Here is a 57,671-nt window from a genome sequence, read left to right on the forward strand (position 1 = left end):
CATGAAAACGTTCAAGATATATGTTGTCATGCTGCTGGCCTTCTTCATGCTCGGCACTACCGCCAACACGGCCCAGGCCCAGGATGCTCCCAAAAAAGGCTGGAGCAAGAAAGCTAAAGGGGCAGCCATTGGCGGCGGTGCGGGTGTCGTAACGGGCGCCGTAGTGGGTGGTACTAAAGGCGCCATCATCGGAGGCGCGGCCGGCGCAGCTGCCGGCGGTCTGATTGGGCGTAAGAAAGACAAGAAGAAAGACCCCGTGCGTCACGCCGAGTATTCGCGCAAAGACTAATCTGCTAACTTAGCTTGCTGCTACGACAGCCAATAAAAAGGCCCCGGATAATATTATCCGGGGCCTTTTCTGTGCCTCAAATCTAGCGCCTTATGGCTTTATCAGCTTCTGGAAGCTACTGGTGCCGTTGCTTTCGACCCGCAGCAGATACATGCCGCTGCGCCAGCCGCTGGTGGAAAGCTGCACGGCGCCATCAGCGACCCGCACCGCTCGCACCGGCACTGCTTTGCCCAGGGCATCAGCCACGAAAACCTGCTCGGGAAGTAGCGTACCGCCGGCCCGCACCGTCACGATATCAGCCACCGGATTAGGGTATACGCTGATGTTGGCCGCCGCTGATTGGGCGGTGGTGGATAGTGGGGTGCTGAGCTGACTGAGCCGGTAGCGCCGCAGAAAGCGCCACACTTCCCGGCTGGCGCTGATGTCGCGGTTGGTAACGCCGATGTTGACCGGCGCGCCCGGCCAGGTGTGGCCCCCGTCGATGATTTTGTAGTGCTCGACTACGCTGCCATTACGGCCCCCGCTGTATACGTAGCGCTCGGCCGTGCTGCCGTCGGTGGTGTTGGTGTTGGGCACAGCCGTGACGGCGGGCGTGGGCGCGCAGCCATTGAAGCGCACCCAGTAGTCGACCACGGCAGGGATGGGCACGAACAGGATGTTGCCGTTGTAGGGCACGGTACCGTCGGCGGTGCCGTGGATTTCCATGACGGGCACTGGGTGCTGGGGCGTGCAGGCATTCAGGCGGCTTTGCACCATGCTGCCCGTGACGGAGGCCACGGCCGTGACGCGGCTGCTGAGTTTGCAGGCCAGCTCGTAGCTCATAAAGCCGCCGTTGCTCATGCCGGTGCTATACACCCGGTCGGGGTCGATGCTATAGCGGCTTTGCAGATTGGTGAGCAGCTCGGCGAGAAAGGCCACATCATCGACACCCGAGCCGGGGGCCACGAAGGTGTTCCAGAAGCGGCTACCGGTTCCGTCGATAGTGCCGTTCGGGTGCACAATGAGGAAGTTGGCCGTGTCGGCAATGGGCCGGAAGTCGCCGTAGAGCTCCTGCTCCAGGTTGTTGGAGCCGTAGCCGTGCAGATTAAAAAGCAGCGGCACGGCCTTGGCAGGCGAGTAAGCGGCCGGCACATAGAGCCGGTACTCCCGCGTGACGCCGCCGCTGACGATGGTGCCCGTCACGGTGGTTTGGGCCTGAGCGGGGGCCGCAAAGCCCGCCAGCAGGGCGGCTACTGTGCCTAAGCGGAGTAACGTTTTCATAGCGGAGGTAGGGTTAGCGTGAATGAGGCAAAGAGGTAATAACAGATTATAGTGGTGCGGCCCAACGTAATAAAGCTTCTTTTCTTCGTCTGTCATCCTTGATCTGGCGTGCGCAGAGCGAAGGACCTTATAGGATAAGAACGACTGCCGTAACAACGACCCGTGCCAGCGTGACAAGGTTCTTCGCAAAGCGGACGTCAGATCAAGGATGACAGCCGAAGCGGGCATTGAAGTTTACTCTACGTTTGCTCCCCGACCATGAGCTGTTGCATCTTCTTAGCGTCGCCGACACCCACGCCGCCGATGCCGTTATTGAAATACAGATACACCTGCTTCAGGTTGGGAATCACGGCAATTTCCTCGGCAATACGCTGCAAAAACTCTTGGCTGTACTCCGACTTATACAGCTCTGGCACGCCGTGGAAGCGGTAATACAGCAGGTTGGTAGTAGCCACGGCCTCATCGGGCAACGGCAGCGGATGGCTCTGGCTTACGAAGGAAATCCGGTGGCGGCTCAGCTTCTGAAACACCTCCCCTTCCCACCAGCTCGGGTGCCGAAACTCCACCACGTTTTCGAAGCTGGGGTCCAGGTTATCGACCAGGCGCTGAAGCAGCTCCTCGGTATACGCGGCTTTGGGCGGCAGCTGGAACAAAACCGGCCCAAGCTTGTCCTGCAGCCCCTCCCGGATGGTGGCATAGAACTCAGCCAGAATCGGCTCGGCCTCGGCGTTGAACTTCTTGTAATGCGTCACCTGCCGCGGGGCCTTCACGGCAAAGCGAAATTCGGGCGGACTTTGCTGGTAGAGCTTCTCGAAGAAGCTCAGCTCCGGCATGCGGTAGAAGGTCACGTTCAGCTCCAGGGTGTTGAAGTGGGTGCAGTAGTACGCAAACCACTTGCGCGGCGGCACGTCGGGCGGATAAAACACACCCTTCCAGTCGCGGAAGGAGAAGCCGGAGCAGCCGATGTAGGTAGCGGGCATAGCGGGAATCTGGGGTGGAAAGGGCTTCTACGGGCTTTCTTCGGCTTTTGCCGCCCTACTCAAATGAAATAGAGACGCATAGTTGTGCCTATTTGGTGAATGACAGTTATCAAACAAACTCACGTGCTGCAATAGCACCTCAACTCGGGAACCGCCCAGTCTGTTAACCTGTCGTTAGATTAGTTTGAAATTCCTGGCCTCGCTGCCAGCTCAGTAAACCCAGATGTAGTTTTGGGCATATAGTCCAACGGCCTAATTACATAGTATGAAACGCTATTCATCTTTCTCCAAGCTCAAAAAGGCTAGCAATGTGCTGCCTAGCACCCCGCCCGTCTCTCCTCAAGCGGTGGAAAAAATTGATGCTTTTTTAACACGGATAAGAAAATCCATTAAAACCGAGAATGAACGAACGCGCCCAACCCCTTAATAACTCGGCAGAGTTGCAATTACTAAACATCTGCCGAATACTTGCCAAGCACAAAGTAGAGTACCTGATAGTTGGAGGAACAGCAGTAGGAATTTATGGGTACTCCCGAATGACTATAGTTTACTCAGGGGCTATTTCTGATAAATATGACTTCGATTTTTGGTACAATTCATCATATGCCAACCACTACTTACTTTTAGATGCATTAGAAGAAATTGGTGTGAACGTTTCCAAATTTAGAAGTGAGCAGGTCCCTAATCCCAAGAAGTCGTTCTTCCAGCATAGTTTCCCAGACTTCACCCTAGATTTTCTGCCAGAGATTTTAGGCGTTGGTAGATTTGCCGACGCCTTCCGAAGCAAGGTAGTTTCGACAGTATAAGGCTTCGATATTTATGTTATTTCTTTGACTGATCTTATTCGAGGCAAACAGGCTGTTAATAGAATTAAGGACCAAGAAGACATAAAAGTTCTCAAAGCTATGCACAACATAGAGTAAACAAAACGCCCCGAAACCACTCAGGTTCCGGGGCGTTTTGGTTTTGACTTCAGCTACCTATAGCATCAGCTTCTCAATCGAAACCGGTAGGTTGCGGATGCGCTTGCCAGTGGCGTGGTAGGCGGCGTTGGCCACGGCGGCAGCTACGCCCAATAGGCCCACTTCGCCGATGCCTTTAATGCCCAGCGGATTCACCTTATCGTCTTCCTCCTCCACAAAAATCACGTCGATGTCGTGGATGTCGGCGCTGACGGGAATGTGGTACTCGGAGTAGTTGTGGTTTATGTAGCGGCCGAAGCCGTGGTCCATCACACTTTCCTCCATCAGGGCCATGCTGATGCCCCACACTACCGAGCCCAGCACTTGGCTGCGGGCCGTTTTGGGGTTCAGAATGCGGCCGGCGGCTACGGCATTTACCACCCGCGTGACGCGCAGCGTGCCTAGCTCGGGGTCTATTTTCACCTCCACAAACACGGCGTTGTGGGCGTGCAGGGAGTTTTTGAGCTGGTTGACGGGGTTGGGCATCATCGTGTTTTCGGCCTCCAGCTTTTCCTCGCCGTTGGCGGCCAGAATGTCGCGGATAACCACGGCCTGCGTGATGTCGCTGTTCAGCCGAATCTGGCCGTTGACGAACTGCACGTCCTCGTAGCTGGCACCTTTTAGGGGCTGGCCTTCCATTTTCTGGGCCAGCTTGAGTAGCTGCTCGCCCAGCTTGTCACACACCTGCTTCACGGCGTTGCCCACCGAGGCCGCCGTCCAGGATCCGCCCTGTAGCGGAGCTTCAGGCATGGTAGTGTCGCCGAGCTGGAAGGTAACAGCCGCCATGGGCAAGCCCAGGGTTTCGGCCGCAATCTGCGTCATAATGGTGTAGGTGCCGGTGCCGATGTCGTTGGAGCCGCTGAGCACCGTCAGGTGGCCGTCGGCGGTAAGGGTGGCTTTGGCCGCGCACTTCTGAATGCTGGCATCCCAGACGCCGGTAGCCACGCCCCAGCCCACCAGCAGGTCGCCGTCGCGCATGGAGCCGGGCTCGGCGGTGCGTTTGTCCCAGCCGAACTTGGCGGCGCCTTCGTGGTAGCACTCGCGCAGCTTCTTGCTCGAAAAGTCCTTGTTAGCGTTCTGGTCACGCTCGGCGTAGTTGCGCAGGCGGAACTCCAGCGGGTCGATACCGGCGGCGTAGGCCATTTCGTCCATGGCGCACTCCAGGGCAAACGAGCCCGTGGCGGCACCGGGCGCGCGCATATCCTGGGGCGTGGCCACGTCGATTTTGGCCAGCTGGTAGGTCAGCTTCACGTTGTCGCACTGGTAGAGCATGCCCGACCAGTTCACCACGTTTTCGGTGTAGTCCTCATACTGCGAGGTCTCGTGCAGGGCGTGGTGGTGCAGGGCGGCCAGGGAACCGTCGGGGTTGGTACCCAGCTCCACGTACTGCAGCGTGTGCGGGCGGTGGCCCATACTGAACATCTGCTGGCGCGTGAGCGACACGCGCACCGAGCGTTTCAGCTCCAAAGCCGCCAGCACGGCCATAAACAGCTGGTATTGGGGCCGCAAGCCCGAACCAAAGCCGCCGCCGGTAAACTTCGAAATGACGTGGGCTTCATCCTTGTTCAGCCCAAACACCTTCATGATGTACTGCTGGGAGTTGAAGGCACCCTGCGTTTTGTCGTACACCGTCAGCTTTTTGTCGCCGAGAAATTCCACCGTGGAAGCGAACATTTCCATCGGGTTGTGGTGCTGGGCCAGGTGGATGTACTCGGCTTCCACACGGTGAGTGGCGTTTCTCAGCTCCTTGTCGGGGTTGCCGCGGGGCTTGGGCGGGGGCACCCAGCCGGTTTTGCCCCGGCCGGGCTCGAAGCCGTCGTCGCGCTTGGTTTCCAGGTCGGTGTCGTGCTTTTCTACGTCGTAGTCGATGCGGAGCAGGCCTGAGGCGTAGCGGGCCAGCTCGAACGTTTCGGCCACGACCAGAGCCACCGGCTGCATGCTGTACTTCACCTCTGCCCCTTGCAACGGCCGGAACGGTGAGCCACCGGGGGCCACGTCATCCTTGTAGCTACGGTCGAACCAGGCCAGGGAAGGCACGTTTTCGTGGGAGAAAACCTGCAGTACGCCCGGAATTGCCAGAATTTCGTCGGCGTGAATCTTCCTGATTCTGCCTTTGGCAATGGAGCTGCTCACGGCCACCCCGTAGGCCAGATTGGGTACGTTGAATTCGGCGGCGTACTTGGCGCCGCCCGTTACTTTGGCCGGACCATCAACGCGGTTGAGGGGCTTGCCGATATGGTTGGTCATGCTCATGGATTCGAGTTGGTAAAGATGTCGGCAGCATGCTGAGTGCCTTCGGCGGCCTGCTTGAGGGCCCGCACGATGGCGCGCTTGGCTAGCTCAATCTTAAACGTGTTGTGGCCGTAGCCCTGGGCATTTTCGACTACCGCGGCAGCGGCCCGGCGGAAGGTTTCTTCCGTGGCGGGCTGGCCCTTGAGCAGGTCTTCGGCCTGCTGGTCGCGCCAGGGCTTGTGGGCCACGCCACCCAAGGCCAGGCGGGCATCCTTGATGGTGTTGCCGTCCAGCTGCAGAGCCGCCGCCACCGATACCAGCGCAAAAGCGTAGGATTGCCGGTCGCGCAGCTTGAGGTAGCTGAAATGCCGGCTGAAGTCCTCGTTGGGCAGGTCGATGGCCGTCACGACTTCGTCGGGTGCCAGGGTATTATCCAGCTCTGGCTGGTTGCCGGGCAGGCGGTGGAAATCCTCGAACTTAACCGTCCGCTCGCCGTTTTTGCCGGTTACCTGAAGCGTGGCATTCAGGGCCGCCAACGCAATGCACATATCCGAGGGGTGGGTGGCAATGCAGCTGTCGGAAGTGCCCAGAATGGCGTGAATCCGGTTGTAGCCGCCAATGGCCGAGCAGCCCGAGCCAGGCTCCCGCTTGTTGCAGGGCGTGGCCGTGTCGTAGAAGTAGTAGCAGCGGGTGCGCTGAAACAGGTTGCCGCCGTTGGTAGCCATGTTGCGCAGCTGGGGCGAGGCGCCGGCCAGAATAGCCTGGTTTAGCAAGGGGTAGCGCTTTTGCACCTGCTCGTGCCAGGCCGTGTCGGCGTTGGTAGCCAAAGCGCCCAGGCGCAGACCGCCGTCGGGGGCCGCTTCGATGGCCGTCAGCGGCAGGTGGTTCAGGTCGACCAGCCGCGTGGGCCGCTCGACGTTTTCCTTGATCAAATCCAGCAGGTTGGTGCCGCCGGCAATAAACTTGACGCCGTCGTCGGCCGCTTTTTCGCGCACGGCAGCCTCAACGGCCGTAGCGCGGGTGTAGGTAAAGCTATTCATCCGGATTAGGCTTTAGGCTGGTTCAGCACTTCTTCAATGGCCGACACAATGTTGGTGTAGGCCCCGCAGCGGCAGAGGTTGCCGCTCATCATTTCCCGGATTTCGGCCGTGGTTTTGGCCTTGCCCTCGGTGAGCATGCCCACGGCCGAGCAGATCTGGCCGGGCGTGCAGTAGCCGCATTGGAAGGCGTCGTGGTCGACGAAGGCCTGCTGCAGCGGATGCAGGTTGGTTTCGGTGCCCAGGCCTTCGATGGTCGTGATGTCGGCCCCTTCCTTCATCACGGCCAGCGTCAGGCAGGAATTGATGCGCTTGCCATCGACGAGCACGGTGCAGGCGCCGCACTGGCCATGGTCGCAGCCTTTCTTGGTGCCGGTCAGGTCGAGGTATTCGCGCAGAGCGTCGAGCAGGGTAGTCCAGGGGGCAATTTCCAGCTGCCGCTCCACGCCGTTGATCTTCAGCGTGACGGTGCCCAGGGCGGGCGGCGGGGCAATAGCCGGATGGCCCAAGGAGGCTTGGGTTGTGGTAGTACTCATAAACAGCACGGATAAAGAGGGTGAAAGAATAGAGCGGCACGAGAGGTTTGCTGGGTGGCAGCCGGAAAGCGCCTGCTTCTGGCAACCGGGCAAGCTGAACTCTATTCTGCTTACGCCCGGAGCGGAGGCAGTGTTGGGGGCGCCGAACTACTTTTCGTGGTTTTTGTCTTATTTATACTGATTATAGTTTAAACCCGATCCTTCCGGGCCGCCTCTACAATACTGCTGAGCAACAGGCCGAAACCGCCGACGGCCACTGCCGACAACGTTCCCGGCAACGTTTGCATGAATATATATTCTGCTATTCCCCTAAACGGGGCCTCTAAGCCCGACCTTGAGAAACGCAGCGCCGGCAGTAAGCCGTTGCTGCTCAAGGCACCCTACGCACCCGCCATTCAATTCCCACGTTTAGCTTATGAAAAAATCCTTACTCACCGCGCTGCTCGCCCTGGGCAGTGTTGCCCCGGCTGCCTTTGGGCAAACAGCACCCTTCGGCCCCATCGGCTTCGTGACGCAAACCACCGGCATCACCGGCGGGGCGGGCGGCACTTCGGTTACCGTGAGTACCGGCACGGCCCTGATGGCGGCCATTGTGGGCAACCGGAGTAACGCGCCGCTCACGATTTATATCAACGGGGTTATTACGCCGGCCAACACGCCCGCGACCTACGATAAAATCGAAATCAAGGACCGCAATAACATCTCCATTATCGGTGTGGGCACCAGCGGGGAGTTTAACGGCATCGGGCTGTACGTGCGGCGGGCCACCAACATCATCATTCAGAACATCAAGGTGCACCACGTGCAGCTGGGCCCCAAAGACTGCATCGGCATCGAGGGGCCGGCCAACCACGTCTGGGTGGACCACTGTGAGCTGTACAACCAGCACCAGGGCGTGGGCGTGGACGACTACGACGGCCTGCTCGACATTAAGGACGATGCCGAGTACGTGACCTTCTCCTGGAACTACCTGCACGACGCCTGGAAGGCCAGCCTGAGCGGCTTCACCGAAACCGACACCTACAACCGCAAGGTAACCTACCACCACAACCGGTTCGAGAACATCAACTCCCGTCTGCCGCTGTTCCGCGGGGGCACGGGCCACGTGTTCAACAACTACTACAAGGACATTGCCTCAACGGCCATCAACTCGCGCGTCGGGGCCTGCGTCAAGATTGAGAACAACTACTTCCTGAACACCAAAAATCCCTACGTGTCGGCCTACAGCAGCGTGGTGGGCTACGGCGACATCACGGGGAATATGCTCGTGAACAGCCCGTTCCAGTACTCCAGCGACACGTATCAGCTGGGCGCCTGCACCCTGGCCATTCCCTACTCCTACTCGGGCGTGCTAAATACGGCCGCCGACGTGCCCACCGTGGTGCTGGCCGGGGCCGGCGTGGGCAAGCTGGGCAGCGTTACTTCCCTCAAGAAGGCGGAAAAGGGCCAGTTTGAGGTGTTTCCGAATCCGTTTCAGGGCGCCGCTACCTTTGCCCTGACCTTGGCGGGCCCGAGCCGGGTGGGAATCGAGCTGTTTACCCTGGCCGGCCAGAAGGTAGCCGCCGTGACTACCCCCGGCCAGGTGCTGGGCGCCGGCACCCACCGCTTCGACTACCGCAACGCCAGCCTCACGCCGGGCCTGTATTTCTACGTCGTTACCACCGAGAAAGGCTCCTACTCGCAGAAGCTGGTGGTGCAGTAAATTATAACTTCGGATTTTCAGCTCTGCAACGGCCGGTACTGCACGTGCCGGCCGTTGCTGTTTAGAGGCGCAGCCACCGGCCATGAGCAGCTCCGCGCCTGAGCGGCAAGTGCCGCCAGGAAACTCAGCGCTCCTGGTAGCTGGCCGGGTGGGGGCGCAACCAACGCGCAGCCTGGCAGTACACAGTGAAAATCCATTGCGCCGCTACCGGCACTTATTTCGCTTCTCCGACTCGCCATGTACTCCATTGTTACCCTCACCCTGAATCCGACCGTCGACAAGAGCACCACGGCCGACCAGATTGTACCCGACCAGAAGCTGCGGTGCGCCGCCCCCAAGTTTGAGCCCGGCGGCGGTGGCATCAACGTGTCCCGGGCCCTGAAGCGGCTGGGCACCGAGTCGGTGGCCGTGTTTCCGGTGGGTGGCCCCAGCGGCACGCTGCTGCGCGAGCTGCTGGCCCAGGAGCAGATTCAGCAGCAGCCGGTAGAAACCGTAAGCCGCACCCGGGAAAACTTTATTGTGGTAGATGCCTCCACCGGCCAGCAATACCGCTTCGGCATGCCCGGCACCCCACTTTCCGCCGAGGAGCAGCAGCAGATTCTGACGACACTGCGCGACCTGCCCACCGCGCCCGAGTTTCTGGTAATCAGCGGCAGCCTGCCGCCGGGCGTCGAGCCGGAGTTTCTGGTCCGAATTGTGCGGGCCGCCAAGGAGCTGGGCATTAAGGTAGTAGCCGACACGTCGGGCCCGGCCCTGCACCAGGTGCTGGAAGAAGGCGTATTTCTGGCCAAGCCCAACGCGGGCGAGCTAAGCAAGATGGCCGGTGTCGAAGAGCTTGACAACGAAGCCGTGGCTGAGGCCGCTCACAAGCTGGTGCGGGAGGGCAAGTGCGAAATCGTGGTGGTGTCGCTGGGGCCGCAGGGCGCCTGCGTGGTTAGCAAAGACGTGGTAGACCATATTGCGGCCCCGGCCGTGAAAAAGCGCAGCACCGTGGGTGCCGGTGATAGTATGGTGGCGGGCCTCGTGCACGGCCTTTCGACCGGGCTTTCGGTGCGCGAAACCGCACGCTTGGGTGTGGCCTGCGGCACGGCCGCCACCATGAACCCGGGCACCGAGCTGTTCCGCAAAGAAGACGTGGACAAGCTCTACCGCTGGCTGCTGCAGTCGATGCCGGCCGCGGCGGCTTAGTCGGGCCCTATTTGCTACTTTCGCCTGATGCCCCTCGACCTCCAACCCCGGCTGGAAAACCAGCACGTGCTGCTCCTACCCCTGCAAGCAGCTGATTTTGATGCCCTCTACGCGGCCGCCTCCGACCCCAAAGTCTGGGAGCAGCACCCCAACAAAGACCGGTGGCAGCCGGGCGTGTTTCGGACGTTTTTTGAGGGCGCTCTGCAAAGCGGCGGGGCCTTCAAAATCCTGGACAAAGCCACGGGCGAAGTAGCCGGCAGCACCCGCTTCTATGGCTACGACGCAGCGGACGAAAGCATCCTGATCGGCTATACCTTCTACGCCACGCGCTACTGGGGCCGGGGCCTGAACCCGATGGTGAAGGGCCTGATGCTGGACTACATTTTCCAGTTTGTCTCGCGGGTCTATTTCCACATCGGGGCCGACAACCGCCGCTCCCAGATTGCCATTGGCCGCCTGGGCGCGGAAAAGATTGCCGAGGAGGAAATAGCCTACTTCGGCGAAGCGCCCAAGCTCAATTTTGTGTACCAGCTGGAAAAAGACCAGTGGCGCACGCCGGACGCAGCTGCGCCCCGACAGCCCGGGCAGTAGCCCGGAAATTTGCCCCGGGGCAGCGCCGGGCCGGTATTTCTTGGTAATCTTACGGCCGCTCTATTCCGTTGGCCCCGATTATTCCGCTATGAAGCTGCCGCGCATTCCGCTACTTACCCCCCTTCTACTCGGCCTCCTATTCCTTATCACCGCGGGCAGCACGCTGGTGCCGCCGCGCCTGAGTCGGCCGGAAAAGGACTTCGAGAAATTCTGGCAGACCTACAAAGACCATTACGCCTTCTTCGCCCTGCACCACGTCGACTGGGAGCAAACCTACGCCACGTTCCGCCCCACTATTACGGCGCGCACCACGCCTGCCGAGCTGCAGGCCACGCTGGCCCGGATGGTGGAGCCCCTGCGGGACGGGCACATTACCATTGCCCGGGGCGACAAAATCCTGTACAAGGGCACCAGCCAGCGGCATTCCTACAAAACAGACTTCCGGGAGGTGCAGGAAACGTATTGGCAGACGGCCTACCAGAACCTGCAGGCGGCGGGCTTTGAGCCGGTGCGCGGCCTGGGGTCGCAGGTGGGCAAATTCCAGGTGCTGTACCTGAGCAAATCGAGTGGGAATGTGGGCTACCTGCGCCTGAGCCGCTGCTTTGCCGAGCTATCGGGAGTGATGGGCAGCACCCGCCAGGAGCAGCAGGACCAGCAGCGCCTGCTGGGCTTGTTCGATGCGGCCCTGCGCGAGCTAAGCGCCTGCCGCGCCCTGATTGTGGATCTGCGCGGCAACGGCGGCGGCCACAGCGGTAAGGAAATGGCCAGCCGCCTGAGCGTGGGCCGCCACCTCACCCACTTCACGGCCGAGCGCCGCCCCGGCGGCTACGAGCAGTTTACGCCCCTGGCTCCCTACTATCTCACCCCCAACCCCGGCCTGAATTACCAGCAGCCGGTGGTGCTCCTGACCAACGACGGCACGGCCAGTTCGGCCGAGGAATTCGTGCTGGCCCTCTACCGCCAGCCCCACGTCACGACCATCGGCGACAACACGGCCGGTATGCTCTCGGATATGTACCCCGCTCAGCTGTCGGGCAAGGTCACGTTCACCCTGTCCCACCAGCGCTACTACAGTCCCGATTCGGTGCTGCTGGAAGGCCGCGGCGTGCCCGTGCGCCTGCCGGTAGCGTATCCGCGCCAGGCCCTCGACCAGCGCCACGACCCGGTGCTGGCCAGGGCCTTGGCAGTAATTCGCTGATTGGCGGCCGGCGGCCAACAAATTCTGCGGGCTGTGAACCGGCGGCAGGCAGCGGGAACTGGCCGCGGCTGCTTAGCAGGCGGGCTTCTGCGCGCCGGGTCATAATTATCCGGGCCACGAAGCCACCTTTACGGGGTTAATTTGTCTGTTTATCAGTATCTTAAACATTCACCCTAACCCCACTAGCTATGAACGACCAAACTGCCTTGATAACCGGAGCCTCCAGCGGCATTGGCTTCGAGCTGGCCCGCTGCTTTGCCCGCGACGACTACCGGGTGGTGCTTGTGGCGCGCCACGCCGAAGATTTGCAGGAAGCGGCCCGCCTCATTCGCCAGGAGTTCGGGGGCGTCGACATTCTGCTGCTGCCCTACGACTTGAGCCGGCCCGAAACCGCCGAGCAGATTTATGCCGAAACCGACCGGCGTGGTCTGCAGGTAGATGTGCTGGTCAACGATGCGGGCTTCGGCGAAACGGGCTACTTCGCCGACACCGACATTCAGACCGAGCTGAACATGATTCAGGTGAATGCCGCCTCATTGGTGCACCTGACCAAGCTGTACCTGCGCGACATGGTGGAGCGCAACGCGGGCCGGATTCTGCAGGTGGGCTCGGTGGCCTCCTTCTCGCCCAGCCCCTGCCAGGCCGTGTACGCCGCCACCAAGGCCTTCGTGCTCAGCTTCACCGAGGCCGTGCAGCACGAGCTGAAGCAGCAGAAGTCGGCCGTGACGATGACGATTCTCTGCCCGCCGCCCACCGACACCAACTTCTTCAAGGCGGCCCACGCCGAAAACACCCGGGCCGCCGCCCACGCCGCTTCTGCCCGTGAGGTGGCCGAGGAAGGCTATGATGCCCTGATGGACGGTGCGGCCCGCTCCCTGCCCACGCTCGGGGCCAAGGTCAACTTCTTCTCCAGCCTAGTGCTGCCCGACTCTATGCTGGCCACGCTGATGAACACCCAGCTGCACGCGGCCGAAAAGTAGCCGCGGCCGATTGGCAGTACCTGCGCCTTCCTTCTCTGCGACTATCCGGACAGAAGGAAGGCGTATCCTTTAATAGTACCATTACCGTTTTCTCCACGGGTTGAAAATGGCGGAGCCGCTGCTTGTTTTGCCTTGCTTCAAGGGGGTAGCACCCAGCCGGTTACCTGTCCCGTTGAGCTCGTTACCAAATAGTTACTTCTGCTCAAAGGCTTCATTAGCAAGGAATTTACATTAAGTTTGTCGCATATATGCTTTCTTCATTTTTTAGAAAGCGGCGCCATTCTACTCCTTGTCTAATGAAAACATCTTTCCTGCTGAAGTCCATTTTACTGCTTACTGCTGTGCTTGAGACAAGCCCCGGGCAGGCCCGGAATCCGGCGCTGGCATCGGCTGTTGCAGCGCGTAGCAACAGCCTGCGGCGCGCGGCCAACGTGGATGTAACCACCACGCTCAGCGGCCCTGCCACGCTGGGCGCGGGCGTTTCGTCGGGCACCTACACGGCCACCTTTACCAACAACGGCCCCGGCGACGCCTTCGACGTAACCCAGCGCGTAGCCCTGCCCACCGGCGCCACACTCTCGGCGGCTCAGCGGGCGGCCCTGCCCGGCACGGCTACCTTCGATTCTAACACGGCTACCATCAACTTCGGCACCACGGTGCTGGCCAAAGACGGCTTCAAAACCTACTCGTTCAGCTTCACGGTGCCCACCACCCAGGGCCCGGCCTCGCTGACCAGCACCGTGGGCACCAGCTCCAACCAGGCCTCCAACAAAGACCCCGACCAGGCCCGGCTGGACGTGACCATCACGGCCGGTAACTTCTTCGTGACCAACGACGACAGCAACGAGGTGCCGGCCAATGGCACCAAGACCGGCAACATTATCCTCAACGACCCCAACCCGGCCAACCTGCCTAACAGCGCCTTCAGTGTGCAGCTGGTAACGGGGCCCATGAACGGCAACGTGACGCTGAATCCTGACGGCAGCTACAGCTACACGCCCAACAGCGGCTACCTCGGTCCCGACAGCTTCAGCTACCTGATCAACGTGCCCTCCACCACGCCGCCCACTTCCAACGTGTCGACGGTGAGCCTGAACGTGTACGATGCCAGCCTGGTCTGCCTCAGCGGCACGGGCACCAACCTGCTGACCAACTCCAGCTTTACGGCCGGCAACTCGGGCTTCAGCTCGGCCTACGGCTACGCCGGCACGGGTGCTACCAGCCTGCAGCCTGAGGGCAAGTACATGGTGGGCTCCAGCGCGGGTAGCTACCACAACAACTTTGCCGGCACGGGCCGCACCGGCGCCAACGACAACTTCATGATTGTCAACGGCTCGGCCGACCTGAGCGTGGTGTATTCGCAGACCGTGACGGTACAGCCCAACCGCTACTACACGTTTTCAGCCTACGCTTCGAGCGTGAACACCAGCAACCCGGCCCAGCTGGGTTTCGTGATTAATGGCAAGTCCACCTCGTCGGTTACTACCCTCTCGACGGCCGAAAACGACTTCGTGCAGATTACGGACCTCTGGTTTTCGGGTAGCAACACGTCGGCCGTTATTGAAATCCGGGACGTCAACAAAGTGGCCAGCGGCAACGACTTCGGCCTCGACGACATCTACATCGGCACCTGCGCCGTGTCGTTGGTAGTCAACAACGTGCGCAACGCCCGGCTCAACAACGAGGCGGCGGCCCTGGCTATTTCGGCCCTGAGTGCTACCGTAACCAGCGGCCCGGCCGTGGGCAGCTTCACCATCCAGACCCTACCCGCCCCAGCCAGCGGCATCCTGTACCTGAACGGCGCGGCCGTGCTGCCCGGCCAGGTGATTCCCGTGGCCCAGGCCGACCAGCTTTCCTTCGACCCCGCCCCCGGCTACGTGGGCACCGCCACCTTCACCTACACCGGCTCCGACACCAGCGGCTCGGGCAGCAACAACACCGCTACGTTCTCCATTCCGGTGGAAAGCACGCCCCTGCCCGTCGAATTGGCCGCCTTCTCGGCCCGGCCCCTGGGCAACCTCGACGCGCAGCTAGCCTGGAGCACGGCCCAGGAGCTGAACAACGACCATTTCGACATTGAGCGCAGCTTCGACCAGGAGGCCTTCACGGTAGTTGCTACCGTGGCCGGCCAGGGCACCACCAGCGCCGCCACCCACTACCGCTTCACCGACAAAGCCGTGGGCAAGGGCAACAGCCGCACGGTGTACTACCGCCTGCACCAGGTAGACCAGGACGGCACGGGCTCCTACTCGCCCGTGCGCACCGTCTTGTTCGAAGGAGCCAACCTGCTGAGCGTGTATCCCAACCCCACTACCGGCCCGGCTACCCTCGACTTGCGCGCCCTGCCCGCTAACAGCTACCAGGTAACGTTGGTCGATAATGCCGGCCGCCAGCTGCTGAGCACCGCCCTGCCCGGTGGCCAGCAGCACGTGCTGCCCCTCGACGCGCTGCCCCGCGGCACCTACGTGCTGCTCGTGCGCGGCCACAGCACTAAGTTCAGCCAGCGCCTGGTGCGCAACTAAGGCGCAAAGCCCGGCTTTAGTCAGCCACAAAAAAGCCCTTGCCACCGTGGCAAGGGCTTTTTTGTGGCTATAGCCAACGCGCTGACTGCTGACTGTCCGGTATAAAACCCCGGGCTGATTTCGTTTTTGCGGTATTTGAGCTGGCATGTCAATCCGCTGCGCTTCTTCCGTTATTTTTGCCGTTCCCCGGCGGCAACCGGGGCGTTATTCTCTGCTTTTCCTATCTGTTTTGCCACTCCCGGCTTTGCTCCCGGGCGTGCGACCCTGCTTATCCACTGATGCCTATCAAACACCGCTTTACCCTGCCCCTGCTCAGTACGCTCATTTCCTTGCTGCCCGGTTTGGCCCTGGCCCAGTCGCGGGCCAAGGACGTGCCCGGCTACGTCGTGACAACGGCCGGCGACACGCTGCGGGGCCTGATCAGCATTCCACACTTCGTAACGGAGCAGGGCATCAGCGTGCGGCCCGCGGCCAAGGCCCCCGCCCGCCAGCTGAGTGCGGCCGAGGTACGCGTCATTGGCTTGCAGGACCAGCGCCGCTTTCTCCGGCAAACTGTGGCTGCCAGCCGCAACCCCGAAACCGGCGTAGTCGACTCGGCCACCATCCTGGTGCAGCACCTGGTGGGGGGCGCGGCCAACCTCTACCGCTACAACCACAATGCGGCCCGCCACGCCGGCCGCTCGGAGGGGGCCTCGGCCGCGGTGCAGTACTTCATCGACCAGCAAGGCTCCAGCCTGGTGCCCCTGCGCCGCCCCACCTACGAGCCCGTGCTGACGGCCCTGTTTAAAGACTGCCCGCCCGTGGTACAGGCCCTGCTCCGCACCGGTTTCACCGAAGACAAGCTCGGCAACCTGACCCTGCGCTACGACACGCTGTGCCAGGCCACCACCCCCGCCACCGACTACCGCCCGCGCCACGAGCCCCTGTTTGGGCAGCGCCTGCTCAGCGTGCGGGTGGCCGCCCAGCAAACCAAGTTCTACCACCCCTCTTCCTACTATTTCCACCCCGACCAGGCCGAGCGCATCACCCGCCCCGCCCTGGGCCTGGAAATGCGCTTTGCCAACGCCGGCCCCTGGTCCGTCATCGTGGGCGGCACCTACGCCCGGCAGCGCGGCGAGTCGACGCGGACGGAAACGGCCGTGCCCGGTACCCTCAACGCCGGTCAGCCCCTGGTGCTCACCAGCACCATCGACGTGAAAACCCTGCAGGTGCCCGTGCTGGCGCGCTACACCCTAGGCCACGGCCGCCTGCGCCCCTACCTGGCCGGGGGCCTGGTGCTGGGCTGGCTCTTCGACGACCATACCTCCCTGGCCTACGCCAAGCTGACCTACATCGGTACGGCCGAATCCTTCTACCGTGACGACGTAGTGAGCCTGCGCGCCGACCGGGGCCCGCGCTTTACCCTAGGCACGGCCCTGCGGCTGGGCTTGCAAGTGAAAAACGCGGGCCGCATTTCGCCCCTGCTGGAGCTGCAGTACGGCACCGGGCGCGACCGGGAGCAGAATCCCGGTGCCCTCACCAACCTGTATGGCCAACGGGAAAGCATGGGTTACCTGCACTACCAAAGCCTGAGCCTGACCACCGGCATCGAGTTTTAAGCCTGGCTCTAACCCAAGCCGACTGCTCACTTCACCGTCTCCTCTTCCTGCTTTTTCGGCATTCGATGGCACGTATTTTCGGCTGGCTTTTCCTCGTGCTGGCTTCCCTGAGTGCCCGGGCCCAAACCAACTGGCCCACCACCCGCCTCGACGAGCAGGCCACCGTGCAGATGCCCTACGAAGGCACCCTGGAAGAGGACAAGGAGTTTCGGGGCGCTCAGCTGTTCAAAACCACCACCTCGGATAACGACTTTGCAGTGCTGCGGGTAGACCTGCGCTACATTCCCGACTACAACCCCGATGCGGTGCTTACGGAAGCGGGCCTGAGCAAGCTCTACGACAAGCTCGCCCGGCAGTACAACCGCACGGTTTTTAAGGGCAAGCTGGTGTCGCGGGGCAATATTCTGCTGGCCGGCCGCCCGGCCCGGGCCACGCGCTACCGGGGCTTCGACGAGCATTACCAGCTGCCCATCCACATCGAAACCATCTGGGTGTGGCAGGGCGATGCGCTCTACCAGTTTATCTGCTCCTATAGCCTGCCCGAGGAAGCCGGCGCCCAGACCGACAAGCGCCGGTTTTTCTCGTCCGTGCGCTTCGGGCCCGAGGACACGGGCAAAAAGCTCTAACCTAGCCGCGCTTCCGGCCAAGCCAATTCCCCTCCCAGCTTTTACAAAAACCCCTCTCTGCGAAACCTTTAGCACTGGGGTCAGTAAAAAATGCGTGGTTACTTTGAAATACAAAGTTCTTTCATTTGCTTTGTGTCGTTGCTGCTCCCAACCTTTCTGCCGGTGCTCACCGCCCGATAGAGAGCCTCCGGAAAACTCCGCTTGCCTGCTCCGGCCCCACGGCCCGCTTTGCCCGCCCCTGGGGCTTGTTTTTAGACCATTCTCCTGTCCTCATCACCTCAACGCATTTCACTCATGACCTTCTCCCAAAGCATTCTGCGCATTGCGCTGGCTACGGCCCTCATCCTAACGATTCCCCTGGTGGCTATGCAGTTCACCCCGGAAGTGGTCTGGACGCTCTCGGATTTCGTCTTTGCCGGCGTCCTGTTGTTTGGTACGGGCCTCGCCTTTCTGCTGCTGGCCAGCAAGGGTGGCAACCTGGCCTACCGGCTGGCGGCGGGCGTAGCGGTAGCCGCGGGCTTCCTGCTGATCTGGGCGAATATGGCCGTGGGCCTCGTTGGCAGCGAAGACAACCCTGTGAATCTGCTCTACGCCGCGGTACTGGCCGTTGCCATCATCGGGGCCGTGGCGGCGCGCTTCCGGCCCGTGGGCATGTCCAACGCCATGTTTGCCGCCTCCCTGACCTACGTGCTCATCACCATCATTGCCCTGTTTCTGTGGAAGCCCGCCGGCGCGGCCGCCGAGCCCCAGGTGGGTTTGATTAACGTAATAGGCGCCAACGCCCTGTTTGCCGCGCTGTGGGCCGCCGCGGGCCTGCTGTTCCGCCGCGCCGCCACGGCCGGCCCCGATTCGGGCCGCCAGCTGGCCTAGACTACCTGCTCTGCCGCCCGTGCTGCAACGGGTTGACGGAGGGTAAAAAGTGAAGTAAGTAGCTTACCCGGGCCGGGTTCGTCGGTCTGCTCCTGGTTGTTCCGGCAATCAGGCCAGCAGCCCCCGAACCCGGCCTTTCTGTTGCTGTTTGCTCCAAAAACTGTCGCAAATCCCGACCTCCGGCCCCGACGATCCGCGGCCTGGTTTCGAGGCTCCGCGGTACGGTCCCGAGGCTCCGCGGTGCAGCCCCACTCGTTGCGGGTGTGGCCCCGGGCGTCCGCGGTATGGTTTCAGGTCTCCGCGCCCTGGTTTTGGGGTTTTGCGGTGTGGTTTCAATCGTCCGCGGCCCGGTTGCGGCGTTTCGCGGCACGGTCACACTTATTCGGTTCTACTGTCGTGTTAATCCCGCGGAATTCCGCTATTCTTAACGCTCTATTCTGCCCTATTCTATTACGCCCTATTCCAACGCCCGGTATTCTCCTTTTTATCTTTCTACTCCCATCCCAGAATGTTTACCACCAAACAGGATAACCGCCTTACCGCGGCCGAAAACGTAGCCGCCGCCCTCCAGCAGGACGCCAGCCCCTACACCCAGGACAAAGCCCTCCAGCAGATCAGCCAGGAGCTGACCGTCCTGCTCCAGGCCCTGCAGCCCCTGCGCCAACAGGGCGTCCGGACTGCCAGCCAGGGCATCACCAAAACCAAGAGCCAGCGCCGCCAGCAGCTCGCTACCAGCGCCGCCGAAGTAGCCGGCGACCTGTACTCCTACGCCACCGACCAGCAAAACCGCAGCCTCCAAACCAGCGCCGACTACAACTATTCCAGCCTCGTCAAGCTGCGCGCCACCGCCCTCACCGACCTAACGCAGCACATCTACGACGAAGCCCAAACCCACAAAACGGCCCTTCTCGACTACGGCCTCACCCCCGCCCGCCTCCAGGAGCTGAAAGACGCCCTCACCGCCTTCAGCAGCACCAAAAACGACCCGCGCCAGCAAGTCACCGAAGGCAAAGCCGCCCGCATCGCCATCAAGGGCCAGTTCAGCCAGCTCGCCACCCTGCTCGAAGACCGCCTCGACCGCAGCCTGCGCAAGTACGCCCGCTCCGCCCCTGCCTTCTACCACCGCCTCACCGCCGCCCGCCTAGTCATCGACCGGCCGGGCAGCCAAAGAGGCAGCGGAGAAGGTGAAACCCCGAAACCATAGTAAATGACGTTGCCCATCATATTAAACCTACTAAAGTACGTTCATTGCTTCGCACAATAACTTTTCTTAACCCATTGAAAGACCCACACCCTAAATCCCGGTGTGGGCCTTTTTATTACTATAGGGTAAACTAGGGAACTATGTTCGAACTCCGTAATTTTGAACATTAGAATAGCTACTCTACTAGCACCAGCTCGTTATCTAGAAACAGAATTCCCAACTCCTGGAAGTTAGTTAAAATCATCCCCCTCAAAGGCCCCATAAAGAACCATCCAATGAAAAAACCTCTACCAAAAAAGAAAAATCATTCTGAAGGAAAAAAGCCTGACAGCAAGTTTAAATTCAACAAACTACAAAGTATTGGTGCACCCGATGCTGAATCAGACCATAACCTAAACAGAGTATTTATCGAGAATGGTGAGGTGGACGTTCTACGTGATGTAACGGACGCAAAATGCATAATAATTGGCAGAACAGGCTCAGGTAAATCGGCCCTGATAAAAAGACTTGAAGAAGTTGTACCAAAGATTACAAGGATAGAACCGGAGTCTATGTCCCTTAAATTTTTAAGCAATTCCACTATATTAAGATATTTTAGAGAACTAGATGTGAATTTAAGTTTTTTCTATAAAGTTTTATGGAAACATGTTTTCATAGTTGAAATACTTAAATTATATATCGCCGAAGATGGAAAGAAGAAAGAACAATTCTTTGACGGTCTAATAGAAAGAATTACACGCTTTGGCAGGCCTAACCCTTCGAAACGCAAAGCAATTGAATATCTACAAAACTGGTCAGAGTCTTTTTGGCTACAGGCAGAACACAGAGTTAAAGAATTAGAAGAAGAAGTTGGGAGGAAATTCACTGCTGCTACTGGAATAAAGGCAGGTATATCTTCCGTAGATCTTAAACACGAGGGAAATGAATCAGTAAAAACAAAAAGTGAAATAAAGACAAAAGCAGAACAAGTAATAAGTGAAATACAAGCCACCGAGCTAGTTGAAATTATTGGCATATTAAAAACTGATATTCTCAACAATCAACAAAGAAAGTATTTCATTGTAATAGATGATCTAGACAAAGAGTGGGTATCAGCACAAATCGTGTATGACATAATAGCTGCAATGATTGAAGTAATAAAAGAGTTCCAGGTATTTCAAGGCGTCAAAATCATAATTGCATTAAGAGACAACTTACATCAACTAGTATTTTCTGCCCAAGAGCATAGAGGGGGACAAAGGGAAAAATTCGCTAGCCTGTATCTTAATCTCGAATGGGACAATAGGAGTTTAAAAGAATTAATCAATCAAAGATTGAAATTATTATCCGATAATACAGTAGATGTATCTGCGGTTTTTGAAAAATCGCATAAAGGACAAAAGAATGGTTTTGACTATGTTGTCGAAAGAACATTCATGCGTCCTAGAGATGTAATATCATTTGTAAACAAAATTATATCCAAATCAAATTCCAGGTTTTTCTTCGAATCTAGTATAATAAAACAAGCAGAACCGGAATACTCTCTAGAAAGACTACATGCCATTGAAGACGAATGGACTGAGAATTATGGTGACATTAGACGTCTATGGTCATCTTTTCATGGCATTTACAACGGATTTAAGTTATCTAATTTCTCAGACTCAAAGTTGACAGATATATACTGTGATTTAGATATTATAAAAGGCTTTAAAGGTGAGTTATATTACATATTTTTAGCATGGCGAGAGGACAGAATTAAATATAAAGATTTCTTACAAAGCTTTTTCTATATATTATTCAGAATCGGAATTGTTGGAATAAAGAAATCTGGTCAAGAAGCCACTGTATTTTTTTACTCCAAGGACAGCTTTACTATTAAAGCTGATTTTACTTTAGAAAGCAGAATATACATTCACAAAATGTTCTATTCCGCTTTAAAAATAAATACAAAGGCATTGGAAAATGATTATTATGAACAATCATAAGAATGACTTAGTGTCATACTAATAATAGCCTAATACTTCTAAACCCCGCCAAAACGTCAGCAAAACCACTTCTGCACCCCGTTTGCTAGCCCCCTCGTAGAACTTCCTAACCCGAAGCCTACCTAAGACTCTAGCAAGCCATGAACTTTAATAACTATACCATCAAGGCACAGGAGGCCGTGCAGAAGGCCACTGAAATTGCCGGGGGCAACCAGCAGCAGGCCATTGAAACCGGCCACCTGCTCAAGGGCCTCTTTCAGAGCGACGAGAATGTGTTGTCGTTTCTGGCCAAAAAGCTGGGGGTGAATCTTAACATCCACACGCCCCGCCTCGATGCCATCGTGGCCGGCTACCCCAAAGTAAGCGGCGGCTCGCCCTACCTCTCCAACGAAGCCGCCGCCGCGCTGCAGCGCGCCACCGGCTTTCTGAAGGAGTTCGACGATGAATACGTGTCGGTAGAACACCTGCTGCTCGGGCTGCTCGGTGGCAACGACGCCACGGCTACCCTGATGAAGGATGCGGGCTTCAACGAGAAAGACCTCAAAGCCGCTATCAAGGAGCTGCGCGGGGGCCGCAAAGTGACGTCCCAGAGCGCCGAAGACCAGTACCAGAGCCTGAACCGCTACTCGCGCAACCTCAACGAGCAGGTGCGCACCGGCAAGATGGACCCCGTTATCGGCCGTGACGAGGAAATCCGCCGCGTCCTGCAGATTCTGTCCCGCCGCACCAAGAACAACCCCGTGTTACTGGGTGAGCCCGGCGTCGGCAAAACCGCCATTGTCGAGGGCCTGGCTCAGCGCATCGTGGCCGGCGACGTGCCCGAGAACCTCAAGGACAAAATCATCATGTCCCTCGACATGGGCCTGCTCATTGCCGGGGCCAAGTACAAGGGCGAGTTTGAGGAGCGCCTCAAGTCCGTCATCAAGGAAGTAACCGACTCCGAAGGCCAGATCATCCTGTTCATCGACGAGATGCACACCCTGATTGGGGCCGGCGCGGGCGGCGAAGGCGCCATGGACGCGGCCAACCTGCTCAAGCCCGCCCTGGCCCGCGGCGAACTGCACTCCATCGGCGCTACTACCCTCAAGGAGTACCAGAAGTATATCGAGAAGGACAAGGCCCTGGAGCGCCGTTTCCAGGCCGTGATGGTCGATGAGCCCAGCACCGAGGACGCCATCAGCATCATGCGCGGCATCAAGGAAAAGTACGAGCTGCACCACGGCGTGCGGATTACGGACGACGCTGTTATTGCCGCCGTGGAGCTGAGCAGCCGCTACATCACCGACCGGTTCCTGCCCGACAAGGCCATCGACCTCATGGACGAAGCCGCGGCTAAGCTCCGCATCGAACTCAACTCCATGCCCGTGGAATTGGACGAAGTGCAGCGCCGCATCATGCAGCTGGAGATTGAGCGCGAAGCCATCCGCCGCGAGGAAAACCACGACCGGGAAAACGTGCTCAACAAGGACCTGAGCGAGCTGACCGCCAAGCGCGACTCCCTGAAAGCCCAGTGGGAAAACGAGAAGTCCGTCCTGACCAACATTCAGGAGCAGAAGGAAGCCATTGAGCGGTTCAAAGTCGAAGCCGAGCAGGCCGAGCGCCAGGGCGACTACGGCCGGGTGGCCGAGCTGCGCTACGGCAAGATTCAGGAAGCCGAAGCCAAGCTCAAAACCCTGCAGGACGAAGCCAACGCCAACAAGGACGGCGGCTCCATGCTGCAGGAAGTCGTAACCCACGAGGACATTGCCGAGGTAGTCGCCAAGTGGACCGGCATTCCGGTGAGCAAGATGCTGCAGTCGGACCGCGAGAAGCTGCTCAACCTCGAAGCTGAGCTGGGCAAGCGCGTGGCCGGTCAGAGCGAGGCCATTGCCGCCATTTCGGATGCCGTGCGCCGCTCCCGGGCCGGGTTGCAGGACCCCAAGCGCCCCATCGGCTCGTTTATCTTCCTGGGCACCACCGGCGTGGGTAAAACCGAGCTGGCCAAGGCCCTGGCCGAGTACCTGTTCAACGACGAGAACAGCATGGTCCGCATCGACATGAGCGAGTACCAGGAACGCCACGCCGTGTCCCGCCTCATCGGGGCGCCTCCCGGCTACGTGGGCTACGACGAGGGCGGACAGCTGACCGAGGCCGTGCGCCGCAAGCCCTACTCGGTGATTCTGCTCGACGAAATCGAGAAGGCCCACCCCGACGTGTTCAACATCCTCTTGCAGGTGCTTGATGATGGCCGCCTCACCGACAACAAAGGCCGGGTGGCAAACTTCAAGAACACCATCATCATCATGACCTCCAACACGGGCGCCGACATCATTCAGAAGAACTTCAAGGAGCTCAATGAGTACAACCACGACGAGGTGGTAGACCGCACCCGCGAGGAAGTAGTGGAGCGCCTGAAAGGCCACATGCGCCCCGAGTTCCTGAACCGCATCGACGAAATCGTGATGTTCCAGCCCCTGAAGCGCAAGGAAATCCGTCGCATCGTGGACATCCAGTTCAAGCAGATTCAGCAGCGCCTGGAAGAAGCCGGCATCCGCCTCGAAGCCACCGACGAAGTCCTCGACTTCCTGGGCGAGTCCGGCTTCGACCCGCAGTTTGGGGCCCGCCCCTTGAAGCGCGTCATCCAGCGCCTGGTGCTCAACGAGCTGTCGAAAGACATCCTCTCGGGCCGCGTCAGCAAGGATGCCGTGGTAGAAGCGGTGCTGGAAAACGACCAGATCCGCTTCGTGAACGTGGACGTGGAAATCCCCGGCGTGTAAGCGCCGGCTGACTCAACAACGCAAAAGCCCGCCGGTGCATCACTGGCGGGCTTTTTGCGCTCTGTCGCCCACACGCATTCAACCCTATTTCTATGAAGAAGATCTTATTCTTAACCGGTTTAGCCGTCAGCCTTTGGAGCAGCCCGGCCCTAGCTCAAACCAGTTCCGGCAGCACGGCCCTGGTGCGCATCCGCGAATCGGACGGCTGGAGCAACGTGGTAATTACCTACGGGCCGGGCAAAACGGAAATGCTGGAGCTGCTGCAAAACCCCGGCAAGAAGGGCCAGATAGCCAATGCCGAGCAGCTCCAGGCCATTTTTGACAAGCTGCTCGTTGCCGGCTACGTGCTGCAAGGCTCCATCGACTCCCCTACTACCAGCACCCTGATATTCCGCAAACCCTAGGAAAGCGCACCTCCCCAAGCCCTGCCGGCAACTCGTCGACGGGGCTTTTTTATCCTTCCAGAAATCATCATGAAAAAAGCCTTATTCGTCTTAGTACTGGCCGGTGGCCTAAGTTTCTGTACCCAATAGGCCCATGCCCAAAGCCCCAGCAAGACGGTAGTAGTCCGGGTGTATGAGTTTGCGGGCGGCAGTTCCAACCTTATCATCAGCTACGGCAGAGGTAAGAGCGAAGTAATCGATATGAATGGCCCTATTGGCAAAAAGGATCAGCAGCGGAATACCGATAAAGTGCAGGAAGTCCTGGACCGGCTCTATACCGAGGGCTACCACCTCGTTACGTCGGCCGGGGGCAGCACCACCACGGGGCCCGTGGTGACGTTCGTTTTCCGGCGCGACTAATCTTACTCTCACGTCTCATGCAACGCTTCAAACGCACCCTTCGCCTGCTGGGCCTGACGGCTATGCTGCTCTTGGCGGCGGCCGGCGTGGGCCTCACCGGTGCCGCCCCTACTCACCAGAAACGGGAGCGGTTCATCGACACGGGCCCTAGAACGGAGCAAGTGGATGAGCAGGCAACCCGGGCGGATACCGGGCTTGCCCAGGAGTAGTTTCGCCGCTCACCCGAAACGGCAACAGCGGTTTTCCGGCACGCGGACTTAGCGCCGCTCATTTATGCGGCGGGGCCTGGCGAAAAACCGGGGCTTCAGACGGCGGCGCACCCACTTGGGCAGCGGGGTGCCCTGGTGGTAGGCCTGCAGGGTCTGCTCCAGCTTGCCGTTGCTGAAGCGGGCCAGCTTGCTTACCCCGTAGCCCGCGAAAAGCCCCCCGACCAGGATAACCGGGGTGGGGTTGGCATCCCGCTCCTCCACCACTACTCCGTTTACGGTGGTGCTGTAGGCGCCTTGGGCTGCCACCACGCCGCGCACCGTAAACAGGCTGGCCGATACAATCCAGATGGCCCCACCGCCCTGGCGCTTGGCAAACAGGTTGATGACAGCCCGGGCCGTATCGTTTGAGGCGTATTGGGCCAGCATTTTCTGCTTGAAGGTTTGCTTGGATTTGTCCGTGGGCGAGGCCACCGGGGCACGCTGGGCGGCAGAATCGGCGGCGGGGGCTACCGTTTGGGCCGATACCGATAAGGTGCTCAACCCGAGCAAACCGGCCAGCAGACCGGCCCGGAGTACAGATGTAATCATGCAGAAAACAGATAAACGCGAAGGGAATTACTCAGCAATTTTATCTTATTTCTCCTATCTAGAAACACCCCGCAGAACTTCTCCATCAAAAAAAGCCATCTGCCTATTCGGCGGGGCACTACCGGGGCAGCAGTCGAAGGTCAGCTACCGGAAGTAGGCAGGCTTCAGGCGTCGCCTGATTTTGGCCGGCAGCTCCCGCGTAGCCACAAACTCGTCGATGACCTGCTGTTCTCTTTTGCGACTGAAGCGCACCAGCTTGCTGGCACCTACCGACCAGAACGGAGCCGTGTAGAGCGCAGATACGGCCGTAATCAGCACCACATCGGTACCCGGGCCAAAGCCTTCTTCGGAGCTGAGCAGGCCCATAAACGTAGCGACCGTGGCCCCCGACACGCTCAGCAGCACGCCCCCACCAACACGGCGGCGCTGGAACAGCCGATGCAGGGCGGCAACCGTATCAGCCTGCGTTGGCAGCTTGGGGCTTAGCGCGGCAACCGCTGAAGTGACGGGGGGCACCGCCTGGGCACTTACCGGCCCAGCGGCGTTCAGCAGAAAGCCGACACTTATAACGAGCAAGAAAAAGTTGATGGGGCTACTCATGAGCTAGTGGGTGGAAGAGGTCGGGAAAAGTACGGCGCGACTTCGGCTTCGGCGCACTTTTCGGCGGTAGTGCCCGCGCCGTGTAATGTCCTTCTTACAGCTTCTGTCCTGGCTGGCTAATAGGTCCTTTCCGGCCCCAACCTGAGGTTTCCGGCCGCTTTGCCACCCTACTCTAGGCCAGACGAAAAGTCGGATACTACCGCCGATTCCTGTCTGACGGCCGTTGGTGGGGGCGGGCTGTGCTGCTGGTAGGCCGGCAGCTGAAGCAGCTCCGGGTGGCCGCCCGCCGCCGGGCACTGCCAGCCTTTTCAGTGGGCTATTGACCGAATCAGCCGCTCAGAGCCGACGCAAATAGCCTTAATTTCATTCAATCCATTCTGAGTCAGAGTCGTATGCTCGGATAGCTCAACTATTCATGGCTAATGACTGCTCCTATGCTCTTCTCTTCTCTTTTGCGCCAGCCCGTGCTGGTGACCCTGGGCCGCTACGCGCGCCTTACAATCCTACTAGCAACAGTGGCGGGTGCGCTGCCGGGCTGCTCCGACGACGACGAAACCGAATCGGCCCCCACGGCCCCCGACCGAATTACGGTGCCGCAGGCGGGTCTGCACCCCGAAGGCATTCAGTATGACGAAGTCAACAAGCGCTTTTTGGTGAGCTCCCGCACCCAGGGCAAGATTGGCAGCGTGAAGGACGACAGCACCTACACCCAGTTTGCCGATGAGCCGCGCCTGATTTCGACCATTGGCCTGAACCTCGACGCCAGCCGCAACCGCCTGCTAGTGGCCGTTTCCGACAACGGCGCCAACGCCGCCCGCACTACTGCCGCCACGTTGCGCAAGCTGGCGGCCCTGGCTATCTTCAACAGCACCAGCGGAGCGCTGCAGAATTACATTGACCTGGGCAACCTGCGGCCCAATCAGGCGCACTTTGCCAACGACATTGCCGTCGACGCGCAGGGCAATATCTACATCACCGACAGCCTCTCGCCCATTATCTATAAAGTCGATGCGCTGGGCGTTGCGTCGGTATTTCTGGAAAATAACCAGCTGAGCGGGGGCACCGGCTTCGGCCTGAACGGCATCGTATTTCACCCCGACGGCTACCTGCTGGTGGCCAAAGCCAACGACGGCAGCCTGTTTAAAGTCCCGGTGGCTACGCCTGCCAGCTTCACCAAAGTCACGACTCCCGCGGGCCTGAACCTGACGGGAGCCGACGGCCTGCTACTGCTGAACCCGCAGACGCTGCTGCTGGTATCGGGCAGTCAGACCACCGTGTTGCGCCTAAGCAGCACCGACGCCTGGGCCACGACCAACAGCACGGGCAGCTTTGCTACCGGCGCCGTCAGCCCTACGACCATCACCCGCCGTAACACTTCGGATGCCTACGTGCTGTATCCGTTCCAAAGCACCTCACCTCGCTTTGCCATCGTAAAAGCCAAGTTCTAGCACCGTCAGCGGGGTAGGCCGCAATGAGTTACCATTTGTTTGATGACTCAGGCAACGGCGCACCGGCCGCCCGCATCTACTCCCTGATTCCCCGGTTTCGCTCAGGTTACTATCTCAGCGAATAGCAAGGTCTTTATCCTCAACGATTTACTCCTTTTCGTCTTACTCTTCTTCACCCATGAAATCGAAAGTAGTTGCTTATCTGCTGTGGTTCTTTTTTGGCTGGCTTTCCCTGCACCGGTTTTATCTGGGCAAGGTGGGCTCGGGCATTGTGTACCTGCTCACCGGACAGCTGCTGGGCGTGGGCTGGATTATCGACTTGTTTTTGCTTAGCGGCATGGTCGATAATTACAATAACAAGGAGCGGATTGAGCAGTTGGAAGGCAGCCTGGGCCGGCAGCAGTATTCGGCCTAGCTTTTCCGGTTGCTTCCTGTGCCAGAGCCCCTGGGTAGCCCCTGCTGCCCAGGGGCTTTTTCCGTTTTGTCGTCACGCGCAGCTGCTGGCCCAGCGCAAGCAGGTAGTAATCCGTCAGGCTGGTTTCCGCCGGGCTACAGCGTATGCTTCCGCCGGAAAACACACTGGAAGCGGAGCAATGAATGACGGCGAGCAGAGCTCAACTGCTACCGAAACCGGAAATTGACTTAAATACGCTAAAAATTATATATTCTATATCCCTTACTATCGCCGTGACCCGCCGGCATGAACTGGTGGCAGCGGGATTTTTTCGGGCGACTTGTTTTTCGGGCAACCCGTAAAATAGTGCTCCTCAGGTAGCGTCAACACCTTTTTTTCAGCCGCTCTATAATTATTAGCCGACGGCGCACCCTTTCCCGGGCATTGCCGTACTGGCATACGCCCTCTGCCCGCGGCGCCCTGTGTGGCCCGGTACCAAAGAGGATTTTTTCCTTATCCCTGCGTTTAACTCTCCCTCCATTCCCCACTCCTACTTTTAGTCTATTATGGCTGCAAACTTACTTTGCCGCCGCCTGTCTTTGACGGGTGGTATGACTGCCGACACACGACAGCGACGCTTTTCGGGGCTACTATTGGCCTGGTTGATGTTCTTTAGTCTGGCTGCCCTCCCGGGTATGGCCCAAACCACTACCACCGGTAACCTGCAGTGGTGGCCGCTGAAAGTAAACAACCAGGACAGCGCCGCCGTGCGCGCCCCGGGCGTAGTGCCGGCCAGCGCCAGCCTGCGCAACTTCTACCTGTCGGACCCAACACTGGGCACGGCCATCAAGCCTTACTCGTCGCAGTTTGGTATGGCCTTCGGCTCCTCGCCCAGCGGTGATGGCTCCTTTGTTCCGCTGCCCGGCAGCAACCTCAACCGGGCGTATTATGTGCAGTTCACCATCACGGCCGCGGCCAACGCCTCGCTGCGGACCGACTCGCTGGTGTTGTGGTCGGCTTTCAATAACACAGCCAGCAACCTGAAGCTGGCGGTGGTATATTCCAAAACCGGCTTTACCACTGCCGACTCGACGGAAGTAGCCGGCGGCACCGGTCCAATTGGTCCGCTCACGCCCCGCACCGCCACGCCCGGCACCGGCACCGGCACCTTCGCCGACCCTATTTTCCTGCGCAACCAGAATACCAGCTCCAACCAGACCTACCGCCTGGCCCTGAACCGCACGGGCGGCGTGACGCTGGCCGCCGGCCAGACGCTGACCATCCGCTTGTACTACGCCAGCGGCAGCAGCTCTGCCGGCCGCTACGCCCTGCTGCGCGACTTCCGCGTCGTGGGTCAGGCTACTACTACCTCCAACTGCAACGCGTCGTTCACGTATCCGGCCAGCACTTTTTGCAACAATGGCACGAACCCCACCCCCACCGTCAGCGGTTCGGGAGGTGGCACGTTCAGCTCGACTTCGGGCCTGAGCATCAATGCTAACACCGGCGCTATCAACCTGGCTGCCAGCACGCCCGGCACCTACACCATCACCTACAGCACCGGCAGCAACTGCTCGAGCACGGCTTCCGTGACCATCACGGCCGCGCCCACGGCCACCTTTAGCTACCCCAATGCCGCCTACTGCACCGGCGACGGAGCCACGCCCGCTCCCACGGTAGCAGCCGGCTCGACGTCCGGCACGTTCAGCTCGACTTCGGGCCTGAGCATCAATGCTAACACCGGCGCTATTAACCTGGTAACCAGCACACCCGGCACCTACACCGTGACTAACACCGTGGCGGCTTCGGGCAACTGCGCGGCCGTTACGGCCACTACGAGCGTTACCATCAGCCCCGCTACGACGGCCACGTTTGCATACTCGGCTTCGGCTTTTTGCCAGAGCGCGGCGAATCCAACGCCGACCATCACGGGTACCAGCGGCGGCACGTTCAGTTCGACTTCGGGTCTGAGCATTGATGCCAATACTGGCGCCATTAACCTGACGGCTTCCACGCCGGGTACCTACACCGTAACCTACCGCGTGGGCGGCAACTGCCCCTCAACGAGCACCCAGCAGGTAACCATTAATAGCGCTCCGCTGGCTACATTCTCGTATGCCAATGCCGCTTACTGCGTTTCGGGCGCCGCCAACCCCTCGCCGGTCTTTGCCGCAGGGGCCAGCGCCGGCACGTTCAGCTCGACGGCGGGCCTGAGCCTCAATGCTTCGACGGGTGCCATTAACCTGACGGCTTCCACGCCGGGCACTTATACTGTGACTAACACCATTGCGGCCTCGGGCAGCTGCGCCGCTTCTTCGGCCACGGCTCAGGTAACGATTCAGGCGACGCCAACGGCCACACTGACGGCTGGTGGCCCCACAACCTTCTGCCAGGGCGGCTCGGTGGTGCTGACGGCACCAGCCGGTGCGGGCAACACCTACCAGTTCCTGCTCAACGGCTCGCCCATCAGCGGGGCCACGGCAGCTACCTACACGGCTACGGCCGGCGGCAGCTATGCCGTAGTTGTAACCAACGCGGGTGGATGCTCGGCGACTTCCGCGGCCACTACGGTCACGGTAAATCCTGCTGCTTCGGCGGCTTTCAGCTACTCGGCCTCGACCTTCTGCCAGAGCGCGGCTAACCCCACGCCGACCATCACCGGCACCACGGGCGGTACGTTCAGCTCAGCTGCTGGCTTGAGCATTAATGTCAACACCGGTGCTATCAACCTGACGGCTTCGACGCCGGGCACTTACACGGTGACCTACAGCGTGGGCGGCACCTGCCCAGCTTCGGCCACGGCGACGGTGACCATTACCAACTCGCAGTCGGCCAGCTTCTCCTACGCCAGCGCCAACTATTGCGCCGGTTCTACCGCTACGGTTGCTCCAGTCTTTGCTACGGGTGCCAGCGCTGGCACGTTCAGCTCAACTGCGGGTCTGAGCATTAATGCTTCGACGGGCGTAATCAACTTGGCTACCAGCACGGCTGGCACCTACACAGTTACGAACTCTATTGCCGCTTCGGGCAGCTGCGCCGCTACCTCGGCCACTACTACCATCACCATCAACGCGGCCCCAACGGCCACGCTGACGGCTGGTGGCCCCACAACCTTCTGCCAGGGCGGCTCGGTGGTGCTGACGGCACCAGCCGGTGCGGGCAACACCTACCAGTTCCTGCTCAACGGCTCGCCCATCAGCGGGGCCACGGCAGCTACCTACACGGCTACGGCCGGCGGCAGCTATGCCGTAGTTGTAACCAACGCGGGTGGATGCTCGGCGACTTCCGCGGCCACTACGGTCACGGTAAATCCTGCTGCTTCGGCGGCTTTCAGCTACTCGGCCTCGACCTTCTGCCAGAGCGCGGCTAACCCCACGCCGACCATCACCGGCACCACGGGCGGTACGTTTAGCTCAGCTGCTGGCTTGAGCCTCAATGCCTCGACGGGCGCTATCAACCTGACGGCTTCGACGCCGGGCACTTACACGGTGACCTACAGCGTGGGCGGCACCTGCCCAGCTTCGGCCACGGCGACGGTGACCATCACCAACTCGCAGTCGGCCAGCTTCTCCTATGCCAATGCTACGTACTGCGCGGGCGGCTCGACCACCATCAGCCCAACCCTGGGCGCGGGGGCCACGGCCGGCACGTTCAGTTCGACTTCGGGCCTGAGCATCAACGCCAGCACCGGCGTTATTAACCTGGCTACGAGTGCGGCCGGCACCTATACCGTGACCAACACCGTAGCCGCCTCCGGTAGCTGCGCGGCCACCTCGGCTACCGCCTCGGTTACCATTAATGCTCGTCCGGCCACCCCCACGCTGACAGTGCAGTACAACGGCGCGACCACCACGCTGACCTCCAGCGCGGCTACCGGCAACCAGTTCTTCCTGAACGGCGTGGCCATACCGGGTGCTACGGGCCAAACCTACGTGGTGAACTCCTCGGCCCAGTATGGCTCGTATACCGTCGTGACGACGAGTGCAGCGGGCTGCGCCTCGGCTCCTTCGGCGGCCCTAGTGGTAAACTCCAGCGTAAAACCACTGGCCGGCTCTTCGCTGAGCGTGTACCCCAACCCGACCCGCGACGGGAAGCTGAGCGTGGAGCTGATCGGCTACCGCAAGGCCGTGGAGCTGACCGTGCTCAACGCCCTGGGCCAGGTGGTATTTACTACCACGGTGCAGCCCACGCCTAACACCGTGACGCAGGCCATTAACCTGAGCCAACTGCCCGCCGGGGTGTATGTGCTGCGCGCCAAAACCGAAGGCGGCCTCGATACGCGCCGCATTGTGAAGGAGTAATCCGCACAAGTAAGCCACAAAAAAGCCCCGCCAGCATCTGACGGGGCTTTTTTGTGGCTTACTAGCTAGGTCATGGGCCCGCACCAAGGCATGGTAGCGGCAGCCGGCTTGCTCCTGGCTTATCGGGTTATAAGGCAACTCGTCTTAACTTTGGACTATGTCCGTTTTTCAGACGTATCTGCAGTTGGGGTTTTTCCACATCTTCAACCTGCAGGCCTACGACCACCTGGTGTTTTTGCTGGCCCTGTGCGCGCCCTACGTAGCGGCTGAGTGGCGCCGCGTGGTGGCCCTGGTTACCAGCTTCACCCTGGGCCACTCCATCACGCTGGCGCTGGCCACACTGGGCTTTGTGCAGTATAACCCGCGGGTTATCGAAATTCTGATTCCGGTGACCATTCTGCTGACCTGCGCCCTGAACCTGCGCCGGGCCGGCCAGAATACGCGCCTCCAGCCGCTGCTGTGGGCCGTGCCCAACCTGCTGGCGGCCGTGTTTGGCCTGGTGCACGGGCTGGGCTTTTCGAGCTACCTGCGCCAGCTGCTGGGCCAGAGCAGCCGCCCGGTGCTGGAGCTGCTGGCCTTCAACGTGGGCGTGGAACTGGGTCAGCTGCTGATTGTGGCTCTGATTCTGCTGCTGGGCTACGTGGTGCTGCAAGCTGCCCGTGCCCCGCGCCGCGACTGGGTGCTGGTGGTTAGCGGCGCCGCAGCCGGTATTGCGGCGGTGCTACTGCTGCAAAATCTGACCGGCTGAGAAACTATGCCCGGCGCATGCAGCGTTTGGGGCCGCACCAGTGTCCTTGCTTTCTAAGTCGTGTGCGCGGTGGTGTACGGGGCTGTTTTTTTTGATTTTTCGCCTCTCTATTTCGTGTTTCTATGTTCAGAAACTTACTGCTGGCCGCGGGCCTGGCGACGCTGACGGCCGCGCCGCTGCTGGCCCAGACCACCAACTCCGGCACCGACAAATTTCAGCAGCTCGACCAGCTGCTGCCCACGCCCAATGCCTTCCGCACGGCTTCCGGGGCCCCCGGCGCCGACTACTGGCAGCAGCGCGCCGACTACAACATCCGCGTCACGCTGGACGACAATACGCAGTCTATCAAAGGCTCCGAGGACGTTACCTACACCAACCTCTCGCCCGACGTACTGACCTACCTCTGGGTGCAGCTCGACCAGAACATCCTCGACAAGAATTCCATTACCACCAGCACCCAGGTAGCCGAGGTGAAGGACAAGATGTCGTTTCAGGCCATGGACTACCTGATGCGCTCCGATTTCGACGGCGGCTTCAAGATTGAGTCGGTGACGCTGAAGGGCGGCAAGGCGCTGAAGCACACCATCAACCACACCATGATGCGCATCGACCTGCCTACGCCCCTGCGGCCCAAGCAGTCAGTGACGTTCAGCATGGCCTGGCACTACAACATCAACGACCAGCTCAAATTCAGCCAGCGGAGCGGCTACGAGTATTTCCCCGAGGACAAAAACTACCTCTACGAAATAGCCCAGTTCTACCCCCGCATGGCCGTGTATAACGACGTACGCGGCTGGCAGCACAAGCAGTTTCTGGGCAGCGGCGAGTTTACCCTGCCCTTCGGCGACTACCGCGTGAGCATCACCGCTCCCGCCGACCACGTGGTGGGTGCCACGGGCGTGCTCCAGAACCCCGACCAGGTGCTGAGCGCCACCCAGCGCAAGCGCCTGGCCCAGGCCCGGGGAGCCAAGAAGCCGGTACTGATTGTAACCCAAATGGAAGCCGAGCGGGCCGAGCAGAAGCGCGCGTCGGGCACCAAAACCTGGACCTACGCCGCCAAAAACGTGCGCGACTTTGCCTGGGCCTCGTCCCGCAAGTTTATCTGGGACGCCATGGAAATCGAGCAGGCCGGCAACCCGGTGCTTTGCATGAGCTACTACCCCAAGGAAGGCAACCCGCTGTGGGGCAAGTACTCGACGGAAGTAGTGGCCCACACCATCAAAACCTACTCCAAGCACACCATCGACTACGAATATCCCGTGGCCATTTCGGTGCACGGCCCGGTGGGCGGCATGGAATACCCGATGATCTGCTTTAATGGCGGCCGCCCCGAGAAGGACGGCACGTACTCGGCTGAGCGGAAATACGGAATGATTTCGGTGATTATTCACGAAGTAGGCCACAACTTCTTCCCCATGATCATCAACTCCGACGAGCGGCAGTGGTCGTGGATGGACGAGGGCCTGAACACGTTCGTGCAGTTTCTTACCGAGCAGGAATGGGAACGGGGCTACCCCTCGCGCCGCGGCGAGCCCAAGAACATCGTGGAGTATATGCGCACCGATAAGAGCCTGCAAACCCCGATTATGACCAACTCGGAGTCGGTGCTGCAGTTTGGGCCCAATGCCTACGCCAAGCCCGCTACCGGCCTGAATATTCTGCGCGAGACCATCATGGGCCGGGAGCTGTTCGACCACGCCTTCAAAACCTACGCCCAGCGCTGGGCCTACAAGCACCCCGAGCCGGCCGACTTCTTCCGCACGATGGAAGACGCCTCCGGCACCGACCTCGACTGGTTCTGGCGCGGCTGGTTCTACACCACCGACCATTCCGACCTGAGCCTGGAAGGCGTGAAGTGGTACACCGTGGACTCGAAAAACCCCGAAATCGAGAATGCCAAGTCCCGCGAAATGCTCAACAGCGCCCCCCAGACCCTGAGCCAGCAACGCAACCTGCAGGACATCAAAAAGACCGTAGTGGATGAGAAACCCGACCTGAAGGACTTCTACAACAACTACGACCCCACCGCCACCACCGACGCCGACCGGGCCCGCTACCAGAAGTACGTCAGCTCGCTCAAGCCCGAGCAGCAAGCCCGCCTCAACGCCGGTCTGCACTTCTACGAGCTGGACCTGCGCAACGTGGGCGGCCTCACGATGCCGGTTATTGTGCAGATGACCTTCGAGGACGGCAAGACGGAAGTGGTGAATATTCCGGCCGAAATCTGGCGCAAAAACAACGAGCACGTTACCAAGGTGCTCGTTACGCCCAAGCCCGTGGTGAGCTTTATCCTGGACCCATTCCTGGAAACGGCCGATACGGACCTGAGCAACAACAGCTTCCCCCGCAAGCTGGCTCCCTCGCGCTTCGAGCTGTATCAGCAGCAGCAGCAGGCCGCGCCCAACCCCATGCAGCAGCAAAGCACCACCCAGCAGGGTCAGCCCGCGGGCGGTGGCAGCAGCACGGGCGGCACCAACTAAGCGCCGCCTTCTTGCCAGCTTCTTTCAACAGCCGGGCCCACATGGTCCGGCTGTTTTTTTGTGTCTTACTTCTTGTGACGTTTTGGTTTGTGACGTTTTGACTCGTCACAAATCAAAACGTCACAACATACGCGTGGGCTTGGCCCGGCGTGCAACCATTCTTACCCCGGCCAGCTCTTAATACAACAAATCATCATTTTATCCGCACTTACTACCATTCCCATGCGACACTTCTCCTCTGTTCTGCCTGCCTTTACCCTCCTGACGCTGCTGGCCCTGAGCGCCTGCAACGTAGAAGGCTGCATTGACGAAGAGGCCCCGGCCCCGGCTCCGGCCTGTTATCAGGGCACAATCGTGGGCAACGCCTGCATGGACGGCATCTTGATTGAGGTGAACAGCCCGGACGCTATTGGCAAACCGCTCAGCCCCTACGCCAACCTGGTAGCGGCCGTAAATACGCAGCAGAACAACGACGAGCTAATTCTTGCCGGTCAGAAAGTCAAGATGGGGCAGGTTATCTATTTTAATTACACTCCCAGCGACAAAGCCCGTGAGGCATTCTGCCCCCAGAATACGGTGCCGCTGCCCATCCCGCACCTGGTGCTGAGCAACGTGGGCACCACCGGCTGCGCCGCTTACAAGATGCAGTAAGCACGGGCGCAGGTGGCTTAGCAAGCCCGTCACTTGGTCTGCTTGCGGTAAGCTCACATGACTTGCCAGGAACATTCCCAAAGCCTGAAGCATCCGCTTCGGGCTTTTTCCTTTATGTTTCCAGCCGCTTCACTTCCTCTGGCTCCCTCTGCTATGCGCCGCCTGCATCTTGCCATTTTCTGCTTGACTGCTTTAAGCACGGGCTGCGGTCAGGAACGAACGACTCCCGCAGCAGTGGTTGTATCTCCGGCAGCGGAGCCGGCTCCCGAAGCCGCCACTGCTGTAGAGCAATTAATGTTTTTGCGCTGGCCCAGCTGGCTCTACCTAACCGGCAAATCGGCCTGCTAACCCGTGTACCGGGCGTACATGTCTCCAGCCGAATCATTCTTTTTATCTTGAATCAGACGTCGGGCCTGGTTACGGACCAATGTGAGGTAGCGGAAACTTTTGGCGACGCGGGCGACACTTACGTGCGCACCTCTACGCTGAGTTGGGGCCCGCACCAGCGTTTGTTCGTCCACGTTGATCAAAGCAACTGCTCTGCTGTCGATGAAAAGATGAACGACTTTGTCTGCGCCGATTCTACGCTGCTCTACCAGCTGCGCGACGACGGCCGATTTGCGGCGCTAAGCCGCAAGCCCAAAGCCAAACTATTTCCCTTAATTGGTCTGAGCCATGCACGCTACCCTTGTTCCCTTCCAGGTCACCGACTGGACCCACATACCGGCTACCGAGCACCCCGGCGAAACGGGCGTAGCCTACTGGCGCACCCTGCAGCTGGGTAGCCTGCGGGTGCGCATGGTCGAGTACTCGGCGGGGTACAAAGCCGACCACTGGTGTGAGAAAGGCCATTTGCTGTTCGTAACCGAAGGAGAGCTGCTGACCGAGCTGGCCGACGGGCAAACGTTCCGCATGACTGTCGGCATGTCGTACGAAGTATCCGACACGTTAAGCTCCCACCGTTCTTCCACTGCGCACGGGGCCAAGCTCATCATCGTGGATGGGGGGTTTCTGGCCGTTTGACCCCGCCTGGACGGGCTGCCAAGTGAGCGGTCCGCAAAACTATTCGCATCTTTCTTCCTCCTCAATTCACCTAATCTGACTTGCTATGGGACTTCTCGACGGCCTGCTGGGCAATGCTTCCGAAAACGACGCGCAGGAACTCCAGCAGGAGCTCACGCAAATTCTGGCTACCGGGGAGCGGATTGAAAAGGCCTACGCCATCATCCGCGACCAGATCATCTTCACCAACAAGCGCCTGATGATGGTCGATAAGCAGGGCGTAACGGGCAAGAAGCGGGAAATCCTGAGCGTGCCCTACCGTAGCATCGAGCGGTTTTCGATGGAAACCACCGGCCACTTCGACCTCGACGCCGAGCTAAAAATCTGGATTCGGGGCCAGGCCGAGCCCATCAGCAAAACCTTCCGCGACGACCGCAGCATCCACGACATCTGCCGCGCCCTGGCCGAGTATGCCTTGTAAGTGGTGAGATGGTGAGTTTTGTGTATCGGCTGGCAGTTATGACTGTCATCCTTCACTGTCATCCTGAGCTTGCGAAGGACCTTCCTCACCTGTCCCACTGCAGCTTATAACAACGGAAAAAGCCCTTTCCCGCACGAGCAGGAAAGGGCTTTTCAGTGAAGAGAGCTTTCTACATCTCAGAGGACGAATGGCTTCGTGCCTCCCAAGGAAACATTTGGCATATTTAGCACATCAGCGCATTAAGAATTAGCACATTAACCACTACGCCGCGGGCGTTTGAATGGCGGGCGGGGTGGGGTTGTACTGCGGGGTGCTGGTGGCGTGCTCGGCCTTCTTCTTGCCCTGGTCGTCTTTCACGTCGCGGCGGCTAAAGGGGCGGATGATGAGGCGCAGGGCCTGGTCGGAGCTGAAGTAGCTGAAGGCCCAGTCGACGAAGGCTACTACTTTATTGCGGAAGCCCACCAGCGTCATCAGGTGCACAAACAGCCAGGTAAACCAGCCGAAGATGCCGCTGAAATGCACGTCGTTGGGCAAATCCACTACCGCCTTATTGCGGCTCACGATGGCCATTACGCCCTTGTTCTTATACACGAATGGCACCGGCGCCTGGCCTTTGATGAGGCGCTGCAGGTTGTCGCCCAATAGCTCGGCTTGCTGCTGGGCCACGGGCGCCAGCATGGGCAGGCCGCGGGGCATTTCCTCGGTCACCATGTTGGCCACGTCGCCAATGGCAAACACGTTGGGCAGGCCTTCCACCTGGTTCCACTGGTTCACGTTGATGCGCTTGTTGCGGGCCACCAGCTCGGCTGGAATACCGGGCACGGCCGCGCCATTTACCCCAGCAGCCCAAATCAGGTTTTCGGTCGGGATAAAGTCGGTTTCGGAGTAGTAGGCCCGGCAGTTTTCGTAGCCCTTAATGTGAGTGTTGAGCCGCACTTCCACGCCCAGTTCCTGCATGTAGCGCATCGCATCCTGCTGCGACTTCACCGACATGGGGCCCAGCAGCTCCGCTCCGGCTTCCACCAGGATGATTTTCATCTTGCCCAGGTCCAGCTCGGGGTAGTCCTTGGGCAGCACGTGCTTGCGCATCTCGGCCAGTGAGCCACTGATTTCCACGCCCGTGGGGCCGCCTCCCACCACCACAATGTTCATCAAAGCCTGCTTTTCCTCGGGGTTTTCGGTGAGCAGGGCCTTTTCGAAGTTCTGGAAGATAAAGCTGCGCAGGTTCAGGGCATTCGGAATGCTCTTGATCTGCATGGCGTTTTTCTCCAGGCTCTCGATACCGAAAAAGTTGGTGAGGGAGCCCGTGGCCAGCACCAGGTAGTCGTAGTGAATATCACCCACGCTGGTGTGCACCGTATTGCTGGCCGTGTCCACGCGCTGCACGTCGGCCATGCGGTAGAAAAAGTTTTTCTGGCCGGCGAAAATCTTGCGAATCGGGTAGGCAATGCTGTCGGCCTCCAGGGCGCCGGTGGCTACCTGGTAGAGCAGCGGCTGGAAGTTGTGGTAGTTGTTGCGGTCAATAACCACGACCTGCACCGGCGCGTCGCGCAGGGATTTGGCCAGGCGCAGGCCCCCAAAACCACACCCCACGATAACCACGCGGGGCTGAGTTGAAACCGGAAGATTCGTATCCATAGGAGATTTGCTGAAAGGAACGAGCCAAGGTAACCGCTTTTATATAGCGCCCAAGGCATCTTTGGCCTTTACCCCAAAACCGGCTTTCTGGTTACCGTTCAGCTACCCCTTCTATTCTGCACAAACCGCTTAAAAACCAGAAAGTCCGCGTTTCGGCGGGCCTTCTGGTTTGCTAGAGCAAATCGATTAATAATCGACGCCTTCTTTCTTCTTGAACTCGCCCTGCTTGATCTGGTTAATCAGCTGCAGCCAGCTGAAGGGGTTCAGCAGCGGGTTGTTGGTTTGGGGTGTGGGCGCGGTGCCCATGCGGCGGGCCTGGTCGTATTCCTGGTTCTGCATGGTCTGGCGGTAGTTGCCCATGCTGGTTACCGGCGCGTTGTTGAAAATGCGGCGCAGCACCTGCTCGTTCAGGTTATCAGCCATGGCCGAGCCCCGCTCCTTGGGCAGCTTCAGGGCCAGGAAAGCGCGCTTGAACTCCTTTTCGGTGGCGTAGGGAAAGATGCGTACCTCGGGCAGAATCGTGGCGTCTTCCTTGAGCTGCACAATGACGGAGTAACTCTGGCGCTGATAGTCGGGCGGAATAACCACCGTTTGGTTGCGGTAGCCCAGGGAGCGAATCACGATACTGTCGCCGCTGAGTACCGGCAGGGAGAAGTAGCCGTAGGCATTGGTGGCCGTGCCGCGGCCGGCTTTAGGCACAAACACCGTGGCGCCGGGCACGCCCAGCAGCGAGTCGCCGGTGGCAATGATGCCGGTGAACTGCACCACGCGGCGCTGCCCCTGGGCCTGGGCCCGCGAGGGGCGCAGCCCCACCAGGGCCAGAACGACCAGCACCAGGACTAGCCACGAGAAAGGAATTCGAACACTACCAGTCATACAAGGCATTACAGACTACAATAATACGGCTCTTTGAGGGTGGAAGCCCGGGTTGGTGTAAATTTGTTACCAGTCCGGGCCGGGGGCCTGCTTCGCCTTTCAGACAAAAGATGCGCCTAAAACACTTCAGCGTTGCATTTGGTCAACAACTATTCAAAGCTTTTGGCGACGACTCGCGCGTGCGCATCCTGCATTTGCTGTGGCGCAACCAGGAAATGTGCATTTCCGACCTAGAACAGGTGCTCGACTTCACCCAAACCAAAACCTCGCGCCAGTTACTATATCTGAAAAATGCGGGGCTGGTGAGTTTTCGGCGCCTCGACAACTGGGCGTTCTACTTTCTAAAGGACGAAGCCACCGACTTGGTTCAGCAGCTGCTGGCCTTCATGGAGAAAGACCCCCAGCTGGTGCGCGACCAGCAGATTTACCAGACGCTATGGTCGAACCGGGAGCTAGCCGCGTACAAGCTCCAAAACCGCCGCTGGCTGGGCATGCCCTAACCCTGCCCGCCAGTGGCCCTTTCCCTAGCAGCTGCCCTATGAATCTGGCGTATCACTTGTTTGTGTGCAACAACCAAAAAGACGAAATCGGCAAGGACGTGGCCCGCGCCCTGAAGATTGAAATCAAGAAGCAGGGGCTGAAAAGCCTGCTCATCGGCGGCACCAAGCGCAAAACCCGGGTGCAGACCTGCAACTGCCTGGATGTGTGCAAGCACTGCAAGAAAGGCCCCGGCGCGGCCGTCATTATCTACCCCGAAGGCACGCTCTACGGCGACGTGAAGCCCAAGGACGCGGCCGACATCGTGCAGAATCATTTGGTCGACGGCCGGGTTGTCAAACGACTGCTGCTCGACTAGGATGTATTACCTCGCCGGCCATTACCTGGTCATTCCCAAGCGTGAGCGGGGAGTTGTCAATAGCCATGCCTTCGTCAACCGAACATGGTCGGTCAGCACTTACATCAGCCACGTGTATCCCAGCATCTGGGGTTTCAAATGGGACTATAGCAAACGGGACGTCCCCAAATCATTTACTCCCACGCCGACGGAGTTGGCCAGCCTGCACACCTGGATTGAAGCCGAGTTCGAGCAGGGCAACTACGGTTGGCCGGGCTTTTTTCTCAGTCAGGAAAAGGCCTGTGAATTCAAAAACCGATTCTTAACGACATTGCCGGAAGTAAAGCTGCTGGGCATATTTCTTCACGAAGAGCATCATGCTGCCGCTTTAGCGCAGCTTCAACCCAATGATGGTACCGAGTGGACCGATCTGCGCGTCTTACTAGGTCAGCGGGTACCGGAACCCAGTACGGGGGAGGAAATTGGCTTTGATTTGTTAGGACTACTGGACTTTGGTGGGTACGAGCCATTCTCATACTACATCCTGGAGGCCGAATACCAGCATACTTTTGGCATCAAGCTAAATGCGTACGGCTTATTCACCACTGCCGCAGATTGCCAGCGGGTAGCTGCCCACACTGATGCTATTGCCGGCGAACCGGCTGTTTGGCTGCCTTTTAAGGTCAAGCGGTTCGCCTGTCACTCCTGAGCTTTTCCCTGAATATGAAATCCTACCGCCACCTCTTCTTCGACCTCGACCATACGCTCTGGGACTTCGAGAAGAATGCCGACGAAACCCTGCGCACCCTGTTTGTGCAGCACGAGCTAGGCCGCTTCGGCACCTTCACCGTCGACGAGTTCATCGACCGGTACCGCGACGTAAATCACGCCCTGTGGCGCATGTACCAGAACAATAAGATTAGTCAGCAGCAGCTGCGCAGCATCCGGTTTGTGCGCACCCTGGCCAAGCTCGGGGTAGATGAGGCCGATGTGCCCTTCAACATCTCCCAGCAGTTCACCGACCTGCTGCCCCAGAAGTCGGCCGTGTTTCCCTTCACCCACGAGGTGCTCGACTACCTGCAGGCCAAGCAATACACCTTGCACCTGATTACCAACGGCTTCAGGGACATTCAGCACATCAAGCTTACGTCCTCGAACCTGACGGATTACTTCCAGGAAGTCATTACCTCCGAGTGCAGCGGTTACCTCAAGCCCGACGCGCGCATGTTCCGCCACGCCCTGGAGCGCACCGGTGCCACCGCCGCCGAAAGCCTGATGATAGGCGACAACCTGGAGTGCGACGTACTGGGGGCCTACAATGCCGGCATCGACCAGGTGTATTTCAACCCCGACAAGCGGCGCCACTTTGCCAGCATTACCTACGAAATCAGCTGCCTGAGCGAGTTGCGCGAGATTCTGTAGGCAGGCAAGCAGCCAGTTGCGGCCTGGCGCCCACGCCCGGCCCGGCGGGCCCTATCAGAGCAGGAACTGGTCCCAGCGCAGTTCCTCTTCGCTGATGGCGGAAAGAACCACCAGCGCTACCCCAACGAGGCCTTGCTGCACGTCGGCTTCGCGGTGCCGATAAAAGTCGTTTTGCAGCTCGTGGCCCAGCCAGCTGCGCATCTGGGCCAGCCAGAAGGCGTAGCCTTTGTGGTACGCCGCATGCCCACTGATCTGGTAGAGCTTGCGGTACAGGTACGCTACGCCCGCCGCCCCCGAGCCAAACCGGGAGTTGGTAACGGCCGTGGCGCGCACATCCGTGCGCAGCAAGGTATTGAGGCCCACCAGCTCGGCCAACTGCAGCAACTCAGGGTCCTGCAGCAGCTCGTTGCCCCGGTAGAGCAGCAGGGCCTGGGCCATGTCGCCACGGCTCCAGCTGAGCTCATTATCAAAAGTAGCTTCCTGCTGCGAACCAGCTACCTGTCCGGGAAAAATAGAGAATTTCTGCTCTGAGAAGTCGACTTCCCGCTTGGTCGAAAGAATATAGAGTATTCCCTGGCGCACAAGCTCCTTGATGCCGGCCAGCCGCGCGTCCGCCTGGTAGAGCTGCATCAGGAGCAGCAGCTCCCCGGCCAGACCATCGGCCAAACCCAGTTGGGTGGTTTGCTCTGACGAACCGGCGTCAGCTTCGGTATGCAGAAAAGGAAACCAGAAGGCACTTTGTGGCTGCCCGACCAAGGCCGCCAACAAGTCGGTTATCTGCTCCCGGTAAGCCGAAACCAGCTGACCAGGGCGGCGCAGGTAGAAATAGCGCACGATGCGCAGGAACTTCGGGCGTCCCTCGGCCTGCGCCAATCGGTGCAGCTGGCGGGCTTCCGTCAGCAGCTCAGCGTCGAGCGGGGCCAGGGCCTCGGCGGTGCTGGCCGGTGCCTGGGGCGCTTGCTCCAGTTCGGCGTGCAGCCAGGCCAGGGCCACTGCCTGATCGAGCAGCAGCCGTGACCACACCGAGCGGGCCGTATCGGTCAGCCGCTGCAGTAGCTGCTGCTGCAGCTCACGGCTCCGGACTAGGTCTGGCTCCCGGCCGAAGGTTTTGTACACATTATAGTAGTAGATGGCGTAGCCCAGCAAATCGGCTACGGTGCCGGCCTCGATGCTTTTGGAGACAATAACGTGGTGAATATTGCTCCAGCTGGCGACAAGGCTGTCCTTATCCTTATAGAATGATGATAGATAAGGCTGCACCATTGTACTGTTCCGAAAGGAGCACAACAGTCAAGCTTGGCTTTACTACTTCACTCCGAAATAAAGGTATTGTTACGCGTTGTTATCTGCTCACGAAACAGTCCTTGCGCCGGCGCACAAGGACTGTTTTCGTCACCCTGCCCCAGCCACCAGCCATTTGCTGTGTTTGGGTTCAGCAGTACGGAATGAGCAATCCTAGTACCCCATGAAGGAAGTATCGATGTGAGTTGCCACCGTTTTCACCGTCCAGCAATCTATAGAGGAGGTATCATCACCATTGGCAAACTGGACCTGGCCAGCAACTTGCTTATTGAACACAGTGATGGTGGTCTTTTTAAAATTGAATTTGGCGGTGGTGTCGATATTTTTCATACGCGGATTAGAAATTATGTGGTTGATTATGAATTGGTTGAAGCGATGTGCTTAAGAGTGAAACAAACCTACGAATAGGGTTTCAAAACAAATAGAATATTACACCAATCCACGATTTATATACACCAACCCTGAATTTTCGCGGTACCTTCCGGCCCTGTCTCAGTAGCTGTTTCCTTAAGCACCGACTAACTTAACACCTGACAGCTAATAACGAAGTCGTATGTCCTTTCGTCTTGCCGGCGCCAAGTCCATTGTAACTCACCTGCTCATTTGGCTGGGCTACATTTTGTATGAGACTGCCTTTGTTTTTATCATGAGTGATTCTGATATAAGCAACTCAGGCATAAACGTCATCGAAACCGGAATACTGTTTCTCTTCTTTGCGTTTCTGTTCTATGTCAACAGCTTAGTGCTATTGCCGCGCTATTTTGCCAAGCGGGCCTATCTGGAGTATATACTTCTGCTGCTGCTGCTTTTTACCGTTTACGCCCTGCTACGTTACTGCACCATTGTATATATCCTGCCGTGGAGTACGGGAGCTATGGTCAACCCTTACACTACTCAACCGCATTTTTGGGCCATTGCTCTCTACCGGGGTATCTATTTCATCCTACTCAGCTTTGGCTACTGGTTTTCGCGGAACGCTATTCAGCTCGAAAAGCAGAAGCGCGCCCAGGAGCAGGAGCTGCGCACGGCCGAGCGCAGCCTGATGGAAGCCAACCTAGCTTTCCTGAAAAGCCAGATCAACCCGCACTTTCTCTTCAATGCCCTAAACTTCCTCTACGCCCAGGCCTACCCGCATTCGGAAAGCACGGCCAAGGGCATCCTGCTGCTGTCAGATATTATGCGCTACGCCCTCAAGGACGATGACAACAATGGCAAGGTGATGCTGGAAAAAGAGATTCAGCATATACATAACTATATCGCAATAAACCAGTTAAGATTCAGTAATAAGCTGCAGATTCAGTTCCAGATCATCGGCAACCTCCAGTTCCTGATGATTCTGCCGCTGGTGCTTATCACCTTCGTGGAAAACTGTTTTAAGCACGGCGAGCTGCACGATCCGGAAAATCCCTTGGTCATTCAGATCCGGACGGAAAACAACCGCCTGTTTTTTCAGACGCGCAACAAGAAGCGGAACGGCCCCAAGGAGAAGACCACCGGAATCGGACTTGTAAATACTCAGAAAAGATTGGACCTTGTTTACCCCGACCGCTACACGCTGGTCGTAACCAACGAGCCCGATTACTACACCTGCCAACTCACCCTAGACCTCTAACCTGATGATTTCCTGCCTGATAGTAGATGACGAACAAGGTGCCATTGACATCCTGAAGACGTTCATCGACAAGACTCCCTTCCTGACGCTGGCGGGCAGCACCAGCAATCCGCTGGAAGCCTTGGGTATGGTGCAGGCACAACCCATCGACCTGATCTTTCTGGACATTCACATGCCCCAGATTTCCGGCCTCGACTTCATGCGGCTGCTCGACGGTAAAAGCCGGGTAATCCTGACGACGGCCTACAGCGAGTTTGCCGTGGATGGCTTCGAGCTGAACGCCCTCGACTACCTTCTGAAGCCCATATCGTTCGAGCGGTTTCTGAAAGCGGCCCAAAAAGCGCTGAATACCTCGATGGATACTACGGCCCGCTGGCAGCCCGCCGAAAAGGAGGACGACTACATCTTCGTCAAGACCGAAAGCAAGGGCAAGATGACTAAGGTCAACTTCGACGAAATCGTGTTTGTGGAGGGTATGAAGAACTACGTCTCTATCTACACTGGCGAAGACCGCATCATTACGCTGCTCAACATGAAGGACCTGGAAGACCGGCTGCCGCCCAAAAATTTCATGCGGGTTCACAAGTCCTACCTCGTATCCCTGAACAAAATCAAGGCCCTCGACGGCAACCAGATTCTGTTCAAGGATATGAAGGCCTACGTGCCGTTGGGCGAAACTTACCGCACGGCCTTTTTCGAGGCCCTGCAGGAAAAAGTAATGGGCGGCCGCAAGTAGCGCCCTACCCCACTTTCTGCATGGCCTGCTGCGACTGGTACTGCCGGTGCAGGAAGTCGTAGAGCACCATTTCGTGCAGGCGGGCATCCACCGGAATCAGCCGGTTGACCAGCATATGGATGTAGCTGCCCAGCAGGCTGCTCTTGTCAACATCCAGCTGGCCCTGCCGCTCTACTGCTTTGATTTGCTGGGCAATACGGCGAACCCGCTGATTTTCCTGCCCCGTCAAGTCGCCCCCGTGCAGGGTGCGCTGAATGGTCGAGCGGAAGCTGCGGTATTTGGCATCAAGCTGCAATTTCAGGTTCTTATCCATACCGAACTCCTGGGCGAAGCTTTCCTTGAGCTGCTGCAGCAGGGCCAGCTTCTGGGGCAGGGTGCAGTCGAAGGCTTCGAGCAGGGCATCTATCTGCCGGAGCCCCCAGATCCAGGCCGTAGCGCTGTCGTCGTCGCCGGTTTCGTGCATCATGGCCAATACGGCCCGGCTATCCTCGAAAAACCAGGATTCAGACAGCTCCATCGTGTGCTGCCCGTAGCGCTCCAGCTCGCGCCGGTACGTGTCGATCTGGGTTTTCCAGATGTAGCCATTATTGGTATAGGGCTGCACGAAGGTGTTGACCAGGTACACAATTTCACCGATGTGCTTCACGTCGGGCAGGTGCAGGCGCAGGCGGATGTGGTTGTCGGGGTCGCTGTAGCGGATGAAAAACCACTTATCAATCAGCTCCTGCCCGAGCAGCTCCTCGGTCAGGGGCCGGATAACTTCAGTCAGAACCCGGTCGGCCACTTTCTGCCCGCAGTAGAATTTGTAGTAGAGCCACTCCGAACCCAGCGAGAATTCACGCACGATACCGGGCTGGGCGCCCACGTCCGTTTTGCCCAGGCTGGTATAGCAGGGGGCCGTGCGCACGAGCAGGGCCACCAGCTGGTGGGCAAAAACGTGCCCGTCGGCATCACGCACGGGGTTGGTGTGGGTAGCCAGCAGGAACTCGCGGAGCTTGATGGTCGACCGGCGCCGGATGGCATCCAGCCATACCTGCACCGTCGTGGCGTTTTCGGCGTCTACCAGCAGCTCATTGTCGCCGTCGGCCAGGGTGAAGAGGCGCGGCACTTGCCAGCGGCGCCGAAACTCCTCGAAGCGCGTAGCAACGTCGGCAGCGGAGGCGGCCAGCAGCTCTTTCAGCTCGGCTTTGTCGAACTGCCAGGAAGCGGCCTGCAGCACCACGTTCTGAAACGTGAGGCGGGGCAAAAACCGGGCGTAGAGCGAAACCGAGGTCCAGGAAAAGCCCAGATTCGGCTGCAGGCCCTGGGTTTGCAAGTCGCACAGAAACTCGTAGACCGGCAGCGCGTGGTTGCTGTAGTTGTGGGCAGTGCTCAGGCGGGGCACGATAATCTGGTTGGTGAGGCTGGAGCGCAGCACCAGCTGGCGGCCCTGCATCGACAGCACCAGATCCTGCAGCCGAATCTGGCCCTCGACTGGCGCGCCCGACTGGGCCAGGTACGGTATTTCCATCTCCCGGAAAGCGGGCCGCAGTAGGATGTTGCCCACGCGGCTGACCGGCAGGTGGCAGATTTCGGCAAACTTCACGGCCGGGTTCTGCTGCTGCTCCTGGGTGGTTACCTGCCGAATTACCCGCTCAATATCGGCATCGGCGTGGGCAAACCGCCCCAGCAGGTTGACGGCGCTGGAGCCGCCGATGCCTTCGAGCAGAATCTGGCCCTCATCCAGCATACGGAACAGGATGGACAGGGAAGGCGGCAGCGGGTTGGTGAAGGGCACGAAATGGCGCACCTCGTCTTTGGTAATACTCACGCTGTACTGGCCATTGCGGTCCGCCTCACGCAGCTTGTGGTACATAAAAAGCTGCACCTCGTTTTGCCGCAGGGCCCGGCCCGAACCGCCTTGGGCGGCCAGGGCCAGGTCGTGTACGAGCGGCGAATAGCTGCTCTTGCCAAAATCGGAGTAGCGCAGCCCGCTTTCGTTGTCCAGGGCTTCGAGCAGGGGCACGGCCTGCCCCTCGTAGCGAGCCTGAAACCGGTCTTTGAAGCTCTCCAGGCGCTCATTGCGGTGGGGCGTGGTAAGGTAGCGCAGCACGTCCATGGCTTGTAGCAACTGCTCCTGCACGTCCCGGCCCAGGGTAGAAGTGCCCTCGACCCCGCGGATAGAGTCCGTCTGAAACAGCTTATTTTTCTGGATCGGAATACCCAGCGGCTCCAGTACCCGCACAATATCCTGGTAGGCCTGGGCGGGATTCACCAGGTTGCGGTCCAGCGTATCCAGCTGCGTAGCTACCTGCCGCAGCACGTGTTGCAGAACCTGAATGGAGGGCTCCGGCGCGGTGTCATTCATGCGCCCGAGCACGGCCTGAATATGGTGGTAAAACTCGGGGCCCGTAACGGTCGGCTCTAGCTCACTGATGAGCACCTGGGCCCGAATCAGCTCGTCGACGTACGCCAGAGCTTCGCTCAATTCGTCTTCCCCGGCCAGCAAACCCGCTATTTCCAGGCGGGTGAGGCCACTGCGGCTGGCCTCAATGACGTGCTGCATGTAGGGCGAGGCCGCCGCCGAGCTGATCTGGTGCACGCGCTCCTCGTTCTGGTAGTGGTACTCGATGTAGCGGATTTCCTCCCCAATCTGGTACAGGCTGGTATTGGGAAAATAGCGGATCCGCTGTTTGACGGCCTCTATTTCCGAGAGCTGATAGGCCAGCGCGCACAGGTAGTGCATATCCAGGCGGGTGTGGCGGGTATTGTCGGCCGGCGCCAGGGTAATGCGGCTTTCCTCGCCCCAGCTCACCACCGAGCAGCCGGCAAACAGACCAAAGGGCGTGCAGCGGCTCGTCATGCGGGCGTAGTAGCGCGCCAGAGTGCCTTGCAGCTTCTCTATTTTCTTGGGGTCGGTCAGTTCGCCGCTCTGCCATTTCTGACACTCCTGGCACAGATCCGGGGAAGCCAGGTACAGGGCCTCCATAAACGATTCGTCGGTCAGGCGTCTACGCAGCGTCGCCGAATCGAACCCACTGTCGAAGGGCTTGGCAGGCGTACGCAGAATCAGGGTGGGGTGGAATTGGTAGAGGTGTTTCATCGTAGCGAGTGGGGCTCAATGAAGAGTAGAAAAGATGTAAGTAGCAGGCTTTTGAGAAAAGCATGGATTTTGGCAGCAACAAATTGCGTAAAACATAGCTATCAAAAAAGCGTATTCATCAGGTTAAAATACATTCCGATATATATTGTGTTTTACGGACCTGAAGCGTAAAGCCCCAGCCCGGCCGCCGGATGCTTGCTGAATCGGTTTAGGAAGCCGGAAGCTGCTTTTGGGGCCGCGGCTCTGTTTTGCGGCGTCACGCACGGCCCACGCAGAAATTAAACTCCCGATTGGAAGCCAGCAAAACCCGCCGGACCTTGCGGCTTTTCCTTCCGGCCTCTTTCTCCGCCTCTTTCATGGTTCACCTCATTGGCCTTTCCGGCAAGCGCGGCAGCGGTAAAGACACCGTGGCCCGCCTGATTCAGCAGCTGCAGCCCGAGCGCAACTGGCAGATTATGTCTTTCGGCGACGCTATCAAGGCCGTGTGCGCCACGCTGGCCGGCGAAAGCACCCAGCCCTACTACAGCCAAACCGGCAAGGCCGAGCTGCTGCCCGATTTTGGCCGCACCCGCGGCGAGATGCTGCAACAGGTGGGCGCCGCCCTGCGGGCCTGGGACTACGAAATCTGGGTGCAGGCCTTCTTTGCGCGGCTGCCGCCCGGCCAGTGCATCCTGGTGCCCGACGTGCGCTTTCCCAACGAAGCCCAGCCTATCCTGGACCGGGGCGGCCTGATGCTGCGCGTGGAAGGCGACCCGCTGCGCCAGCAGGGCGACGGTACCCGCGACGACAACCACCCCAGCGAAACGGTGATGGATACTTACGGGCAGTTTACCACCGTACTGCACAACGTGGGCTCCCGCGTAGCGCTGGAACAGCAGGTGCGGGCCCAGGTGCTGCCCCTGCTGTAAGCCGGTAAAGCCGATTGTGTGTGAACCGCATTTCAATCAAAGTTTGGAACCGCCTAGATATGTTGCAAAAGCCTATTGCGGCGGAAATCAGCGCCTCGGCCCCAGGGCGGCGCCGGTGGGTGGATATTCACTACGAGTTGAACAGGCAGCCATCCACAGGTCCCCAGCCGCCCCAGCATCTGTACTGTATTATCGACCGGGAGTTTGATACGGCCCTGCTGGAACTGTATGCGCCTGATGGGGACGAAGACCTGGCTCTTATATGTGAAAACGATTACCACGTAGCCGACGAACCCCAGCTGTATGCGGTATTGACTGAGCTTGGCATTGACCCTGGTTCGTTTGATGCTCCCTGGAATGTAGCGCATCCCGTACTGTAGCGCCCGGCTTATCCTGCTTACCTTTGCCCTACCACTCCTTCGAAAACATACCTCCAACTCCTCCCCCGCTATGGCCAACGGCTTTTTCAACGTCCCGACCCCGATCAACGAACCCGTCAAAGGCTACGCGCCCGGCTCCAAGGAGCGCGCCGAGCTGCAGCAGGCCCTGAAAGACCTCAAAAAGCAGCAGGCTGACATTCCGATGCACATCGGCGGCCAGGAAGTCCGGACCGGCAAAACCCAGAAAATCAGCCCGCCCCACGACCACCAGCACGTGCTGGGCCAGTTTCACGAGGGCGACGCCTCGCACGTGCAGCAGGCTATCGATGCGGCCCTGGCAGCCCGTGAGAACTGGGCCGAACTGCCCTGGGAGCACCGCGCCTCTATCTTCCTGAAGGCCGCCGAGCTGCTGGCCGGCCCCTACCGGGCCCGGATTAACGCGGCCACCATGCTGGCCCAGAGCAAGAACGCCTACCAGGCCGAAATCGACGCGGCCTGCGAGCTGATCGACTTTTTCCGCTTCAACGTGTTCTTCATGCAGGAAATCTACAAGCAGCAGCCCGAGAGCCTGCCCGGCATGTGGAACCGCCTGGAGCACCGCCCCCTGGAAGGCTTCGTGTTTGCCCTGACGCCCTTCAACTTCACCTCCATTGCCGCCAACCTGCCCGCCTCGGTAGCCATGATGGGCAACGTGGTGGTGTGGAAGCCCGCTAACACCCAGATCTACTCGGCCCAGGTGCTGATGGAGCTCTTCAAGGAAGCCGGCGTGCCCGACGGCGTTATCAACCTGGTGTATGTGGATGGCCCCACCGCCGGGGAAGTTATCTTCAACCACCGCGACTTTGCCGGTATCCACTTCACCGGCTCGACCGGCGTATTCCAGAACATCTGGAAGACCATCGGCCAGAACATTCACAAGTACAAGAGCTATCCGCGCATCGTGGGCGAAACCGGCGGCAAGGACTTTATCCTGGCCCACCACTCGGCCCACCCGCGCCAGGTAGCTACCGCCATTACCCGCGGCGCCTTCGAATACCAGGGGCAGAAATGCTCGGCCGCCTCGCGCGCCTATATTCCCAGCAACATTTGGGACGAGGTGAAGGGCTACGTGCAGGAAGACCTGAAGTCCATCAAGATGGGCGACGTGGAGGATTTCTCCAACTTCGTCAACGCCGTGATTAGCGAGGCCTCCTTCGACAAGCTGGCCAAGTACATTGATGCCGCCAAAGCCGACGACTCGGTGGAAATCATTGCCGGCGGCAACCACGACAAGAGCAAGGGCTACTTCATCGAGCCCACGGTGATTGTAACCAAGAACCCGCAGTACGTGACCATGTGCGAGGAGCTGTTCGGGCCCGTGCTGACCCTGCACGTCTACGATTCGCAGGAGTTCGAGAAGACCCTGGACCTGGTGGACGGCACCTCGCCCTACGCCCTGACCGGCGCCATCTTCGCCCAGGACCGCTACGCCATCGACCTGGCTACGAAGAAGCTGGTGCACGCGGCCGGCAACTTCTACATCAACGACAAGCCCACCGGCGCGGTAGTTGGGCAGCAGCCCTTCGGCGGCGCCCGCGCCAGCGGTACCAACGATAAGGCGGGCTCCATGCTGAACCTGCTGCGCTGGGTGTCGCCGCGCGCCATCAAGGAAACCTTCGTGACGCCCGTCGACTACCGCTACCCCTTTATGGGCGTCGACACCGGCGAAAACCTGAACGTTACGGGTCAGGGCGGCTTCTAAGCTGATGGGATTGACGCATGAAAAAGGCCGCTTCGGATTTTCGGAGCGGCCTTTTTTGGTTAGATGACAGGCTAGCGTGGGGCATTCCGGAATAAGCCGCAACTTGTTTGCATGAAAGCGTATTGGCTATTTTTATTTCTTGGGCTACTCTGCGCGGGCTGCTCCGCCCCGCAGCCGCACCATCTGCCTGACTTGGATACGTATAAGCAGCAGGAAGATTCGGTACTGGTGGCAATATGTGGTCAGGTCCTGAACCACGGATTCTTTTGGCAGCGGCTTACGGCCAACACCGATACCCTGGCACTGTGTGATTCACTACAGTTTCCTGCTCCATTGCCAAGCCGGGAAATATAGCGCCTGAAAACGGATTCTCATTTACCACCCCGTTTCCTTACGCTCCTAACCGATACTACAAACTGGTCTGAAGCCCGCACCTCCGTCATCCACCCTCCACTTCAGGCTATGAGTAGGCATTTGGCTTTTACGCCAAAGCTTATTGCTCCCAGCAGTTACAAGGAGAATAGGTACCGCCTCTCCCGAGTCGTTTTCAACCAGAATTTCACCCTAGCTTATTTCCGGGCTACGTGGTCCGACCCAGGTGGTGGAACTATGCAATATGTTATATGCCAGAAGGAAAATGGCCATTGGGTCGTGAAGCTGCTGGACCACTGGAATTCTTTCAAAATCTGAGGTCATCAAAAAGGCCGCTCCGAACTTCTGGAGCGGCCTTTTTTCATGCGTGAAGAAAGATAAACCTACTCCACCAGTATAGTCACGGCCTGCCCGGAGTAGCTGACGGTTTGGCCCGTGGTTTTGGTAAGGTCGGCGGGCACGGGGCGGGCTTTGCTGACGACCACCACCCGAAACGTGCGCTGCGTGACCATGCCGGGAAACGCCCCCTTCCGCGCCCCGATGGTCAGGGTTTTGGCCTGCTCGTCGTAGCGCAGCGGAATGGTGGCAAACGCGCCTTTTTCGTAGTTGTAGTTCACGTCCTCGTCCTCGTAGAGCGTAAACTGCCCGTCGCGGCCGGTGTAAACGTAGAGCGTGAGTGGGTCGGCGGGCTTTTCGGCGGCGTACTGAATTTCCGGGCCGAAGGGCAGAATGGCGCCTTCGGGCACGAAGAGCGGCATGCGTTCCAGCGGGGCGGCTTCCACAATCTGCCGGCCGCCGCTCTGGTGCTGACCGGTGTAGAAGTTGTACCACCCCGTGCCGGCCGGCAGATACAGCGGCTTCTCGCGGGCCTGGTACTCGGTGATGGGACTCACGAGCAAGCTGGGGCCGCACATAAACTGGCTGCCGATGCTGCGCACGTTGGGATCGGCGGCGAAATCCATTTGCAGGCCCCGCATCAGGGTGTAGTCTTCGTGGTGCACCCGGCCGGCCAGGGAGTAGAAATAGGGCATCAGGCGGTAGCGCAACTGGTCGTAGTAGAGCATACTTTGGTAGGCCGGGTGCGTCTCCGGCGCGATATTGAACATTTCGCGAAACGGATACTGCCCATGCACCCGAAACAGCGGACAGAAGGCTCCAAACTGAAACCAGCGCGCCTGCAGCTCCCGCCACTCTTCCAGATCAGCAGTATTGGGCTTTTCATAGCGGCGCTCCACGGCAAAGCCGCCGATGTCGGTAGTCCAGTACGGAATGCCGGATAAGGACAGGTTCAGGCCGGCCGGAATCTGGTTTTTAAAGTCTTCCCAGCGGGAACCTATGTCGCCGCTCCAGATGGCCGCTGCGTAGCGCTGGGAGCCGGCGTAGCCCGAGCGGGTCAGCAGAAACACGCGCTGGTTGGGCGCGGTCTGGCGCTGACCCTCGTAGATGCCCTTGGCATTCTGGAGCGGAAAGCCGTTGAAATACTGGGTGGCCGAGCCTAGGAAAGTAGGGGTCATGAGCTCCTTGCGGGTAGCTACTGAGGTATTGGAGTAGATGTCGGGCTCGGAGGCATCCATCCACCAGGCGTCGATGCCTTTGGTGAAGAGCTTGGTGTTCATCAGTTGCCAAAACGCCTGCCGGGCCCGGGGGTTAAAGGCATCGTAGAACGTGGAGGTGTAGCCGGGCGCAATCCAGTCCTTGGTGCGGTTGGCCACGTTGCGCGGGTAGAGATAGCCCTTGCTTTGAAAGTCGCGGTAGACCGGAATGCCCTCGTAGAACTTGGCCCACACCGAAATCATGAAGTGCAGGTTGTGCTCGTCGTGCAGGGTTTTGATGAGGCCCTCCGGACTAGGGAAGCGGCTGGGGTCAAATTCCTGGCTGCCCCACTCGGCCGGCTTCCAGTACGACCAGTCGAGCACGATATTGTCGATGGGAATCCGGCGGCGGCGAAACTCGGCGGCTACGGCCAGCATTTCCGGCTGAGTTTTGTACCGCTCCCGGCTTTGCCACAGCCCCAGGGCCCAGCGCGGCACCATCGGGGCCTTGCCCGTGAGCTGCCGGTAGCCGCTGATAACTTCGTCCAAATTCCGGCCGTGCACGAAGTAGTAATCCAGGCTGGTGCCGGCTTCGGAAGCCAACCCGTATTCGTGCTGGCGCTGGCCCGGCAGCGGCCCCAGCCACTTCAGCCCGATATAAGATTCGTCACCGTCGGGGTTCCACTCGATTTTAATCGGGTATTTCCGCCCCGCTTCCAGGTTGAGGGCCACTACCGAAGTGCCGGGGTTCCAGGCCTGCCGCCACTTATCGACCTGTAGCTTGCCGTCGAGGTAGAACTTCACGTAGCCGGCATTCTTGAGCAGAAAGTGGTGCAGCCCAGCCGTGCCCGATTCAATGGATCCTTCCCACGCAGCCAGCGTTTGACCGAGCTTAAGGCCCGCCGGGAAGTTTTTCTGGTCTTCCAGGTACTCGTAGTTCAGTACCGATTCGGGCCGTTGCACGAGTATTTCCGCGGGCTTGTCCTTGCGGACGTACGTGGCCGTGAGCCAGCCCTGGGTGCCGTCTTTGGCATACAGCCTGAGGCTAGAGAGTGGCTGGTAGTCACGCGTATCCCCGACTTTGGTAATGGAATAATTGTCCCAGAGCAGGCCGTAGTTGCGGCTCGACACGAGAAAGGGCACGGCCACGTCGGTGTTGTTCTGGGCCAGTTCCACCTGCTGGCCGCGGTAGTTCATCGTGCCGTTCTGGTGCTGGCCCAAGCCGTAGAGCCCCTCTCCTTCCGCCGAGTCGAAGACCTGCTCCAGCTGGTAGAGTGGCTGCCCGTCGGCCACTACAGGCCGGAAGGTTTTGCCACCGCCGGGCCGCTCCCGCAGAATAACGCGGCCCTGCAAATCGGTGAAGCTAACCTCGCCGGTACTCAGCGAAACCGTGGCCCGCAGCGTGCCGGTGCTGATGGTGCCGAGGGCTTTCTTTTCCCGGTACTGCCACTTCACGGCGGCAGGCGGCTGCGGCACGACCATTAAACTGGGCCCGGCGGCAATGACCTCCTGCGGACTGGCCTGCACGCGGATAATTCGGTCAGATACGACCTGCAGACGCACCGTGCGGGTTTCGTCGTCGTGGCGGCGGGGCAGGTGCACCTCAATGCCATCGGCCAGCCGCTGCACCGTAGCCTTTTGGGCCCGGGCAACGACTGGCAACAGGCCAGTGGCCGTTAGCAGAAATACGCGGAAATAAGATTTGACCATAGAAAGCGGATAATCACACGGGCCAAAAGGCCGGTTTCTGCCGCGCGACAAGCAAACAAGGGCTTGCCCCGCGGCGGAAAACGGGTAATTGCAGCTGGTTTACAGGGTCACGTTGCCGCTGAGGCGGATGTCGCGGGAGGAGCTGCCCACCAGCACGTCGAACTTGCCGGGCTCCAGCACCCACTGCTTTTTGGCCTCGTCGTAGTACTGAAAGGCGTTCGAGTCGAGGTTCACCGTCACGGTTTTCGACTCGCCGGGCTTGAGGAAGACCTTGTCGAAGCCTTTGAGCTCCTTTTCGGGGCGCTTCACGGCGGCCTGCTCGTCGTGCACGTACACCTGCACCACTTCGGCCCCGGCGGTTTTGCCGGTATTGGTTACTGTGAGCTTCACCGTGGCGCTCTGGTTGCCGGGGGTTACTTGCAGCTTGTCGTACTTGAAGGTGGTGTAGCTCAGGCCGTGGCCGAAGGCAAACTGCGGGGCCACTTTGTAGGTGTCGAAGTAGCGGTAGCCCACGAAGATGTCGTCCTTATAGAACTGCTTGAGCGGGTTGCCGGGCGTGCTGGGGTATTCGCCCAGCTTGTGGGCCGGCGAGTCTTCCAGCTTCACGGGAAACGTCAGGGGCAGTTTACCCGAGGGATTCACGTCGCCAAACAGGATGTGGGCCAGGGCGTTGCCGCCTTCCATACCCGGGTACCAGGCTTCCACAATGCCTTTGGCCTGCCCGGCCCAGGCCGATACGTCAATCGGGCCGCCGCCCATGAGCACCACCACCGTGTTAGGGTTGGCTTTGAGCACGGCCTTCACCAGCTCATCCTGCCCGAAGGGCATGTTCATGTCAGGCTTGTCCACGCTTTCGGCGTCGTAGGCGTTTTCATCCCACTTGCTATAGTCGAAGCCGTGAATCCAGCCACCCACGACGATGGCCACTTCCGCGGCTTTGGCGGCGGCTACGGCTTCGGCAATCAGCTTGGCATCGGCCTGCTGGCCCCGGGCCACCTTGTAGCCGGGCGCGTACGTAATTTTAGCCTTGGTGCCGAGGGCGTTTTTCAGGCCCTGCAGGGGCGTTATTTCATATTTGGCCTTTACCTGGGCACTGCCGCCGCCCATGGCGTTTTCGCGGGTAGCATTAGCCCCGATGACGGCCACGCTTTTCACCGTTTTCTTCAGGGGCAGAATATTGCCGTCATTTTTGAGCAGCACGATGCCTTCCTCGGCTACTTTGAGGGCCGTGGCCTGGTGCTCCTTGCTGTTATAGGCGCCGGGCTTGCGCTTGGCCCCGTCGAGCATGTTGGTGGCGTACATCACCCGCAGAATACGCCGTACTT

48 protein-coding genes (1 of these 48 only partly in view) are annotated in these 57,671 nt (G+C 59.3%); 34 read left to right on the plus strand and 14 right to left on the minus strand.

Annotated features, from left to right (window positions below):
• Position 1: 1 nt before the first annotated feature.
• Entirely contained in the window at positions 2-289 is a 288-nt protein-coding gene (locus LGH70_RS16830; RefSeq protein ID WP_226187929.1) for a YMGG-like glycine zipper-containing protein, read from the plus strand.
• 90 nt (positions 290-379) lie between these two features.
• Here the strand turns inward: LGH70_RS16830 and LGH70_RS16835 are convergent, their stop codons facing one another.
• Together LGH70_RS16835 and LGH70_RS16840 are read right to left on the minus strand one after the other, a co-directional pair.
• Complete coding sequence (locus LGH70_RS16835; protein ID WP_226187931.1) at positions 380-1,549, minus strand: extracellular catalytic domain type 1 short-chain-length polyhydroxyalkanoate depolymerase; 1,170 nt, start codon at positions 1,547-1,549, stop codon at positions 380-382.
• Positions 1,550-1,788: 239 nt separating this feature from the next.
• Positions 1,789-2,529: a DUF72 domain-containing protein gene (locus LGH70_RS16840; RefSeq protein ID WP_226187933.1), complete on the minus strand. Its 741-nt coding sequence runs from the start codon at positions 2,527-2,529 to the stop codon at positions 1,789-1,791.
• A 401-nt stretch (positions 2,530-2,930) separates the two neighbouring features.
• Here LGH70_RS16840 and LGH70_RS16845 point away from each other — a divergent pair, with 401 nt between their 5' ends.
• Positions 2,931-3,335, plus strand: a complete 405-nt coding sequence (locus tag LGH70_RS16845) for a hypothetical protein (protein WP_226187935.1) — start codon at positions 2,931-2,933, stop codon at positions 3,333-3,335.
• Between the two features lie 174 nt (positions 3,336-3,509).
• Here the strand turns inward: LGH70_RS16845 and LGH70_RS16850 are convergent, their stop codons facing one another.
• The 3 genes from LGH70_RS16850 to LGH70_RS16860 are packed head-to-tail and all read right to left on the minus strand — an operon-like array spanning position 3,510 to position 7,296.
• Positions 3,510-5,744 (minus strand): xanthine dehydrogenase family protein molybdopterin-binding subunit, encoded by a 2,235-nt coding sequence (locus tag LGH70_RS16850; RefSeq protein ID WP_226187937.1) that lies wholly within the window; start codon positions 5,742-5,744, stop codon positions 3,510-3,512.
• Positions 5,741-6,763 (minus strand): FAD binding domain-containing protein, encoded by a 1,023-nt coding sequence (locus LGH70_RS16855; protein WP_226187939.1) that lies wholly within the window; start codon positions 6,761-6,763, stop codon positions 5,741-5,743. The genes LGH70_RS16850 and LGH70_RS16855 overlap by 4 nt, the downstream gene beginning before the upstream one ends.
• Before the next feature lie 5 nt (positions 6,764-6,768).
• On the minus strand, positions 6,769-7,296 hold the full coding sequence (locus LGH70_RS16860; protein WP_226187941.1) for a (2Fe-2S)-binding protein: 528 nt from the start codon (positions 7,294-7,296) through the stop codon (positions 6,769-6,771).
• A 415-nt stretch (positions 7,297-7,711) separates the two neighbouring features.
• On the opposite strand from LGH70_RS16860, the gene LGH70_RS16865 reads away from it, so the two are divergent.
• From LGH70_RS16865 to LGH70_RS16935, 15 genes are all read left to right on the plus strand, one after another.
• Positions 7,712-8,998 carry a pectate lyase family protein gene (locus LGH70_RS16865; RefSeq protein WP_226187944.1) on the plus strand — a complete coding sequence of 429 codons (1,287 nt, stop codon included), beginning with the start codon at positions 7,712-7,714 and terminating at the stop codon, positions 8,996-8,998.
• A 237-nt stretch (positions 8,999-9,235) separates the two neighbouring features.
• A complete protein-coding gene (locus tag LGH70_RS16870; protein ID WP_226187947.1) occupies positions 9,236-10,186 on the plus strand; it encodes a 1-phosphofructokinase family hexose kinase in 951 nt (316 codons plus the stop codon).
• 27 nt (positions 10,187-10,213) lie between these two features.
• A complete protein-coding gene (locus tag LGH70_RS16875; RefSeq protein WP_226187950.1) occupies positions 10,214-10,777 on the plus strand; it encodes a GNAT family N-acetyltransferase in 564 nt (187 codons plus the stop codon).
• Between the two features lie 88 nt (positions 10,778-10,865).
• Positions 10,866-11,975 (plus strand): S41 family peptidase, encoded by a 1,110-nt coding sequence (locus LGH70_RS16880; protein WP_226187953.1) that lies wholly within the window; start codon positions 10,866-10,868, stop codon positions 11,973-11,975.
• Positions 11,976-12,163: 188 nt separating this feature from the next.
• Positions 12,164-12,955, plus strand: coding sequence for an SDR family NAD(P)-dependent oxidoreductase (locus LGH70_RS16885; RefSeq protein ID WP_226187956.1), 792 nt, complete (start codon positions 12,164-12,166; stop codon positions 12,953-12,955).
• Between the two features lie 296 nt (positions 12,956-13,251).
• Entirely contained in the window at positions 13,252-15,477 is a 2,226-nt protein-coding gene (locus LGH70_RS16890; protein WP_226187959.1) for an Ig-like domain-containing protein, read from the plus strand.
• Between the two features lie 278 nt (positions 15,478-15,755).
• Positions 15,756-17,075 carry an autotransporter outer membrane beta-barrel domain-containing protein gene (locus LGH70_RS16895; RefSeq protein WP_226187963.1) on the plus strand — a complete coding sequence of 440 codons (1,320 nt, stop codon included), beginning with the start codon at positions 15,756-15,758 and terminating at the stop codon, positions 17,073-17,075.
• A gap of 65 nt (positions 17,076-17,140) precedes the next feature.
• The gene (locus tag LGH70_RS16900; protein ID WP_226187966.1) at positions 17,141-17,701 is read left to right on the plus strand and encodes a hypothetical protein; all 561 of its coding nucleotides are present in this window, start codon (positions 17,141-17,143) and stop codon (positions 17,699-17,701) included.
• A gap of 294 nt (positions 17,702-17,995) precedes the next feature.
• Positions 17,996-18,571: a hypothetical protein gene (locus LGH70_RS16905; RefSeq protein ID WP_226187969.1), complete on the plus strand. Its 576-nt coding sequence runs from the start codon at positions 17,996-17,998 to the stop codon at positions 18,569-18,571.
• Positions 18,572-19,079: 508 nt separating this feature from the next.
• The gene (locus LGH70_RS16910) at positions 19,080-19,775 is read left to right on the plus strand and encodes a hypothetical protein (RefSeq protein ID WP_226187971.1); all 696 of its coding nucleotides are present in this window, start codon (positions 19,080-19,082) and stop codon (positions 19,773-19,775) included.
• Positions 19,776-20,050: 275 nt separating this feature from the next.
• On the plus strand, positions 20,051-21,739 hold the full coding sequence (locus LGH70_RS16915; RefSeq protein WP_226187973.1) for a P-loop ATPase, Sll1717 family: 1,689 nt from the start codon (positions 20,051-20,053) through the stop codon (positions 21,737-21,739).
• A 140-nt stretch (positions 21,740-21,879) separates the two neighbouring features.
• Complete coding sequence (gene clpB / locus LGH70_RS16920; RefSeq protein ID WP_226187975.1) at positions 21,880-24,495, plus strand: ATP-dependent chaperone ClpB; 2,616 nt, start codon at positions 21,880-21,882, stop codon at positions 24,493-24,495.
• 92 nt (positions 24,496-24,587) lie between these two features.
• On the plus strand, positions 24,588-24,899 hold the full coding sequence (locus LGH70_RS16925) for a hypothetical protein (RefSeq protein WP_226187977.1): 312 nt from the start codon (positions 24,588-24,590) through the stop codon (positions 24,897-24,899).
• 240 nt (positions 24,900-25,139) lie between these two features.
• Positions 25,140-25,298, plus strand: a complete 159-nt coding sequence (locus LGH70_RS16930) for a hypothetical protein (protein WP_226187979.1) — start codon at positions 25,140-25,142, stop codon at positions 25,296-25,298.
• 17 nt (positions 25,299-25,315) lie between these two features.
• Positions 25,316-25,507, plus strand: a complete 192-nt coding sequence (locus LGH70_RS16935) for a hypothetical protein (RefSeq protein WP_226187981.1) — start codon at positions 25,316-25,318, stop codon at positions 25,505-25,507.
• Positions 25,508-25,555: 48 nt separating this feature from the next.
• Here the strand turns inward: LGH70_RS16935 and LGH70_RS16940 are convergent, their stop codons facing one another.
• Positions 25,556-26,095: a hypothetical protein gene (locus LGH70_RS16940; protein ID WP_226187984.1), complete on the minus strand. Its 540-nt coding sequence runs from the start codon at positions 26,093-26,095 to the stop codon at positions 25,556-25,558.
• A 144-nt stretch (positions 26,096-26,239) separates the two neighbouring features.
• Complete coding sequence (locus tag LGH70_RS16945) at positions 26,240-26,695, minus strand: hypothetical protein (RefSeq protein ID WP_226187986.1); 456 nt, start codon at positions 26,693-26,695, stop codon at positions 26,240-26,242.
• 422 nt (positions 26,696-27,117) lie between these two features.
• On the opposite strand from LGH70_RS16945, the gene LGH70_RS16950 reads away from it, so the two are divergent.
• The 8 genes from LGH70_RS16950 to LGH70_RS16985 all read left to right on the plus strand — a co-directional run bounded on the left by LGH70_RS16950 (position 27,118) and on the right by LGH70_RS16985 (position 38,200).
• Positions 27,118-28,143, plus strand: coding sequence for an SMP-30/gluconolactonase/LRE family protein (locus LGH70_RS16950; protein WP_226187988.1), 1,026 nt, complete (start codon positions 27,118-27,120; stop codon positions 28,141-28,143).
• 178 nt (positions 28,144-28,321) lie between these two features.
• Complete coding sequence (locus LGH70_RS16955; protein WP_226187990.1) at positions 28,322-28,558, plus strand: TM2 domain-containing protein; 237 nt, start codon at positions 28,322-28,324, stop codon at positions 28,556-28,558.
• Between the two features lie 674 nt (positions 28,559-29,232).
• A complete protein-coding gene (locus LGH70_RS16960) occupies positions 29,233-32,838 on the plus strand; it encodes a T9SS type A sorting domain-containing protein (RefSeq protein WP_226187992.1) in 3,606 nt (1,201 codons plus the stop codon).
• 157 nt (positions 32,839-32,995) lie between these two features.
• The gene (locus tag LGH70_RS16965) at positions 32,996-33,586 is read left to right on the plus strand and encodes a HupE/UreJ family protein (RefSeq protein ID WP_226187994.1); all 591 of its coding nucleotides are present in this window, start codon (positions 32,996-32,998) and stop codon (positions 33,584-33,586) included.
• A gap of 122 nt (positions 33,587-33,708) precedes the next feature.
• A complete protein-coding gene (locus tag LGH70_RS16970; protein WP_226187997.1) occupies positions 33,709-36,066 on the plus strand; it encodes a M1 family metallopeptidase in 2,358 nt (785 codons plus the stop codon).
• A gap of 222 nt (positions 36,067-36,288) precedes the next feature.
• The gene (locus tag LGH70_RS16975) at positions 36,289-36,717 is read left to right on the plus strand and encodes a hypothetical protein (RefSeq protein ID WP_226187999.1); all 429 of its coding nucleotides are present in this window, start codon (positions 36,289-36,291) and stop codon (positions 36,715-36,717) included.
• A gap of 675 nt (positions 36,718-37,392) precedes the next feature.
• The gene (locus tag LGH70_RS16980) at positions 37,393-37,740 is read left to right on the plus strand and encodes a DHCW motif cupin fold protein (protein WP_226188002.1); all 348 of its coding nucleotides are present in this window, start codon (positions 37,393-37,395) and stop codon (positions 37,738-37,740) included.
• A gap of 85 nt (positions 37,741-37,825) precedes the next feature.
• Complete coding sequence (locus tag LGH70_RS16985; protein WP_226188005.1) at positions 37,826-38,200, plus strand: PH domain-containing protein; 375 nt, start codon at positions 37,826-37,828, stop codon at positions 38,198-38,200.
• A 261-nt stretch (positions 38,201-38,461) separates the two neighbouring features.
• Here LGH70_RS16985 and LGH70_RS16990 read toward each other — a convergent pair whose 3' ends face one another.
• Both LGH70_RS16990 and LGH70_RS16995 read right to left on the minus strand, forming a co-directional pair.
• Positions 38,462-39,838 (minus strand): NAD(P)/FAD-dependent oxidoreductase, encoded by a 1,377-nt coding sequence (locus LGH70_RS16990; protein ID WP_226188008.1) that lies wholly within the window; start codon positions 39,836-39,838, stop codon positions 38,462-38,464.
• A gap of 186 nt (positions 39,839-40,024) precedes the next feature.
• Positions 40,025-40,714 (minus strand): carboxypeptidase-like regulatory domain-containing protein, encoded by a 690-nt coding sequence (locus tag LGH70_RS16995; RefSeq protein WP_226188011.1) that lies wholly within the window; start codon positions 40,712-40,714, stop codon positions 40,025-40,027.
• Positions 40,715-40,824: 110 nt separating this feature from the next.
• Between LGH70_RS16995 and LGH70_RS17000 the strand changes: the two genes are divergently transcribed.
• From LGH70_RS17000 to LGH70_RS17015, 4 genes are read left to right on the plus strand one after another with little or no spacing between them, the layout of a single operon-like run.
• Complete coding sequence (locus LGH70_RS17000) at positions 40,825-41,214, plus strand: ArsR/SmtB family transcription factor (protein ID WP_226188013.1); 390 nt, start codon at positions 40,825-40,827, stop codon at positions 41,212-41,214.
• A gap of 38 nt (positions 41,215-41,252) precedes the next feature.
• Positions 41,253-41,570, plus strand: a complete 318-nt coding sequence (locus tag LGH70_RS17005; RefSeq protein ID WP_226188015.1) for a (2Fe-2S) ferredoxin domain-containing protein — start codon at positions 41,253-41,255, stop codon at positions 41,568-41,570.
• Between the two features lies 1 nt (position 41,571).
• Positions 41,572-42,258, plus strand: coding sequence for a hypothetical protein (locus LGH70_RS17010; RefSeq protein WP_226188017.1), 687 nt, complete (start codon positions 41,572-41,574; stop codon positions 42,256-42,258).
• Positions 42,259-42,272: 14 nt separating this feature from the next.
• On the plus strand, positions 42,273-42,971 hold the full coding sequence (locus LGH70_RS17015; RefSeq protein WP_226188019.1) for a YjjG family noncanonical pyrimidine nucleotidase: 699 nt from the start codon (positions 42,273-42,275) through the stop codon (positions 42,969-42,971).
• A 54-nt stretch (positions 42,972-43,025) separates the two neighbouring features.
• Here the strand turns inward: LGH70_RS17015 and LGH70_RS17020 are convergent, their stop codons facing one another.
• Positions 43,026-44,234: a lanthionine synthetase LanC family protein gene (locus tag LGH70_RS17020; RefSeq protein WP_226188021.1), complete on the minus strand. Its 1,209-nt coding sequence runs from the start codon at positions 44,232-44,234 to the stop codon at positions 43,026-43,028.
• Positions 44,235-44,426: 192 nt separating this feature from the next.
• On the minus strand, positions 44,427-44,603 hold the full coding sequence (locus LGH70_RS17025; RefSeq protein WP_226188023.1) for a hypothetical protein: 177 nt from the start codon (positions 44,601-44,603) through the stop codon (positions 44,427-44,429).
• 223 nt (positions 44,604-44,826) lie between these two features.
• Here LGH70_RS17025 and LGH70_RS17030 point away from each other — a divergent pair, with 223 nt between their 5' ends.
• Entirely contained in the window at positions 44,827-45,885 is a 1,059-nt protein-coding gene (locus tag LGH70_RS17030; RefSeq protein WP_226188026.1) for a sensor histidine kinase, read from the plus strand.
• A 4-nt stretch (positions 45,886-45,889) separates the two neighbouring features.
• Positions 45,890-46,621 carry a LytR/AlgR family response regulator transcription factor gene (locus LGH70_RS17035; RefSeq protein ID WP_226188029.1) on the plus strand — a complete coding sequence of 244 codons (732 nt, stop codon included), beginning with the start codon at positions 45,890-45,892 and terminating at the stop codon, positions 46,619-46,621.
• Between the two features lie 4 nt (positions 46,622-46,625).
• Here the strand turns inward: LGH70_RS17035 and LGH70_RS17040 are convergent, their stop codons facing one another.
• A complete protein-coding gene (locus LGH70_RS17040; protein WP_226188031.1) occupies positions 46,626-49,703 on the minus strand; it encodes a lantibiotic dehydratase in 3,078 nt (1,025 codons plus the stop codon).
• 356 nt (positions 49,704-50,059) lie between these two features.
• Here LGH70_RS17040 and LGH70_RS17045 point away from each other — a divergent pair, with 356 nt between their 5' ends.
• The 3 genes from LGH70_RS17045 to pruA all read left to right on the plus strand — a co-directional run bounded on the left by LGH70_RS17045 (position 50,060) and on the right by pruA (position 52,732).
• Positions 50,060-50,611, plus strand: a complete 552-nt coding sequence (locus LGH70_RS17045; RefSeq protein WP_226188033.1) for a nucleoside/nucleotide kinase family protein — start codon at positions 50,060-50,062, stop codon at positions 50,609-50,611.
• A gap of 59 nt (positions 50,612-50,670) precedes the next feature.
• Positions 50,671-50,991: a hypothetical protein gene (locus LGH70_RS17050; protein ID WP_226188035.1), complete on the plus strand. Its 321-nt coding sequence runs from the start codon at positions 50,671-50,673 to the stop codon at positions 50,989-50,991.
• Positions 50,992-51,061: 70 nt separating this feature from the next.
• Positions 51,062-52,732 (plus strand): L-glutamate gamma-semialdehyde dehydrogenase, encoded by a 1,671-nt coding sequence (gene pruA, locus LGH70_RS17055; protein WP_226188037.1) that lies wholly within the window; start codon positions 51,062-51,064, stop codon positions 52,730-52,732.
• A gap of 755 nt (positions 52,733-53,487) precedes the next feature.
• Here the strand turns inward: pruA and LGH70_RS17060 are convergent.
• Both LGH70_RS17060 and LGH70_RS17065 read right to left on the minus strand, forming a co-directional pair.
• Entirely contained in the window at positions 53,488-56,346 is a 2,859-nt protein-coding gene (locus tag LGH70_RS17060; RefSeq protein ID WP_226188038.1) for a TIM-barrel domain-containing protein, read from the minus strand.
• Between the two features lie 99 nt (positions 56,347-56,445).
• Positions 56,446-57,671, minus strand: partial view of a glycoside hydrolase family 3 C-terminal domain-containing protein gene (locus LGH70_RS17065; protein ID WP_226188040.1) — the 3' portion only. The gene runs 1,057 nt beyond the window's last position; only the last 1,226 of its 2,283 coding nucleotides appear in the window; its start codon lies off the right edge, out of view; the stop codon is at positions 56,446-56,448.

It is taken from the genome of Hymenobacter nitidus (assembly GCF_020447315.1).
In the GTDB taxonomy this organism is placed as follows: Bacteria; Bacteroidota; Bacteroidia; order Cytophagales; family Hymenobacteraceae; genus Hymenobacter; species Hymenobacter nitidus.

Bases quoted from the DNA above. Each gene is read 5' to 3' on its own strand.
- LGH70_RS16960 (WP_226187992.1), top strand. From the start codon at position 29,233: ATGGCCCAAACCACTACCACCGGTAACCTGCAGTGGTGGCCGCTGAAA.
- LGH70_RS16850 (WP_226187937.1), bottom strand. From the start codon at position 5,744: ATGAGCATGACCAACCATATCGGCAAGCCCCTCAACCGCGTTGATGGT.
- LGH70_RS16900 (WP_226187966.1), top strand. From the start codon at position 17,141: ATGGCACGTATTTTCGGCTGGCTTTTCCTCGTGCTGGCTTCCCTGAGT.
- LGH70_RS17035 (WP_226188029.1), top strand. From the start codon at position 45,890: ATGATTTCCTGCCTGATAGTAGATGACGAACAAGGTGCCATTGACATC.
- LGH70_RS17015 (WP_226188019.1), top strand. From the start codon at position 42,273: ATGAAATCCTACCGCCACCTCTTCTTCGACCTCGACCATACGCTCTGG.
- LGH70_RS17040 (WP_226188031.1), bottom strand. From the start codon at position 49,703: ATGAAACACCTCTACCAATTCCACCCCACCCTGATTCTGCGTACGCCT.
- LGH70_RS16855 (WP_226187939.1), bottom strand. From the start codon at position 6,763: ATGAATAGCTTTACCTACACCCGCGCTACGGCCGTTGAGGCTGCCGTG.
- LGH70_RS16915 (WP_226187973.1), top strand. From the start codon at position 20,051: ATGAAAAAACCTCTACCAAAAAAGAAAAATCATTCTGAAGGAAAAAAG.
- LGH70_RS16945 (WP_226187986.1), bottom strand. From the start codon at position 26,695: ATGAGTAGCCCCATCAACTTTTTCTTGCTCGTTATAAGTGTCGGCTTT.
- LGH70_RS16905 (WP_226187969.1), top strand. From the start codon at position 17,996: ATGACCTTCTCCCAAAGCATTCTGCGCATTGCGCTGGCTACGGCCCTC.
- LGH70_RS16990 (WP_226188008.1), bottom strand. From the start codon at position 39,838: ATGGATACGAATCTTCCGGTTTCAACTCAGCCCCGCGTGGTTATCGTG.
- clpB (WP_226187975.1), top strand. From the start codon at position 21,880: ATGAACTTTAATAACTATACCATCAAGGCACAGGAGGCCGTGCAGAAG.
- LGH70_RS16880 (WP_226187953.1), top strand. From the start codon at position 10,866: ATGAAGCTGCCGCGCATTCCGCTACTTACCCCCCTTCTACTCGGCCTC.
- LGH70_RS16895 (WP_226187963.1), top strand. From the start codon at position 15,756: ATGCCTATCAAACACCGCTTTACCCTGCCCCTGCTCAGTACGCTCATT.
- LGH70_RS17000 (WP_226188013.1), top strand. From the start codon at position 40,825: ATGCGCCTAAAACACTTCAGCGTTGCATTTGGTCAACAACTATTCAAA.
- LGH70_RS16970 (WP_226187997.1), top strand. From the start codon at position 33,709: ATGTTCAGAAACTTACTGCTGGCCGCGGGCCTGGCGACGCTGACGGCC.
- LGH70_RS16840 (WP_226187933.1), bottom strand. From the start codon at position 2,529: ATGCCCGCTACCTACATCGGCTGCTCCGGCTTCTCCTTCCGCGACTGG.
- LGH70_RS17045 (WP_226188033.1), top strand. From the start codon at position 50,060: ATGGTTCACCTCATTGGCCTTTCCGGCAAGCGCGGCAGCGGTAAAGAC.
- LGH70_RS16995 (WP_226188011.1), bottom strand. From the start codon at position 40,714: ATGACTGGTAGTGTTCGAATTCCTTTCTCGTGGCTAGTCCTGGTGCTG.
- LGH70_RS16940 (WP_226187984.1), bottom strand. From the start codon at position 26,095: ATGATTACATCTGTACTCCGGGCCGGTCTGCTGGCCGGTTTGCTCGGG.
- LGH70_RS16975 (WP_226187999.1), top strand. From the start codon at position 36,289: ATGCGACACTTCTCCTCTGTTCTGCCTGCCTTTACCCTCCTGACGCTG.
- pruA (WP_226188037.1), top strand. From the start codon at position 51,062: ATGGCCAACGGCTTTTTCAACGTCCCGACCCCGATCAACGAACCCGTC.
- LGH70_RS16955 (WP_226187990.1), top strand. From the start codon at position 28,322: ATGAAATCGAAAGTAGTTGCTTATCTGCTGTGGTTCTTTTTTGGCTGG.
- LGH70_RS16845 (WP_226187935.1), top strand. From the start codon at position 2,931: ATGAACGAACGCGCCCAACCCCTTAATAACTCGGCAGAGTTGCAATTA.
- LGH70_RS16935 (WP_226187981.1), top strand. From the start codon at position 25,316: ATGCAACGCTTCAAACGCACCCTTCGCCTGCTGGGCCTGACGGCTATG.
- LGH70_RS17060 (WP_226188038.1), bottom strand. From the start codon at position 56,346: ATGGTCAAATCTTATTTCCGCGTATTTCTGCTAACGGCCACTGGCCTG.
- LGH70_RS16835 (WP_226187931.1), bottom strand. From the start codon at position 1,549: ATGAAAACGTTACTCCGCTTAGGCACAGTAGCCGCCCTGCTGGCGGGC.
- LGH70_RS16980 (WP_226188002.1), top strand. From the start codon at position 37,393: ATGCACGCTACCCTTGTTCCCTTCCAGGTCACCGACTGGACCCACATA.
- LGH70_RS16930 (WP_226187979.1), top strand. From the start codon at position 25,140: ATGAATGGCCCTATTGGCAAAAAGGATCAGCAGCGGAATACCGATAAA.
- LGH70_RS17020 (WP_226188021.1), bottom strand. From the start codon at position 44,234: ATGGTGCAGCCTTATCTATCATCATTCTATAAGGATAAGGACAGCCTT.
- LGH70_RS17030 (WP_226188026.1), top strand. From the start codon at position 44,827: ATGTCCTTTCGTCTTGCCGGCGCCAAGTCCATTGTAACTCACCTGCTC.
- LGH70_RS17050 (WP_226188035.1), top strand. From the start codon at position 50,671: ATGTTGCAAAAGCCTATTGCGGCGGAAATCAGCGCCTCGGCCCCAGGG.
- LGH70_RS17005 (WP_226188015.1), top strand. From the start codon at position 41,253: ATGAATCTGGCGTATCACTTGTTTGTGTGCAACAACCAAAAAGACGAA.
- LGH70_RS16885 (WP_226187956.1), top strand. From the start codon at position 12,164: ATGAACGACCAAACTGCCTTGATAACCGGAGCCTCCAGCGGCATTGGC.
- LGH70_RS16860 (WP_226187941.1), bottom strand. From the start codon at position 7,296: ATGAGTACTACCACAACCCAAGCCTCCTTGGGCCATCCGGCTATTGCC.
- LGH70_RS16985 (WP_226188005.1), top strand. From the start codon at position 37,826: ATGGGACTTCTCGACGGCCTGCTGGGCAATGCTTCCGAAAACGACGCG.
- LGH70_RS16950 (WP_226187988.1), top strand. From the start codon at position 27,118: ATGACTGCTCCTATGCTCTTCTCTTCTCTTTTGCGCCAGCCCGTGCTG.
- LGH70_RS16965 (WP_226187994.1), top strand. From the start codon at position 32,996: ATGTCCGTTTTTCAGACGTATCTGCAGTTGGGGTTTTTCCACATCTTC.
- LGH70_RS17025 (WP_226188023.1), bottom strand. From the start codon at position 44,603: ATGAAAAATATCGACACCACCGCCAAATTCAATTTTAAAAAGACCACC.
- LGH70_RS16875 (WP_226187950.1), top strand. From the start codon at position 10,214: ATGCCCCTCGACCTCCAACCCCGGCTGGAAAACCAGCACGTGCTGCTC.
- LGH70_RS17010 (WP_226188017.1), top strand. From the start codon at position 41,572: ATGTATTACCTCGCCGGCCATTACCTGGTCATTCCCAAGCGTGAGCGG.
- LGH70_RS16870 (WP_226187947.1), top strand. From the start codon at position 9,236: ATGTACTCCATTGTTACCCTCACCCTGAATCCGACCGTCGACAAGAGC.
- LGH70_RS16890 (WP_226187959.1), top strand. From the start codon at position 13,252: ATGAAAACATCTTTCCTGCTGAAGTCCATTTTACTGCTTACTGCTGTG.
- LGH70_RS16865 (WP_226187944.1), top strand. From the start codon at position 7,712: ATGAAAAAATCCTTACTCACCGCGCTGCTCGCCCTGGGCAGTGTTGCC.
- LGH70_RS16925 (WP_226187977.1), top strand. From the start codon at position 24,588: ATGAAGAAGATCTTATTCTTAACCGGTTTAGCCGTCAGCCTTTGGAGC.
- LGH70_RS16910 (WP_226187971.1), top strand. From the start codon at position 19,080: ATGTTTACCACCAAACAGGATAACCGCCTTACCGCGGCCGAAAACGTA.
- LGH70_RS16830 (WP_226187929.1), top strand. From the start codon at position 2: ATGAAAACGTTCAAGATATATGTTGTCATGCTGCTGGCCTTCTTCATG.